This is a genomic window from Serratia sp. HNCC26DJ244, assembly GCF_057180565.1.
This window is the reverse complement of record NZ_JBXUGO010000021.1, coordinates 1-57,671: the sequence shown is the minus strand read 5'-3', so window position 1 is coordinate 57,671 and position 57,671 is coordinate 1. Positions and strand designations below refer to the sequence as shown.

The following is a 57,671-nucleotide window of genomic DNA, read 5'->3' as shown; positions in this document are numbered from 1 at the left end:
GTAATGCTGCCCAGACGTTGCATCCTATTGCTGGGCAAGGGTTTAATCTGGGGCTACGTGACGTGATGTCGTTGGCAGAAACCTTGGCAGAAGCGGCGCAAACCGGAGAGGACGTTGGGGCTTACCCATTATTAAGCCGTTATCAGCAACGGCGGCAGGGTGATCAGCAGGCAACTATTGGTGTTACTGATGGATTAGTACGGTTATTTGCCAACAACTATGCGCCGCTGGTTGCTGGGCGTAATCTGGGGGTGATGGTGATGGAACAGTTACCTGCAGCACGCCATGCTTTTGCCAAACGCACGTTGGGCTGGGTGGCGCGTTAAATTTCCCCTTTTCTGTGTTACGGGCAAGGGCTTAAGTTAGATGAAGGAATTGAGGCAGCATGCAATCATTTGATGTGATTATTGTTGGTGGCGGTATGGTGGGCTTGGCGCTGGCCTGTGGTTTGCAGGGCAGCGGTTTGCGCGTGGCGGTGCTGGAACAGCAATCACCACAACACTCACTACAACACGCACCGTTGTCAGAACGTCCGGCGCTACGCGTTTCTGCCATCAATGCTGCCAGTGAACGCTTGTTGCAACGGCTTGGTGCCTGGGACGAGATCATCAACCGGCGCGCCAGTGCCTATAACGCGATGGAAGTCTGGGAACGTGACAGTTTCGGCAAGATCGCTTTCCGCGGCGATGAATATGGCTTCAACCATTTGGGGCATATTATTGAAAATGATGTGATCCAGCAGGCGTTGTGGAATCGGGCTCAAACCTTGGCGGATGTAACGCTGCTGGCACCGGCGGTATTGAAACAGGTGGCCTGGGGCGAGAACGAGGCTTTTGTCACCCTGGAAGATGGCCGCATGTTGAGTGCTCGTTTGCTGGTCGGGGCAGATGGTGCCCATTCTTGGCTGCGTCAACATGCTGATATTCCATTGACCTTTTGGGATTATCGCCACAGTGCGTTGGTCGCCACCATCGCTACCGAACAGCCCCATTTGGCTACCGCGCGTCAGGTATTTCATGGTGACGGTATTCTGGCATTCTTGCCATTTAACGATGCGCATTTGAGTTCGATTGTCTGGTCAGTGGCACCGGAAGAGGCAGAGCGGCTGAAGCAGTTAGAACCGCAAGCCTTTAACCGTGAATTGGCGATGGCTTTTGATATGCGCTTAGGCCATTGTCAGTTACAGAGTGAACGCTTGACCTTCCCTCTTACTGGGCGTTATGCCCGCAGCTTTGCCAGTCATCGTCTGGCGTTGATGGGGGATGCGGCTCATACCGTACATCCTCTGGCGGGTCAGGGGGTGAATTTGGGCTTTATGGATGCGGCAGAACTGATCTCTGAACTTAAGCGTCTGCATCGTCAAGGTAAAGATATCGGTCAGCATCTCTATCTGCGCCGTTATGAGCGCCGCCGTAAGCAGGGTGCCGCGATGATGCTGGCCAGTATGCAGGGTTTTCGTGAATTGTTTGCGGGCAACAATCCAGCGAAGAAATTGCTGCGTGATGTAGGTTTAAGATTGGCAGATAGCCTGCCCGGTGTGAAACCCAAGCTGATTCGTCAGGCGATGGGGCTTAATGATTTGCCGGAGTGGTTGGCAGAGCCCGGTCATTAATTCAACTCCCAGGGGCGAATCGACTCGCCCTGATACTCTCCCTTCATTTGAGAAATTCTAATTTCAAGCCGATTTCATCATTACTTTTTCTAATGTTACTGTTGGCGGGTAAAAACGCTCATTCTCCAGATTTGACGAAGTTTGTTATATAACTTTGCCATTTTGCTGCTTTAATTGTTTGTTTTGTAGATTAAGCCGTGTTTTCCCAGTGAAAAAAACTGCATGCTAGTACCTGCCATTGACTGCTGATAAGTCTATTTTAACTTATGGTTAATCGGCGAGTTCGGTGATAACGTCACAGCAAAGGCATCGTTTGCGTCGTTGACTATTCGGCGCGGGTGAGTGTTAAGCAGCACACAATCAGCCCCCATCTTATTTGCGTAGCAACAGCCGGACTGCGGCTACTGGAGCGGAAAGAGGAAGAAATGGCAAAGCAAACCCCCCTGTATGACCAACATGTGGCTTGTGGTGCGCGCATGGTCGACTTTCATGGCTGGATGATGCCGCTGCATTATGGCTCCCAGATTGATGAACACCATACCGTGCGCCAAGATGCTGGTATGTTTGACGTTTCCCATATGACCATTGTCGATCTTCATGGTGCCCGTACCCGCGAGTTTCTGCGTTACCTATTAGCGAATGATGTCGCCAAACTCACCCAATCAGGCAAAGCCTTGTATAGCGGTATGTTGACTGCTTCCGGTGGGGTGATTGATGACCTGATTGTCTATTTCTTTACTGAAGAGTACTTCCGCCTGGTGGTGAACTCCGCCACCCGCGAGAAGGATCTGGCCTGGATTGAACAACATGCCGCCGCCTACCAGGTTGAGCTGACGGTGCGTGATGATCTGGCGCTGATTGCGGTACAGGGCCCACAGGCTAAACAACGTGCGGCCACCCTGTTTACGCCAGAACAACAACAGGCGGTGGCGGGTATGAAGCCCTTTTTCGGTGTGCAGGTGGGGGATTTATTTATTGCCACCACCGGTTATACCGGTGAAGCGGGCTATGAAATTGCCCTACCTAAAGAACAAGTGGTTGATTTCTGGCTGAAATTGCTAGCCGCAGGGGTGAAGCCGGCTGGGTTGGGGGCTCGTGATACATTGCGCCTGGAAGCGGGCATGAATCTCTACGGTCAGGAAATGGACGAAGGCGTTTCACCGCTGGCGGCTAATATGGGGTGGACGATTGCCTGGGAACCGCAGGATCGCCAGTTTATTGGTCGCGAGGCGTTGGAGCAGCAGCGAGAAAACGGCACTGAACAACTGGTCGGTTTGATCATGACCGAAAAAGGTGTATTACGTAATGAGTTACCGGTGCATTTTACCGATGCGCAGGGGCAGCCGCAGGTTGGGGTGATCACCAGTGGATCCTTTTCACCAACCTTGGGCTTCAGTATTGCATTGGCGCGTGTGCCTGCCGGTATTGGCGAACAGGCTATCGTGCAGATTCGTAACCGTGAAATGCCCGTCGTGATAACGAAACCGGGTTTTGTACGCGCTGGTAAATCATTGATCAATTAGTTCTTATTAAAGGAGAAGTAGGCCAATGAGTAATGTGCCAACAGAGCTGAAATATGCCGCATCTCATGAGTGGGTGCGTGACGAAGGTAATGGCGAATACCTGGTGGGGATTACTGAACACGCTCAAGAACTGCTGGGCGATATGGTATTTGTTGATCTGCCGGAAATCGGCACTGCGGTTTCCGCGGGTGATGAGTGCGCTGTTGCGGAATCGGTCAAGGCCGCGTCTGATATCTATGCTCCCATCAGCGGTGAAATTATTGCCGTCAATAATGAGCTGGAAAGTTCACCTGATCTGGTTAACAGCGAACCCTATGCTGATGGTTGGTTGTTCCGTATCAAGGCTTCTGATGAGGCTGAGCTAGACATGTTGCTGGATGCTGATGCGTATTTGGCTTCCATTGACGAATAATCAGTCGCTACTCACGTTCATTCGAGCTACAGCGGCTTGAATGAACGTGAGTAGATACCCGTCACCAATGAAGCTGCAGCGGTGTTGGCTACGCTCGTTCGCCCGAATCACTTACCCATGTAAGCTCATCGGGACTCTCTCGTTTGCCGCCTACCTGCAACTCCATTGAACTTGGGTATCGTTTCCGTCTTGACTGTATGGGTTGCCGAGAGTGATGTTAGCTATTGGGCAGCCCATTTACCGCCTGATGACAACGGGTAATCTACTGAGTAGGTAACGTGCTTGCCTATGATGTGATAGAACCTATGACGTGATAGTCAGCGTTGTGCAGTTCGGGCGATATCCCATACCCTGCAAGTATCCAGGAATTCGTAGCAATGACTCAGACACTCAGCCAACTTGAACACAGCGAAGCGTTTATTGAGCGCCATATCGGCTCTTCTGCCGAGCAACAGCAGCAGATGCTGGCAGCGGTGGGGGCAGGTTCGCTCAACGCGTTGATCCAACAGATTGTCCCGGTGGACATCCAACTGCCCGGGCCACCGCCAGTGGGCGAGGCGGCTACTGAACATCAGGCGTTGGCGGAACTAAAAGCCATTGCCTCACTGAATCAGTGCTACAAATCCTATATCGGTATGGGTTACAGCGCAGTGCTGATGCCACCGGTGATCCAGCGCAATATGCTGGAAAACCCAGGCTGGTACACCGCTTATACCCCGTATCAACCGGAAGTGTCACAAGGCCGTCTTGAGGCATTGCTGAATTTCCAGACCTTGACCCTTGATCTGACCGGGTTGGATCTGGCCTCCGCTTCCTTGCTTGATGAGGCGACAGCAGCCGCTGAAGCGATGGCATTGGCCAAACGTGCCAGCAAATTGAAAGAGGCTAACCGTTTCTTTGTTGCTGATGACGTTCACCCGCAAACGCTCGATGTGGTTCGTACCCGTGCGAAAACCTTTGGTTTCGAGGTTATTGTCGACAAGCCGGCGAAAGTGCTGGAGTTGCAAGGGGTATTTGGTGTGCTGTTGCAACAGATGGGCACCACCGGTGAACTGCATGACTACAGTGCGTTACTGGCAGAATTAAAACAACGCAAGATTATTACCAGCATGGCGGCAGACATTATGGCGCTGGTATTGCTGGTGGCTCCGGGCAAACAGGGGGCCGATGTGGTCTTTGGCTCCTCACAACGCTTTGGTGTCCCGATGGGCTATGGTGGCCCCCATGCGGCGTTCTTTGCTTGCCGTGACGAGTTCAAACGTTCAATGCCCGGGCGTATCATTGGCGTTTCTCGCGATGCAGCAGGTAATACTGCGCTACGTATGGCGATGCAAACCCGCGAGCAACATATCCGCCGTGAAAAGGCTAATTCCAATATCTGTACCTCACAGGTGTTGCTGGCCAACATTGCTAGCCTGTATGCGGTGTACCATGGGCCACAGGGCTTGCGGCGTATCGCTTTGCGCATTCATCGCCTGGCGGACATTCTGGCAGCAGGGTTGCAACAAGCGGGTTTATCTCTGCGTCACAATACCTGGTTCGATACCCTGACCGTGGAAGTGAAAGACAAGTCAGCGGTATTGGCGCGTGCGCTGAGCTTTGGTATTAATCTGCGTACTGATATTCATGGTGCGCTGGGGATCTCGTTGGATGAGGCCACTTGCCGTGAAGATATTCAGGCGCTGTTTGCCGTATTGATAGGTGATAATCACGGCCTGGATATTGATGCGCTAGATGCGCAGGTCAGCCAAGAGAGCCAGTCGATCCCGGCGGCATTGCTGCGTAAAGATCCGATCCTCACCCATCCGGTATTCAATCGCTATCACAGCGAAACCGAGATGATGCGTTATATGCATCGCTTGGAAAACAAAGATTTGGCGCTGAATCAGGCGATGATTCCGCTGGGCTCCTGCACCATGAAGTTGAACGCTGCCGCAGAGATGATCCCCATCACCTGGCCAGAGTTTTCAGACCTGCACCCATTCTGCCCGCCGGAACAGGCCGCAGGTTACCAACTGATGATCGGCCAGCTTTCTCAATGGCTGGTTCAGTTAACCGGTTATGATGCGGTATGCATGCAGCCTAATTCTGGGGCCCAGGGGGAGTATGCGGGCTTGCTGGCCATCCGCCGTTATCATGAAAGCCGTAATGAAACCGACCGTAATATCTGTTTGATCCCCAGTTCAGCCCATGGTACCAACCCGGCGTCAGCCCAGATGGCGGGCATGAGTGTGGTGGTGGTGGCTTGCGACAAGAACGGGAATATCGACTTGCATGATCTGCGGTTGAAAGCAGAACAGGCAGGTGAAGCCCTTTCCTGCATTATGGTCACCTATCCCTCCACCCATGGTGTTTATGAAGAGACCATCCGTGAAGTGTGCCAGATAGTGCATCAGTTCGGCGGCCAGGTGTATCTGGATGGCGCCAATATGAATGCGCAGGTGGGGATCACCACGCCGGGCTATATCGGTGCCGATGTTTCTCACCTTAACTTGCATAAAACCTTCAGCATTCCCCATGGCGGTGGTGGCCCAGGTATGGGGCCGATTGGCGTGAAAGCACACTTGGCCCCCTTTGTGCCAGGGCACAGTGTGGTACAGATTGATGGCGTGACCACTCAGCAGAGCGCGGTTTCTGCGGCGCCGTTTGGTAGTGCTTCCATTCTGCCAATCAGTTGGATGTATATCCGCATGATGGGAGCAGAAGGGCTCAAGCAGGCTAGCCAGGTGGCGATCCTCAATGCCAACTATATTGCCACCCGTCTGAAAGGGGCATACCCGGTGCTGTATACCGGACGTGATGGCCGCGTAGCCCACGAATGCATTCTGGATATTCGTCCGTTAAAAGAGGAAACCGGCATCAGTGAGATGGATATTGCCAAGCGTCTGATTGATTATGGGTTCCATGCCCCTACCATGTCATTCCCGGTGGCAGGCACGTTGATGGTGGAACCGACCGAATCGGAAAGTAAAGTGGAGCTGGACCGTTTTATTGATGCCATGCTGGCTATTCGTCACGAAATTGATCGGGTACATCGCGGTGAATGGCCACTGGATGATAATCCTTTGGTTAATGCCCCGCATATTCAAGCTGAACTGGTCAGCGACTGGCAGCATGCTTATAGCCGTGAACTGGCGGTATTCCCGGTTGCTGGGGTGCGTGAGAACAAATATTGGCCAAGCGTCAAGCGCCTGGATGATGTTTATGGGGATCGTAATCTGTTCTGTTCTTGTGTGCCGATGGAAGAATATCAGTAGGATGATTTGTGGCCCGGAGACTCGGGCCTGACATCATCGCAGGGAAGGGGGCCTCGGCCCTCTTCCGTTATGGTTATTTCAACCAACCTTTGCGCTGAGCCTCCTGCAGATGGTGCAGTAAGTGTTGCCATAGCTCAGGGTGAATATCGCCAATCACGCCATTACGCTCTAACACCTGATTGAGACTGACGTTATTTTCTATCCAGCTCTGGCCTTGATTATGCAGGTTCATCAGCATGGGCATTGCGCGATCCAGCATGAACGCAAAACGTGCATCGGCGCTGCTGCCCTCTTCATATTCTTGCCATAAAGCAGTGAACTGTTCACGCTGCGGTTCAGGTAGCAGGCCGAAGAGCCGTTTCGCTGCTGCGACCTCTTGATCATGGATCTCCGCCCGGGCACTCAGGTCATAGACGAAGACATCCCCCGCATCGATTTCAACAATATCATGCAGCAACGCCATCTGGATCACGCGCTGAATATCCACCTCTTTACTGGCATAAGGTGCCAGGCTGAATGCCGCAACCGCAAAGTGCCAGCTATGTTCAGCGGAGTTTTCCTGGCGCTGCGTACCCAGCACCTTGGTACGGCGCTGAACGCTTTTTAGTTTATCGATCTCCATCAGGAACTGAATAACTTGTGTCATGGAACCAAAATTTAATACTGGCACAGCAGATGACATGGTACGGACCTCGAGGTGGGCAAAAAAGGGAATATCCAAGTAGCTGCTCATCTGCAACTTGAATGAGCTCGGGTATAAAAAACCCGCTGATTGTAGCTGAATGAACTACAGATTTCGATGTTGACCCGGTGTTACATGCGTTCACAGTTTATTTGAGCGTACACGTGTACACTGGAATCATTGTTGGTTAAGCTAATCTGTAGTGATTTTGCACAATTTATTCCGCTAGCAGCTCACATTCGGTGGCTTGCATGGATGCGGATTTCAAGGAGCGATGGAGATAATGGTTGAAGTAAAAAACGAGGTGAGTAAACAGCCTGCCAAAACTTACCCATGGGCTGAAGAGATCGCCAACAGCGTTAGCCATGGCATTGGTTTGGTTTTTGGTATTGTCGGGTTGGTTTTACTGCTGATACAGGCAGTGGGGAGTGGTGCCGATGCAATAGCGATCACCAGTTATAGCCTGTATGGCGGCAGTATGATCCTGCTGTTTCTGGCTTCCACGCTGTATCATGCCATTCCGCATCAACGGGCCAAGCACTGGCTGAAAAAGTTTGACCACTGTGCGATTTACCTGCTGATTGCCGGTACTTATACACCGTTCTTGCTGGTGGGGCTGGATTCGCCACTGGCGCGGGGGCTGATGGCGGTAATCTGGGGCTTAGCGTTGCTGGGGGTGATTTTTAAACTGGCGTTTGCGCACCGGTTTGAAGTGTTATCGTTGGTGACTTATCTCACTATGGGCTGGTTGTCGCTGATTGTGATCTATCAATTAGCCACCCGCTTAGCCGTTGGCGGCGTCACTTTACTGGCAGTAGGTGGGGTGGTGTATACGCTCGGGGTGATTTTCTATGCCTCCAAGCGTTTTCGCTTTGGCCACGCGATTTGGCACGGTTTTGTCCTTGGTGGCAGCGTCTGCCATTTTCTGGCGATCTATTTATATGTTTAATCTTCTCAGATAGCCCCAGGCAACATGCTGTTCGTCTGGGGCGATGCTCTACACGGTTACTGCTCTTCCGCCAGCGAATAGGGCAGTGGCTTGATGCTCAGCTGACTCTCGGCATCCCCACGCACCCGCAGTTCGCTGTCAGCCGCCAGATCGTTATTCATTACCACTTGAACCCAGAGCGCGCCATCAGCCAGATGGCTTGCCGCCAGCACGGTGCCGGTACGCCGCCAGTTGTCACCCAGCTTCAGTTCCAGCTCATCACCCGCTTGCGGAGCAGCGTTGCCGCTGCCTGCCAACCAATACATGGCGCGTTTATTGGCACCACGGAACTTGGCGCGAGCCACCATTTCCTGCCCGGTGTAACACCCTTTACTAAAACTGATGCCCGCCAGTGCCTGCAGATTAGTGGCTTGGGGGATCAGTTGCCCATTGTTTGGCGCATCAATCACTGGGTAACCGGCTTCAATATCCAGTAGCAACCATTGGCGACTATCGTTTAATTCAGCCTGCCCACTCAATTGTGTGGTGATCTGGTTGGCGAACTCAGCGGTGGTGATTAACATAAAGCGCTCTGCGGGCAGCGCAAAATGCAATAACGTGGTATCCCCGTCTTGCACCACTTGATGCTCAGCATCAGGTAAAGTCGCAAAAATAGTCGCCAAAGCGGCACGTGCCTCAGCGCCCGCCACTCCCAACAATACCGCTTGATCGTCAGCAGCGATGGTCACTTTGGAAAAGACAGCGTATTTTTTGATTTCCGCCAGTTGGCTTTCCAGCACACTGCGACGTTCAAGATAAGCGAAACCTTCACCACGGTGAAATAAACGCAGGTTGCTCCACATTTTGCCTTTGGCATCACAATGGCCACAAAGAACATGTTGGTCGGCCGCTAATTTGCTGATATCCGCCGTCACCTGCCCTTGCAGGTATTTCACCGTATCGGGGCCATTGAGCTGCACCAGCACCCAATTTTCCAATGAGATCAGCGTCAGTGGCAGATGGATGGAGGCACAAGGTGGATGGGAGGGAAAAGGAATGTTGGGCATCATAATCACTTCCTGCTGCGTATTGATACTTTCTGTCCGTTAATAGGCGAATTGTCAGAGGGTTGTAGCTGACATGAGTTTAGGTATAGCTTACCTGAAGGATGAATACCATGGTAAAAGAGATGGCGGGCTTTGCAAACAGTTATTATGGCGTAGGGTTTTTTAAGATTTTTCTCATTGTTTGGCAAATACCCTTTCCGCAAAGTGTGTCAAATTGTTACTCTATGCCATCTTAGCGCAATTTGGGGCGATACCCACATTGCTGCAATACTGTTTGAATGATGACGGGCATAGCTGATAAGAGGTGAGTGATAACAGCATGGATATTAACAATAAAGCACGCATTCACTGGGCTTGCCGCCGTGGTATGCGCGAGTTGGATCTCTCAATCATGCCGTTTTTTGAGTATGAGTACGACACGCTGAATGATAAAGACAAAGCTCTGTTCATCCGTCTGCTGGAGTGCGATGACCCGGATTTGTTGAATTGGCTAATGAATAATGGCGCTCCGCAGGATCAAGAACTGCAGAGAATGGTTTCACTGATTCAGACGCGAAATAAAGACCGTGGCTTTGTGGCGATGTAATGTCCGGGTTTCCTGGCGAACCCAATGCCTTTCACTGTTAATGCATGGTGCATTGATTTTATTGATATTGATCTCACCTTGGCCAGTAAATTATAGCCTGATCTGGCTGGTGTTGGTGACCTTGGTGGTGTTTGAATGCATCCGCAGCCAGAAGCGTATCGCCTCAAGAAAAGGAGAGTTGCGCTTGCTGGCAGAACGCAGGATTGAGTGGCAAGGAGAGGAATGGCTGATCGTGAAAAAAGCCTGGATGCTGAGGTTCGGGGTTTTACTCTCACTGCAGCAGGCCAATGGTAAGAAACGCTGTAAGCTATGGCTGGCCTCAGATGCCTTAAGTCATGGGGAGTGGCGTCATCTGTACCAACAGCTGTTATACCCGCAAGTGACGTTTGACGAGGATAAGTAATGAAACCACTGCTCTGGTTGGTAGAGGACGAACCCAGCATTGCAGACACCTTGATCTATACCCTGGAGAGTGAAGGTTTTCAGGTACGTTGGTTTGACCGTGGTGAGCCTGCATTACAGGCTTTGCCGCAAGGCGTACCGGCGCTGGCTATTCTTGATGTGGGGTTGCCTGATATCAATGGTTTTGAACTTTGCCGTCGCTTGCTGGCGCAGGCAGAGGATTTACCTATTCTATTTCTTACCGCACGCAGTGATGAGCTCGATCGCCTAATCGGTTTGGAAATTGGTGCGGATGACTATGTTGCTAAACCTTTTTCCCCCCGCGAGGTTAGTGCACGGGTGCGTACTATTTTGCGGCGGCTGCAAAAGCAGCAGCGCCTGCAACAGCCAACACACTATCATTTTGGCGCTTTTACTCTGGATGAAGAAGGGGCCTTGATCTGTTATCACCAACAGCCCTTACAGTTAACCCGCTATGAATTCTTATTATTGAAAACCTTACTGTTGGCCCCGGGGCGGGTGTTTTCACGCCAGCAATTGATGGATATCGTTTGGGCTCAGGCAGAAGAGAGCCTGGATCGTACTGTCGATACCCATATCAAAACGTTGCGCGCCAAATTGCGTGCTATTGATGCCGGGGAGCCGCCGATCCATACCCATCGGGGTTTAGGTTACAGCGTGAGCCGTCAGCCATGAGGATTGGCCTGCACTTACTATTGGGCTATTTCCTGATTGTGGCGATAGCGGGTTACTTTGTCCTGAGCATTTTTGTCCAGGAGGTGAAGCCCGGCGTGCGGCGCGCTACTGAAGGCACCCTGGTGGATACCGCCAATCTGCTGGCGCAAGTGGCCCGCTTGGATATGAAACGCGGCGATGTGGCCCAGGGCCAATTAGCACAAGCTCTTGGCCAGCTTAATCAGAGGCCGATTGGCGCGAATATTGCCGGTATTCGTAAAGATCGTAATGAGTATCGTGTCTATCTTACTGACGTGCGCGGCAAGGTTATTTTTGACTCGCAAGGTCTGGCTCTGGGGCAAGACTATTCCCGCTGGAATGATGTCTATTTGACATTACGTGGTCAATACGGTGCGCGCAGTACACGCACCATCGCGGATGATGAAAACAGCTCAGTGATGTATGTGGCGGCCCCGGTGATAGAACAAGGGCAGATTATCGGGGTGCTCAGTGTCGGTAAACCCAATAGCGCCATGGTGCCAGTGATCCGCCGTAGTGAGCGGCGTATTTTATTGGCGGGGGCGATGTTACTGGGGATTGCCTTGGCGATTGGCCTCGGGTTCGTCTGGTGGATCAACCGTTCAATTAACCGCCTGGTGCGTTATGCCAATGGGGTGGCGAAGGGCGAGGCGGTTTCACTACCCAGAATGGGCAGTGTTGAATTGGCCCAGTTGGCGCAGGCTCTAGAAAGTATGCGTATCAAACTTGAGGGTAAAGCCTATATTGAACAGTATGTGCATACTCTGACGCATGAATTGAAAAGCCCGCTGGCGGCGATCCGTGGTGCAGCGGAGTTGTTGCAGGAGTTACCACCGCCAGAGACCGCAAAACGTTTCCTCACCAACATTGAACAACAGAGTGCGCGCATCCAACAACTGGTGGATAAATTGCTGGTTCAGGCACGCTTGGAAAGCCGCCCTGGTTTGGAGTTGGCTCCTGTGGCATTGGTGCCGTTAGTGCAACAGGTAGTGGCCACTAAGGAAGCACCGGCGGCGCAGCGCGGTATTACTATCACCGTGGGGGCGTTACCTGAGGTAACGGTGACTGGGGATGCGTTCCTGCTTGGGCAAGCGTTAAGCAACCTGTTGGATAATGCCTTGGATTTCACCCCGGCGGGTGGCTCTATCAGCATTGACGGGGTGCGTTTGGAACAGCAGTATCAACTGACGATTAGCGATACTGGCAGCGGTATTCCTGATTATGCCCTCGATAAAGTTTTTGAACGTTTCTACTCCCTGGCCCGCGCCGATAAACCCAAAAGCAGTGGTCTGGGGCTTAACTTTGTGCAAGAAGTAGCGCGTTTGCACCATGGCAGTATCCGTTTGCACAATCTACAACCCTCCGGTGTTGCCGCAATTTTCACTTTAATGATCTAACTTCACCTGCTCTTCACATAACCACATTCTGATTTCACTTGCCGGTTTTATTGTTGCGTCATCGTCTACAAGGAGAATGCAGCAATGTTTAAATCGGTGTTATTTTGGAAAATCACCACATTATTGGGGTTAATGATCCTGATGATGTTCCCGGTATCCCTGTTAAGAGATGCCATAGAAGAACGTAGTGGCTATCGTCAGAGTGTGATCAGCCAGGTGAGTGAAAGCACTAGCCGGGCACAGAAGATCCTCGGGCCGTTGATTGTGATCCCTTATACCGTCAGTGAAGAGAGAAAAGATGAGAATGGGGTCGAGTTTGTACTGGAAAGCCAGCGTCAATTATTTGTATTACCGGAATCGTTACAGGTTAACGGCACACCCAATGTTGATGTACGTAAACTGGGGATCTATCAGACCCAAGTCTATCAAGGCCCATTAGAATTTCAGGTGAAATTTACCCCGCCCAACTTGCAGGAGTTGCAGCAGAGTCATGTGAAGATGGGCCAGCCATTTTTGATGGTGTCGTTAAGTGACTCCCGCGGAATCAAAGCTATTTCACCTCTGAGTGGTACACAGCAGGGAACATTCGAGCCAGGTACCGGGGTCAATGGGCTTACTCAAGGCCTCAGTGCCCCGTTGTCACTGGATGTTTTACAAGCCCAAGGGTTAGAAGCGAGCTTTACCCTGACGCTAGCCGGTACCAGTCGGTTGTCATTAGTCCCTCTGGGGCGTAATTCGCAACTGACACTGCAAAGTAACTGGCCACATCCTAACTTTTTAGGTGATTTCTTGCCTGATGAACGCAAAGTGACGGAGAACGGCTTCAGCGCCCATTGGAGCAGTACTTGGTTTGCCAATAATATTAATAGTGTGCTCCACCTGAAAAGTGTTTCTATCGGCAATGACGCGTCTGATTACCAGGATAAACTACCGACGTTTACCACCAGCTTTATCGAGCCGGTGGATCATTATCAGTTAGTTGACCGTGCAGTGAAGTATGCGATGCTGTTTCTTGGCTTAACGTTTATGTCGTTCTTCCTGTTTGAAACCCTGACCGGGCTACGGGTCCACCCGATCCAATATCTGTTGGTAGGTGCGGCGCTGGTGTTGTTTTACCTGATCTTGCTGGCGTTTTCGGAACATGTCGGTTTTGACGTGGCCTATTTACTGGGAAGTATCGCTTGTAGTGGTTTGATTGCTTTTTACCTCTGTGCGGTATTGCGTAGCAAGCTGTGGGGAATACTGTTTGCTGTTGGTTTGTTATCGCTGTATGGCGTGTTGTTTCTGTTGCTACAGTCAGAAGATAACTCGCTGGTGTTGGGCTCGGTACTGCTGTTTGTGGTGTTGGCGGCGATTATGTTGCTGACGCGTAAACTGGACTGGTATCTGGTGGCTGACCCGACTCGTTTGAAGGGGAATCCTGCCGTAGCTAAAGGACCAGCGGTGCCAGAAGAGGTTGCAACTCCTGAAGATGTCACGGTAGCGGAAGACATTGCGCAGCCTGAAGCGGAAGCAGTTACTGAAGCCACGCTTGAAGAACCTGCCACCAAGGATGAAAGTAATTTCAGATTGTGGAAGTAACCTTACTACTGGGCGCATGATTGCGCCCAATCTCCTTACAGCAACGCATCTATCTCCAGCAGGATCTGTTCACACCATTGTTCTAGGCGTTGTTCGCTCATCTCATACTGATTGACTTCATCCAGTGCCAGACCGACAAAGTGTTGCCCGTCCGCAGTGAGCGGTTTGGGGCTGGTGAATTCAAAGCCTGCCGTTGGCCAGAAACCTATAAACTGCACCCCCATGGGGGCCAACTGATCATGTAGCATCCCTAGTGCATCAAGAAACCATTCACCGTAACCCAGTTGATCGCCCATGCCGTAAAGAGCAACAATTTTGCCTTTCAGATCTAACTCCGGCAGTTGCTGCCAGATAGCTTCCCAGTCTTCTTGCAACTCACCAAAATCCCAGGTTGGAATACCGAGGATCAGCACGGAGTAATCCTCCATTAACTTGGGGGAAACCTCTTTCAGATTGTGCAGTTCAACCAGTTCATCTCCCAGGATGTCGCGGATTTTCTCTGCTGCCATCTCGGTGTAGCAGGTGCTGGAGCCATAAAATAGACCGATCTTCATGTTTAAGTCACTTAAGGTGCTGGGTGTAGAATGGTAACGAGTATACTAAATAGCGGCACATAATAGTGCTACAAGTGAGAGTGGTGCAGGTTAGCCGAGCGTTGGGTTTACGGCGAGTCGGCGTTCCGCGTTACTCTCACTGAAACAAAACGTGAAGCGAGTGGTATTAAGTTATTTGGATTGACGACGGGTATAACAAAGAGAGAGGCACATGCAACAGCAAGATAGCGCACTGATTGAGCAATTTCTGGATGCGCTGTGGCTTGAACGCAATCTGGCAGAAAATACCCTGGTTTCCTACCGGCTGGATTTGCAGGCCTTGGCAGGCTGGTTGGCTGCCACTCACAGTAGTTTTTTGCAGGCGCAAGCGCTGGATCTGCAGGCTTTTCTTGCTGATCGGGTTGAAGGGGGCTATAAGGCCACCAGTTCCGCTCGTTTGCTCAGTGCGATGCGCCGTTTGTATCAATATTTTAACCGTGAAAAATTGCGGGAGGATGACCCGACCGCGTTGTTGGCCTCACCCAAATTACCGCAGCGCTTGCCAAAAGATCTGAGTGAAGCGCAGGTAGAAGCGTTGCTACAAGCTCCCTGCGTTGATCAACCGCTGGAGTTGCGTGATAAGGCGATGCTTGAAGTGCTGTATGCGACAGGTTTGCGGGTGTCAGAGCTGGTGGGTTTGAACATCGGTGATGTCAGCTTGCGCCAAGGGGTGGTGCGCGTCATTGGTAAAGGTAATAAAGAGCGCTTGGTTCCCTTGGGGGAAGAGGCGGTATACTGGATTGAAAACTACCTGGAGTACGGTAGACCCTGGATGTTGAACGGCCAGACGCTCGATGTGTTGTTCCCCAGTAGCCGCAGCCAGCAAATGACCCGCCAGACATTCTGGCATCGCATCAAACATTATGCGACTCTAGCAGGTATTGATAGTGAGCGCTTGTCGCCACACGTCTTGCGCCACGCCTTCGCCACCCATTTACTGAACCATGGGGCCGATCTGCGTGTCGTACAGATGTTATTGGGGCACAGCGACCTCTCAACAACGCAAATTTATACACATGTAGCCACTGAAAGATTGAAACAGCTACATCAACAGCACCACCCGCGCGCTTGAAACGCGGACTCTGGAAGGATAAAAAGTGGAAGGATGGAAAGAATGAAAAAAAGTTTATTGCTGCTCTCTTTACTGACCGCTTCGGTAACCGGTGTAGCTCATGCTGATGATGCAGCAATTCAAAAAGCACTGGGTAGCCTGGGCATCAAGCAGGCGGATGTCCAATCTTCGCCTATTGCTGGGGTCAAAACCGTACTGACCGAAAGCGGTGCGTTATATGTTACCGAAGATGGTAAATACATCCTACAGGGGCCGTTATATGATGTTAGCGGTAAACAGCCGGTTAATGTGACCAATCAACTGTTAATGGCCCAACTGACCGCGCTGGAAGACCAAATGATTGTCTTCAAAGCAGCGAAGGAAAAGCATGTCATTACCGTGTTTACTGATATCACCTGCGGTTACTGCCATAAGCTGCATGAGCAAATGAAAGAGTATAACGACCTGGGCATCACGGTGCGTTATCTGGCATTTCCACGTCAGGGGTTGAATTCTCAAGCTGAGAAAGACATGCAGTCCATCTGGTGTACCGCCGATAAGAATAAAGCCTTTGACGCTGCCATTAAAGGCGACCCCATCTCTCCGGCAACCTGCAAGATCAATATTGCCAAACATTATCAGTTAGGGGTGCAGTTTGGTATTCAAGGGACACCTGCGATCATTTTACAAAATGGCGAGATGGTCCCAGGTTATCAAGGGCCGAAAGAGATGGCCGCCATGCTGGATGCTCACGCCGCTTCAACTGTGGCGAAATAAACTTCAGTGAGTATTAAAACCCAATTACGCCGCCGCAAGGCGGCAGATAGTCGCGATTTACCTGCCAGCCTCCCCCCTTTGTTGCGCCGCTTATATGCGTTGCGTGGCGTTCAGGGCGAGCAAGAACTGGAACGAAGCGTCAAAGGCATGTTGCCTTGGCAACAGTTGGGCGGTATTGAGGCGGCGGTCACCCTGCTGCAGCAGGCATTGACGCAGCGCCAGCGCATTATGGTGGTGGGGGATTTTGATGCCGATGGTGCCACCAGCACCGCGCTCACGGTATTAGCCCTGCGCAGTATGGGCGGTAGCGCCGTTGACTATTTAGTGCCTAACCGTTTTGAAGATGGCTATGGTTTAAGCCCGGAAGTGGTGGAGCAAGTTGCCACACGGGGGGCTGAGCTTATCATCACCGTGGATAACGGTATCTCCTCCCATGCTGGTGTTGACGCAGCTCACGCTAAAGGGATGCAGGTGCTGGTCACTGATCATCACTTGCCAGGGGAAACGTTACCCGCCGCCGAAGCGATTGTTAACCCAAACCTGGCCAGTTGTGATTTCCCCTCCAAGTCTTTGGCAGGGGTAGGGGTGGCGTTCTATCTGATGCTAGCGCTACGTAGCCGATTGCGTGATAGCGGTTGGTTCGAGCAACAGTGCCTGGGGATACCCAATCTGGCCGATTTACTCGATCTGGTGGCGTTAGGCACCGTGGCAGATGTGGTGCCATTGGATGCCAACAACCGCATTCTGGTCTATCAAGGGTTAAATCGTATCCGTGCCGGTAAGTGTCGCCCAGGCATTCGTGCCTTGCTGGAAGTAGCCAACCGTGACGCGCGTCAGTTAGCAGCCAACGATTTGGGTTTTGTGCTTGGCCCAAGGTTGAACGCAGCAGGGCGTTTGGACGACATGTCGATTGGTGTGGCGCTGTTGCTCAGTGATGATATTGCCCAGGCGCGCATGTTGGCGAGTGACTTGGACGCGCTTAACTTGACCCGCCGCGATATTGAACAGGGTATGCAAGTGGAAGCCCTGGCGCTGTGCTCTCAACTGGAGCAAACCACCACAGAGTTACCTTACGGCTTGGCAATGTATCACCCGGAGTGGCACCAAGGGGTGGTGGGGATCCTCGCTTCCCGTATCAAAGAGCGTTTTCACCGCCCGGTAATCGCTTTTGCACCAGCAGGGGAAGGCATCCTCAAAGGCTCTGGCCGTTCAGTGGCCGGGTTGCATCTGCGTGATGCGTTGGAGCGGCTCGATATGTTGCACCCCGGCCTGATGATGAAATTCGGCGGCCATGCCATGGCGGCTGGGTTATCGCTGGAAGAGGCCCGCTTTGATGAGTTTCGCCAGCGCTTTGGCGAACTGGTGGGGGAGTGGCTCGATCCGGCGATGCTGGAAGGCGTCGTTTGGTCTGATGGTGAGCTGGCAATGCAGGAACTGACACTGGATACCGCCGAGTTACTGCGTGAAGGGGGCCCCTGGGGGCAAGCCTTTCCCGAGCCGGTTTTTGATGGCAAATTTCGCATTTTACAGCAACGGCTGGTGGGGGAAAAACACCTCAAGCTGATGGTGGAGCCGCTGGGGGGGGGCCCGTTGCTGGATGGTATCGCCTTTAATATCGATACCACGCAGTGGCCTGATAACAGCATCAAGCAAGCGGAAATCGCCTACAAACTGGAAGTGAACGAGTTCCGTGGCAATCGTAATGTGCAGTTGCTGATCCAGCATCTGTGGCCATTGGCGTGATAGCCCGACAAAAACTGACCAACCTGCTATAAACTGGCCATCGGATCCGTTAGAATTAGCGGTTCCAATGGCATTTCGCCATCGACGACATCAACGTAAGAACGCTAAAAATCATGTTTGAAATTAATCCGGTAAAAAACCGTATTCAAGACCTGTCTGAGCGAACCGCCGTTCTCAGGGGGTATCTTTGACTATGATGCCAAGAAAGAACGCCTAGAAGAGGTTAACGCCGAGCTGGAGCAGCCAGACGTCTGGAACGAGCCAGAGCGTGCACAGGCATTGGGTAAAGAGCGCTCGACGCTGGAAGCCATTGTAGAAACCATCGACCAACTGCAACAGGGCTGTGAAGACGTCACCGGCCTATTGGAACTGGCAGTTGAAGCAGAAGATGAAGAAACCTTTGATGAAGCGGTGGTTGAGCTCGAACAGCTCAGCGTCAAGCTTGATCAACTGGAATTCCGCCGCATGTTCTCTGGTGAGTACGACAGCGCCGATTGCTACCTGGATATTCAGGCCGGTTCTGGCGGCACCGAAGCGCAAGACTGGGCCAGCATGTTGCTGCGTATGTATCTGCGTTGGGCGGAAGCAAAAGGCTTCAAAACTGAAGTAATTGAAGAGTCTGATGGTGATGTTGCTGGCCTGAAGTCGGCCACCATCAAGATTATCGGTGATTATGCCTTTGGCTGGTTGCGTACTGAAACTGGCGTGCATCGCCTGGTACGTAAAAGCCCATTCGACTCCGGTGGTCGCCGCCACACCTCGTTCAGCTCAGTGTTTATTTACCCTGAAGTGGATGACGATATCGATATTGATATCAATCCGGCGGATCTGCGTATTGACGTTTACCGCGCTTCTGGTGCGGGTGGGCAGCACGTTAACAAAACCGAGTCGGCGGTGCGTATTACCCACCTGCCAACCAACATTGTGGTGCAGTGTCAAAACGACCGCTCACAGCATAAAAACAAAGATCAGGCGTTTAAACAACTGCGCGCCAAATTGTACGAATACGAGATGCAAAAGAAAAATGCCGATAAACAGATGCTGGAAGATAGCAAATCTGATATCGGCTGGGGCAGCCAGATCCGCTCTTATGTACTGGACGACTCCCGCATCAAAGATTTGCGCACCAACGTAGAAACACGTAATACGCAGGCCGTACTGGATGGCGACCTGGATAAATTCATTGAGGCAAGTTTGAAAGCCGGGTTATGAGGAACAGAAATGTCTGAGCAACAACCACAAGGCGCCGAGCAGGCGTTGGATCTGAACAACGAGTTGCAGGCGCGCCGTGAAAAACTTGCCGCACTGCGCGAGAACGGCCTCCCGTTCCCGAATGATTTCCGTCGCGATACCACATCAGATCAATTGCACGCCGCCTATGACAGCAAAGAAAACGAAGAGCTGGAATCTTTAGGCATCGAAGTGACGGTTGCGGGCCGTATGATGACCCGCCGCATCATGGGTAAAGCCTCTTTTGTTACGCTGCAGGATGTTGGCGGGCGTATTCAGCTTTATGTGGCTCGTGATGATCTGGCTGAAGGGATTTATAACGAACAGTTTAAAAAGTGGGATCTGGGGGATATCCTTGGCGCACGGGGTAAGCTGTTCAAAACCAAGACGGGCGAGCTGTCTATCCACTGTACTGAATTGCGCCTGCTGACTAAAGCGCTGCGCCCGTTGCCAGATAAGTTCCATGGCTTGGCGGATCAGGAAACCCGTTATCGCCAGCGTTATCTGGACTTGATCGCTAACGAAGAGTCACGCAACACCTTTAAAATTCGCTCACAAGTGATGGCGGCGGTGCGTAACTTTATGGTGGATAGAGGCTTTATGGAAGTCGAAACCCCCATGATGCAAGTGATACCGGGTGGTGCTGCTGCCCGTCCGTTTATTACCCACCATAATGCGCTGGATATTGATATGTATCTGCGTATTGCCCCAGAACTTTACCTGAAGCGTTTAGTGGTAGGGGGCTTTGAGCGGGTGTTCGAAATCAACCGTAATTTCCGCAATGAAGGGGTTTCTCCACGCCATAACCCAGAGTTCACCATGATGGAACTCTATATGGCCTATGCGGATTACAAAGACTTGATCGAGCTGACGGAATCTCTGTTCCGCACCTTGGCGCAAGATGTGCTGGGTGACACCAAAGTGCCTTATGGCGATGTGGTGTTTGACTTCGGCAAGCCGTTTGAAAAGCTGACCATGACGCAGGCGATCAAAAAATACCGCCCTGAGACCAATCTTGATGACCTGAACGAGATGAGCAAAGCGGTGGCTATTGCGGAGTCTATCGGCATTAAAGTTGAGAAGAGCTGGGGCTTGGGCCGTGTGGTAACCGAGATTTTTGAAGAGACCGCAGAAAGTCACCTGATCCAGCCGACCTTTATTACCGAGTATCCAGCGGAGGTTTCTCCACTGGCACGCCGTAACGACGAGAACCCGGAAATTACTGATCGTTTCGAGTTCTTTATCGGTGGCCGTGAAATTGGTAATGGCTTCTCGGAATTGAATGATGCGGAAGATCAGGCGCAACGTTTTGCTGACCAGGTTGCTGCCAAGGACGCCGGTGATGACGAAGCGATGTTCTACGACGAAGATTATGTTACCGCGTTGGAACACGGTTTGCCGCCAACGGCAGGTTTGGGGATTGGTATTGACCGCATGGTGATGTTGCTGACCAACAGCCACACCATCCGCGATGTGATCCTGTTCCCAGCGATGCGCCCAAGCAAGTAACACTAAGCACGGCATTCTGACTTTTCAAGCGATGGTCAGCATAAGTGCAATCTAAACCGGTGCCAGTAATGGTGCCGGTTTTTATTTATTCAGAGAGAGGAAAAGTGATGATTAACCGCCTAAAATATCGGCAGTTATCTACTTTCTTCGCTTGCTCGATGCGTATAACCAGTTATAATGCCAGTCGCACACCAAAGCGGGTGTAGTTCAATGGTAGAACGAGAGCTTCCCAAGCTCTATACGAGGGTTCGATTCCCTTCACCCGCTCCAAGATTTCAGACCCTCGCTTCGGCGGGGGTTTTTGTTTTCTGGCTCAGTAACTTATTGGTTTAGTGATGTTTCCAATCGATAACCCAACCTGTGGCTGTTGTAGCAGGTAGTACAGATTGGTAGTACATTATGGGCATTATGCCGACTCCAAAACCTAACAAACATGGCGTATATCTGTTGCTGCTACCGTGAATGGTTAAAAGCGTGGAGTCTCTCAATGCGCCAGAAGCAACATGTCGGCAAAAAGTGCTTTATCGACTTCTGGTGGTCCGATGGTCTCCAGCATTAACCCGGCTACCGGCGAGGTTCGCCGAGTGCTCATCTTGGTGGTTGTGATGGGGGCATCGACGATACGTGCCAAACCGTGATCGATTTAGATGCCATTTTGGATTTTGATTCTTTTTTTGATGTATGTTGTCATCATTATATGAATCAAGGGGGGATATTATGCGAACTACAGTCACGATTGATGATGCGCTATATGCACAGGCGTTGGAAATGGCCGACCCAGATATGGATAAGGCAGATATTTTCCGTGAAGCGATGAAAACGTTTGTTCGGGTGCAGGTAGCAAAAAGGCTGGCTTCGCTCGGCGGCACCTCACCTGATATGCCGATAGTTCCTCGTCGCCGGGAAGAGCCATCCGCAGAATGATTGTTTTAGCTAAACGTTTTAATGCGAGTTATCGGTCGATTCATTGAGCCCAAAACCTAACAAACATGGCGTATATATAAAGTATGCCTCGGCGTTGCCAAAGAACCTCAGCCGATCATCGGTAGCTTCAACAGACGGCACGAACTTGACGTTGATATTGCACTGAGTAAGCGTATTATTTCTGTCAATGATGCCTTGAGTGCTCAATCATATCTATCGGTTTAAACCTGTGAGTGTTGCGACTAAATGAATAACAAAATTTTATTATCCGCTTTCTCCCTAAAATCGTTATTACTGGCTCTCGGGTTGTTATGTTCCGCTAGTGTGATGGCTGGGCCTGAAATTATAGAAACGACTCAAACAGAGTCAGCCTCAGCGGAGCCTTCCAAAGCAGAAATAGAAGCCCTGTTCCAAGAGTCATTTAAAGGCAAAATGCTGCCTCAGATAAAAATCATGCTCAATGAGCAAATTGAAGAACTAGAGTCCGTTCAAAAATTTAATTCGATACGTCTATCTGTTGGTTCAGCAGAGGATGATAACGAGGTCCAGCATACATCTAAGTTTACTCCGATGTCAGCATCAGCTTTCGAGACCCTGTTTAATCAGTATTTTGCTTCGCTGGAGCCACGTCAACAAATTACAGGTAAGTCCTCTTATGTTTCAACGAATTTCAGGAGCTATGATTTTTCTAAGCTCTCCGCCGATTACGAGGTTTTTGACTATGAACCGGTAACAATAATGATTGAACGGGTTCACTTTAAAGATGGTTCATCTGCATTACCGGCAGAAGTCATAAACATGGGGGAGATTAAAGTTGCCAGTGCCGGAAGGATCTTATCGGTTGATATGGTGGCAACCTATACATTACCGGATTCGGTTAAGCATTTTGACTTTAATACCAAAGGTAACGCGAGTCAGAATGAGATCAGTCTGGTGTCAATCAATGGGCGCGAAGTGACGCTGACCATGCCAGAAGCCATGTACAAAAATATTCTTCACGTCGAAGCCATTGATAAAAACGGCGAGCCCCTGAAGGATGCCGGAACATCATCTTATTACAACAATGCTTACTACGTTGATAAGCTACATCAGTACTTTACTGATGCCATTAAGCAACTGGACAACGATAAAATTACCGAACGTGACAGTTTGATAAAGTATCTGGCCAACAACTATCCTTCAAAAAAAGAGGCCAGCAAGGCGCATCCACCTAAATATACGGCATCTTATCGGTTTCATGGGAATCCAGTTTCAGTAACCGTTTTCCTCAAGCCTGAGGCAAAAAAATATACTTACAACTTTACACTAACCATGCCAGACACCGCATATAACAACGGTCTGGCTGTCGCTGCTAACGAATCAGAAAAACCGCTATATGGTTTAGTCGATGAGCAAGGGAATTGGTTGATCCCTCCTCAGTATATTCGGTTAGATAGGCAAGTAGGAGACTACTACTATGCTGTTGGCGCTAAGGGTGATTATAACGACGGGAAAGTTTATTTACTTAACCGAACAGCTAAAAAGTTAGAGCTGCAACCATTTTATATTATGAATGAAGAGGTTGTTAAAGATAAATTCCTTATTGTTAATAAAGAACGAAATAATAATTTCATTCAAGGCTTAGTCAATATACAAACTCATCAAATTTTATTGCCATTAAAGTACCACGATATTGAAGTGGCTGGCTCACTGTTTATTGCTTCTAACTTCGACGATAAGCGTAATATCCGTAGTTACGAAGTCTACCGTCAGAGCGATAACAAGCAGGTTCTCCGTGGTGATTTTAATGACTTTTATGTTGATGGTGATAATATCATTGTGCGGCATGAAATGAGAACGACGAAAAAAGAGGGCGATACCCCTTATTACGCCATTGAAAACGATAATGTTTATATTTATCATAACTTCGACATCTATAATGCCGATGGGGTTCGGCTTAATGCTAAATCCTATGCGCAACTGCCTTCCGAAATGAGTTTTGGTAAAGATGGCTTAATGCCGGTAATCGATAAGCAGGATAAATCATATTACGTTGATCGTCAGGCCAAAAAAGTTAATTTCGATCTCAGTGGCTATAAGAATATCAAGTCATTCTCCAACGGCCTAGCTGCTGTACAAGGTGAAGATGGCCAGTATGGCTATATCAACACTCAGGGTAAGTTAGTTATCCCTATGATGTACAAAAGCGCCAACTTTTTTCAGGGTGGAACAGCGCTGGTCGAAACAAGTGAAGGATATCAGCTGATCACCCCTAAAAATAAAGTTGTGGCGCAATTTAAGGACATTTCGATTCGCACCTACAGCTTAATACAAGATGCCCAGGAAGCCACTTATACCTTTATTAATTATCAGACTGATGAGTTTTTTACCTATGATCAACAGGGTAAGCCGATTACCAAGGAAAAGTCAGGTAATTAGTTAACCTAGCGGCGGCTACCCGATTTCTATATGAGCCTTGTAGAAATCGGGTTGGTCGTCATCGCCACTATGCCAATCTAAGGCTAATGTTTATTGACGCTTCGCAGCGCGAGCTGGCGAAATTCGGCTATCTGTTCTGGGGTGTTGAACCATTTCTTGGGGAACATAAGGAACATATTGTCGCAGGGGTAGAGTAAAAACAGCGACTTGTTTTCCAGCAACTTGATATAGGCAGACCATGGCTGTTGTGACGTACCGTGTTCAGCCATGCAGTGCAACAACTCGGTATCCCAGGTATAAGTGAAACTACTCTGGAGTGCCGAGTATTGTCGGTAGATCCGACGAGCCTTGTATGGAAGCAGCAACAATGAAACAGCCAATCCACCAATGAGCCCTCCTATTGGGGCAACTACAAAGTAGATGCCAACTTGCGCGTGACCTATCGTCATTAGCAGCAGGCCGAATGCTATCGCTAGCTCAAGGGGGGAGAGATGTTTTCACCGGTACAACTGGCATTGCCCGCTGTGGTACCCGCATATTTTTGAGCCAGCAAGCCATTGTCCTGAAATGCCGGGGAGGTGAGAGCAAAGGTTTCTGCTGCCTGAGCAGCCAAGGGTAATGCGCCAACCAGCAACGCGTTACTTAACAACAGAACAGATAATCGACGCTTTATGCTAGACCTTCTCCTTCTTGTTTTTTTAACCTGCTGATGGTGAATAACATCCTGCCATTCAGCTAATATACTCGTCATACTTCAAGCTGCCTGGGTGTTGGCTGCAGTTACTCGTCTCATCCATGAGACTCGCCCCTTACAGGGCCGCCGCCAACGGCGTTCAAATCCGCTCCTGGCGGCACCCCAGTCACTTGACCTCTGTAAGCTCCTGGAGATTAATGAACCTCTTCCATGAGGTTCACCCTTCGGGCCAACGCAAGCGTTGTTTAAATCGGTTCCTGACCGATTTATCTCTGTGTTGCTGCGTTACTCGGCACAAGGCCTCGCCCTAAAGGGTCAGCGCAAGCGCTGTTCAAAACGCATTGCGTTTTGTCCTGCAACTCGAATTATTTAGTGTATACAATGCATATTATTTTGTAGATAGTCCGCTAAGTACTTCACGGAAGCTGTTTAACCCAGCCTCCAGGTTTTCGATGATTGCTTCGGCAAGGTCATCGGGTTCTGGCAGGTTATCCAGATCCGTCAAACTTTTGTCTTTGAGCCAGAAGATATCAAGGCTGGTTTTGTCCCGAGCGAGCAACTCCTCAACGCCGTATTTTCTCCAGCGGCCTTCTGGGTTATTTTCCGGGTGCCAGGTCTCGACTCGTTTGGTTGGACTTTTGGGGGTGTAGCACTGAATAAAGTCTGCTAAATCCTCAAAACGCATTGGCTTTTTCTTCAACGTGTGATGAATGTTGGTGCGGTAATCATAGAACCAGACCTCTTTTGTCCAAGTATTCGGACTGGCCGGTTGGTTATCGAAAAACAATACATTCGCTTTAACACCTTGAGCATAGAAGATGCCGGTTGGTAAACGCAGAATGGTATGCAGTGTGGTATTTTCCAGCAGCTTCTTTCTAATCGTTTCACCTGCACCGCCCTCAAACAATACGTTATCTGGCACCACAATGGCGGCTTTACCGGTGGTTTTCAGCATGCTGCGAATATGCTGAACAAAATTTAGTTGTTTGTTTGACGTTGTTGCCCAAAAATCTTGCCGATTGTAGGTGAGATCATCGGTTTCTTGTTCACCTTCTTCGTTGGTGAAACTCATTGAGCTTTTCTTGCCAAAGGGGGGATTGGCAAGTACATAGTCCACGTTAACGGGGCTGGTTGCGATCAACGCATCATTGGGCGAAATGAAACTATCACCGTCAATTTCGCCAATGTTGTGCAAGAACATGTTCATTAAACACAGGCGGCGAGTATTGGCGACAATCTCATTACCGTAGAATGTACGGTACTTTAGAAACTGCTTTTGCGCTTTGTCGAGCGAATAGTTTTCAGGGTTAGTCAAAAAATCGTAGGCAGTGAGGAAAAATCCGCCCGTACCACAAGCCGGATCTGCAATGGTTTTACTGGGTTCTGGCCGAACACACTCGACCATGGTGCGAATCAATGCCCTGGGCGTAAAGTACTGCCCTGCACCAGATTTAGTATCTTCAGCATTCTTTTCCAGCAATCCTTCATAGATATCACCTTTAACATCGGCTCCCATCATGATCCATTGGGCGCTGTTGATCATATCAATCAGGCGAAAGAGTTTTGCCGGGTCCTGGATCTTGTTTTGTGCCTTGGTGAAAATCTGGCCAAGCATGCCTTTATGTTTACCCAGTTCTCGTAACAGTTCCACATACAGCACTTCTAACTCAGCGCCTTTTTTACTGGTCAACGCTTGCCAGTTGTACCGTTCAGGGATACCAACATCACGGTTGTAGGGCGGTTTTGAATACTCATCTGCCATTTTCAGGAAGATCAAATAAGTTAGTTGTTCCAGGTCGTCTCCATAGCCAACACCGTCGTCGCGTAGGGTGGTACAAAAGCTCCAGACTCTGGGAATAATGGTTGAGGTACTCCTTGTTTACGTCTCTCTTATCGTGGTTTAAGAACCACTAAATGCAATTATTCGATGATAACCGGTATACCAATTTGATTGGCAATGGGGGTATATAAATCCACATCTACACCAGGCGCGCTGATTGAAACAATCAGCGAATACCTGACTTGCTGACTGTAACGACCCAGTGCGGGCCTGGTTTTCCACCAGCCAAGAGTGGGATAAACGGCAATAGATCCCCTGCTAGCCAATTCCGCTGCACTGCCTTGCCAAATATCGGCATGCAGTGAGCCTTTATGCCGATTCTTTTTTCCAATAACCCAGGCAGGATCATTATCGTTTCTGTTTACGTGTTCCTCGTCGTCTCTAGCGGCGGCGTTTATTCGCGCCCTGAAATCATCTTCACTCTCCAAAGGGCGTTTAACATCAAACCGAAGGCCATGAGATTCATAACGGTAGCGCGAGGCCACACCACGGGCTGATGGGTTAGGTTCAATGAAGTATGAAAGTGTTACCCGCATTGCTACTTGGGTTTCGCCTAAAGCTTCAAGCTCGGCCAATGGCCACGGCAGATGATGCAGATTCATATCCCGTAGCTGAGGCTCTTTCCCTTTCTCGCGTTTAAACGGATGCAGAGATTCCTCGCAAATCATGGTTAGCGAGTTGCCTGCGCTCCAAAGTGCCCGCTCAAGGTCGGGTTCGCCGAACCCACAGTGCCTTACTAGTTGGGTGGTTTGAGCTTTGGTGGGTGCTCCCCGGGCAGGGAGAAACATGCGCCTCATCGCTGCTGTCCATTGTGCTGAGTGTACGATAAGGCCGCGAATGCTTTCAGGCCACAGGTCGGGATAGTTAGCCATTAGCTGAGCCGCCATTCTTGCGCAAAGCGCAGAGGCGGCACTGGTAGCGTTGCAGGTCGTCAACAAGCGTTCATTGGGGCTAGCATGGGTAGTTAGCAAGCTTAAACTGCTTATCCATGCCGCCCCTAAACCATCTTTTGCCACATTGCCCCCTTCAAAAACCACGTCTGGCTTCAATGGCCAATGAGCTTGCCATGTGTGTGATGTGGTGCTGAATGGGCTTAAACCACCTGCTTCGGCAATGGGGGTATAGTGCTCGGCATCTTCCTCTGTAATATTTACCAGATGGGTCATCGCGCCTACGGTCAAAACATTCCAAGCTTGCGCGGGGTCGTGAACGCCATCAGAGGAATTACTGATTGGATATTTCATCCAGGCGTTTGGGTCTTTGATGTTACCTGCAGAAACGACAAATAGCTTTGGCGTTTCTCCTTGTTCATCGGCGTCATAAGCGAGTCTGTCTATGGTTGCTGACCATGCAGAAGGGCGCCCACGGTCACGATTATCCATGGCGGTAATAGCCATGCTGAAAACGCGCTTACGGTGTGGTGCGGTCACTGTTGGGCGGGCGACGGCTTCTATTGTCAGGTAGCCATGCAGTTGGGAGTCACCGCCGTTGGCGCCATCTTCTGGAAGTAATTTAACTGATTCTAACCGGTGTGAAACGGAAATCGGTGCTTGGGTAGAGAGAGCATCCGTTAGGTTGCCAAGTAGCGCAAGGCCAGCCATCTCTGTGCCGTGGCCTTCGGTATCGCCCAGGCCCCAGCCAGGCTCAACGCTATGTTTATCCTTTTGTGCAATGGCTCGCTGGAGCAATGGGTGCCCGTTGTTCACCCCTGTATCAAGTAGGCAGACATAGGGTACATCGGCACCATTTTCGACCATTTCCAGGCGCACGTTCAGTTCATCAACCCACTCTGGTTGCTCGTTAGGTCGCAGGGAGTCAAAGAACTCAGCGGTTTCCTTGGCGCGACGCAACTCTGCAATGCTGTTTAACGTCATCATTGAGCGCTTCATCTGGCCAACGGACCCATAGACCAGCAGAACAGAACGTTCGGGAAAATATAACTCACCGGCCGCAATGCGGAAGTTCAGCTCGGTGGCCATTGCCTTGAATTGCTTCATCAGACCCTGGCGATCACCTCGCGTTGGTAGCCAAACTTCCCACCAGAGGTGTTCGTCGTCTGCTGTTGGTATGGACTCTGGGGTGTCGGTCCACAGCGCTTGCAAGGTTGCAGCGCGAATTTCTGCAATGGTATTCAGCAAATGGCTATGCGCGGGGCCACTTTTTTTATCTTTACTTTCATCCAGATAAGCTGCTATCCGCTTCTCAAAAAACGTTAGCTTGCCATCGGGCACAAAAACGGTAGCAAAGGTTCTGTCGCCTTGTTGCCTGACATTACGAAGTTCTATACCTGAACGTTCGTAGGCAAGGGATTCAAAAGCCAGTTCAACATCTGGAAAACTGGCAAACTCAATTTGCAAGCCGAGACCTGCATCAATACCTGCTTGCCGTTGCTGAGTTATCGCACGGGTTAATAGAGGGTTAAGTTGCTGGAGCTGGCTGAGCAGAGCACCACCGTGCGCATACCTGTCCCGGCCAGGTATCTTTTTACCACCGCCACCGGTAGAGGGTGAAGTAAAGCCTTCTGTTTGGGCACTATTTTGGAAAATAAAATGTGGGTGGTTACTCAGCTCCCTATCTGCCATGCCATATCCTTATTGTTAACTTATCTTATTGAATCGATCTGATAACTTTCGGCGTTCTTCCAGTGCATGAGCAATATTTTTTTCGGTAACTTTTTCTGTACGCTCGATTAAGGCTGTTTTTAACACTTCATCTGCTGCGCGGGTCAACTCCGCATAGCTAAGGCCAACTGCCTTGGAGGCTAAACGTTTCCATGATGTATTCTTGAGTGCCATGCCAGACAAACGTGAATTAAGCACGCTGGCAATGTGCGCTTCGTCAGGCAGTTCGTAATGCAGTAAATCATCAAAACGGCGGAACAGTGCGCTATCCAAAATATCGGGATGGTTGGTCGCACCGATGATCAGGCTGTGGGAGTCGTCCTGTTCGATCATTTGCAGGAAGCTGTTGAGAATGCGCCGTATTTCGCCTACGTCGTTGCTCAGGCCACGCTGAGAGCCAATGGCATCAAATTCGTCGAAGAAATATACCCCTCTGGTTTGCTGGGTAGATTCGAAAATTTGCCTGAGTTTAGCGGCGGTCTCGCCCATAAACTTGGTGATCAGCCCATCCAGACGAACCAGAAACAAAGGCAGCCCCAGCTCACCGGCCAGTACTGAGGCAGTCATGGTCTTGCCAGTACCGGGCGGGCCAACTAATAGCAATTTACGCCGGGGGGAGAGGCCATGGGACAGGATCTCTGCAGCGTGGCGCTGTTCGCGGATGACACGTTCCAACTGTTGGGTAAGTTCGGCGTTAAGCACCATATCACCCAGGCGAGATTTGGGGTAACTCACGGACAAGAGGTTGGCCAGCTCGCCTCTTGGCTTGCTGATGGGGACGGCTTTGCTTTCAGGATTTAGTGAACGCCGAGCCTTGGCTTGATCCACCAGTGTACGTAGATCTTCAGCCAATTTACCGTGGCCCTGCTTGGCTTCGTGGGCGGCCACCTGCATGGCGACGGAGTAAAAGCGCGTTTCGTCGCCTTCCAGATGTGACTGAAGCAGCGCTTTCAGTTGGTTTGCACTGGCCATATTGTGGTCCTCCTACGTGAGGTGCCATTGTACCTTGCCAAGGGGATGAGCACGACCCAAAACATCAGGATCTTCCCTTGGTTTTGCGATCCTTCTCGGTGTTTTGACTTTTTGCGGCTTTAGCTTTGGCAGCCACTTGTTGCGCTGCTTTTTCAGCCTGAATACGTGCCAGCAATTCACTGGCGTGTTCATCGTTGGGGACTTGAGGCACCAACTGACCGGAAAAGGCTTTTTTCAGGTTGGATTGGTCATTGATAAGAAAGTATGACAATGACGCATCAAAAGAGGGTAAACACATCTATAAAGCTAAATTTGCCCTGTTACCCACGGTCGACCATGTTGAAGCATCAGCCAGCTCGGCATCCTTTGTGATTTGCGCCTGGCGAACTAACGATGCCAAGAACGATCTGAGTAAATCGGGTTTCCTGGAATTATGTACAAAAGTGTTATTGCACGCCGGTTACGGTGTCAAACCACCGGCAGATAAATGAGCAACCAGAAACGCCTAACAAGGAAGCTAATCATCCATAAACATATGATTAGCTTTGGTGACGCCTCTGTTATAGGTACAGAAAGTGTCGGTTGCCAGTTCAGTTTTACTATGAATTTTAATGTTTGTAATAACTTCAACGGCACCAGCTTGGTAGCACGCTTGTTGTGCGTCTTTGACAATCTCTAATAGCTGGTTTAATTCGCCTCTCATGGTTGTTTCCATTGCACTGACTTGGAATGGTACACCCGAAGCTTTTACAACTTCGATAGCTTTATCGACCACCTCGAAGTTGTTGCCTTCTTTCAGTCTTGGGATGATCTGGAAAGCGAGCATGACATCTTTTAGTGGTTGGTTTTCAGTAGGCATCAGCAATGACTCATGGGTATATATCTTACGGGATGCAGCATAGTAGCACTGTTTGTCGATTATGCAGACTGGGGGATGCAACAACACCTAGCTCTATCGAGTGATGGCAAATGGTAGCGATATCCAATGTTAGGCAGTCACCAGAAGCGCCTAAAAAAGGCGCTTCTGGTTAAAGGTGCAGAACTATTGCTGGGTAAGATCAAACAGCCCAGCTTCTTTAGCAAACTTGTATAAATTGTTGTAACCCAGGGTGGCATAGGTCAGCGGATGGGCAATGGCTGGGTCTTGTTCGGCTTCAACCACTAACCAGCCGCTGTAATTGGCGTTTTTAAGCACGTTAAATACCGCCGGGTAATCGATGCAGCCATCTCCGGGAACGGTATAAACCCCTTCAAGCACCGAATCGAGAAAGCTCAATTTGCGGTTTTTTACATCCGCCAGCACCTCTTGGCGGATATCTTTGCAATGTACGTGGTTAATACGATCAGACCAGTTCTGTGCCACCGTGACTGGGTCGCCTCCGGCGAAAGTAATGTGCCCGGTGTCTAACAGTAACCCCACCTCGGGTCCGGTATGTTTCATTAAGTTATTAATATCTTCTGCAGTTTCAATCACCGTGCCCATATGGTGGTGATAGGCAATTTGTACCCCTTGGCTTTGCGTATATTGAGCAAATTCGGTTAGTTTGCGGCCATATTCTTGCCAACGCTCGGCAGGGAAAAGCGGGCGTAAATGGACCGGGGTGTCTTGCGCGCCATGGATACAACCCGTTACTTCACAAGCGACCATCACTTTGGCACCGAGTTCACGTAACAAGGTCAGGTGGTTTTGGACCGCCACAATCTCTTCTTCAACACTGCGGGTCAACAGTTCCATGGAATACCAGCCTGATACCAGCTTAAGATCATGCCTGGCCAAGATGGGGCCTAATAGGCTTGCCTGACGTGGAAATTTATTCCCCAGCTCAAAGCCGCTAAACCCGGCTTGCTTCCCTTCGCTTAAACAGGTTTCTAGCGAAGTTTCTGCCCCCAATGTTGGCATGTCGTCATTAGTCCAAGTGAGCGGGTTGATACCTAGTTGAACACTCATCACAATTCTCCTGTGCTGGCACTATTTTTCGCCACGTTGGCGCCATAGTGTGATTAAGTTGTGGTAATTGGTTTTCACTTTATGAATCAGCGTTTGATCATCTATCTGACCGGCTAACCAGGCACGTGAAGGTTCGCCAAATAACGTGCGACCAACAGCAAACCCTTTCACAATGCTTTGCCCGGCGGTTTGTGAAAATGCGTGTTGTAATTGTTCTTGTGGGGCATCTAAGCCAAGAATCACCACCCCGCGGCAGTAAGCATCGCGCTCAGCTATCAAGGCAGATACGGCATCCCAACTGGCTTTTGCCAATGGTGGCAGTTTCCACCAATCGGGTTTGATCCCGAGGTTATAAAAGCGTTGCAGCGCACGTAGATACAGGGCGTCGTCTTGTTTGGTCCCTGCGGGTAAAATCACTTCCAGCAACAACTCATGCCCGGACTGGCAACAGGCTTGATAAACTTCTTGAATTTGATGCTCTTGCTGTAAACGGAGGTGGTGATCATCCTCTGGGTTAAAGAAAACCAGGCATTTCACGATATGCTCAAGCGGCCAACTGACCAGTTGTGAACCGATATTGCCATGTTCAAGCTTGAGTGGACGTGAACTGGGTAATTCAATCGGGCGAGCAATCCACCACCCCTGACCCGTCACGGCATTTAATACCTCTTGGCCAAAGGTGCTGTCACACAGCAGGCCTGCCTGACCTTGGTCCAATCCAGCTTCAACGGCCACTTCCTGGCTGGCTTGTAAAATCAGTTGTTTAAGGGGGCTAATGCGCGCGATATCCGCCCCTGCTTGCCGCGCCATATCAACAAATTGAATGCGGTGATCAAAGGCCAGTACACAGAGTTCATTACGCTCTGGGGATTTACGTGTCGTGACGCGATGGAGATGGTTCAGCTCAGGATCCAGGTCTGGGCGTTTCACTTGCCGCGCCCGTAGTAGGTAGTTATCCAGTTCCACTTTGGTCGGCATGGCGGGGGCACAGCCATGGCGAGAAACCACCAAGGCACCACAGGCATTGGCGTAAGCACAGGCTGTTTCCCAGCCTTCACCACTTAAGTAGCCACGCAGCAGGCCAGACATAAAGGCATCCCCAGCCCCTAAGACATTCAGCACATCAACGCGCACGCCATAGACCGTGATCCCGTGGTCCAGCTCATCAGGGATCTCACCAGTAAAGACCGAGCAACCTAACGCGCCACGCTTGCAGACCAGTTCCGCCTGCGTTACGGAACGGATGGTTTTTAGCGCTGCAATGGTATCGGTTGACCCCCCGCCGATATGGAACTCTTCTTCGGTGCCGACGATCAGGTCAAACAGGCCTAACACTTCTTGCAGTTGTTCCGTGACAGCATCTGATTGAATAAAGCGGGTTTCACCGTCCCCTAATGAGGTCAGCCCCCAAAGTACCGGGCGGTAGTCAATATCCAAGGCGGTTTTTACACCGTGGCGGCGAGCGTATTGCAAGGCAGTGATGACTGCATCGCGTGTTTTAGGGTGAGAAAGGTGCGTGCCGGTAATCGCCAGGCAACGGGCAGAAGCAATGTATTCTTCACTGACGTCGTCTCTGGTTATCGCCATATCGGCGCAATTTTCACGATAGAAAATCAGTGGGAAAGTCTCTTGATCTTTGATGCCAAGAATGACCAAACCGGTTAGGCGATCTTTGTCGGTAATTAAATGGCTGGTATCGCAGCCAACCCGTTCCAATTCTTCACGCAGAAAACGGCCCATATGCTCATCGCCGACGCGCGCCAGCATGGAGGATTTCAGCCCCTGCACGGCAGTACCATAAGCAACGTTACCGGATGACCCCCCCAAATATTTGCTGAAGGAGCTCATGTCTTCCAGGCGGGCACCGATCTGCTGTCCATAAAAATCAACAGCGATTCGTCCCATGCAAATCACATCCAACTTTTTTTCTGTACTCACCGTTCGCTCCTCAAGTCTCTCAGTGCTTGGGCTATCTATAGGCCGTCGCTTTTGCCGTTTTGCAGCTTATTGCATAATCATTTCAATAAATCGTTTATACGGAATGATTGTTTCATTTTCAATTGAAAAATACAGGAATATTTCATTATGTGATCACCGTGGAATTTTAATTTAAAAGGTATTCTTAAATGGAAAAAACATTCTGTGATGATGATTAATATTAAATAAAATCAATGGACTAGAAGTTGCCTTTTTCCTGTGTGATCAGGTAATGGCAAGAAAGGCATAGCAAGAAACAAACCCACCACGGAAGGTGGTGGGAGAGAGAAGGGGACACCCTGGTTCAAGTCACTTGAACTGAAGGGGGATTTAATACTGACGAGCCTTGGCTAGCGCCTGTTTAATTTCATCGGCAGCTTGTTCAATTTCCGGCTTATCGGCCACTTGCGCCGTACCGCAGCGCCACCAGGCTTCATAGCCGTGGGTCATGGTTTTTGGCAACACTTTAATATCAATCAGTGTCGATACGGTCTGCTGTTTGGCATCCGCCAGCGCATGGATCAGTTGCTCTTCGTTATAGACCCGATAGGCTCGGCATCCATAACTTTGCGCATTCATCGCAAAATCCACCGGGACTAATGGCCCGGTCAGTTTGTTGGTCTGTGGATCGCGAAAGCGGTTTTCAGTGCCAAAACTGCCCATGCCTTGGCTCATCTGTAAATTGTTAATGCAACCGAAGGCCGCGTTATCAAACAGAATCACATTGATCTTCAGCCCTTCCTGAATGGAGGTCTGTAATTCAGAATGCAGCATCATATAAGAGCCATCACCCAACAAGCTGTAAACCGGCTGATCAGGACAGGCGATTTTAGCGCCAATGGCGGCACCGATTTCATACCCCATGCAGGAAAAGCCGTATTCCATATGGTAGGTATCCGCGACTTTAGGTTGCCATAGCCGTTGTAAATCCCCCGGCAGCGACCCCGCAGCACCCACCACAATGGCATTATCTTCCAAATGTTGGTCCAACAAGCCCAAGACCCGGGTTTGCGTCAATTCTGTGTTGAGGGCGTCACGATACTCACGCAGTGCATCATCGAAATGTCCTGCCACTTCGGGTTGGTAATTGGAGTTTATCTGAGTGCTAAACAGGCGTGTGACCTCTTCTCGCCAAGCCTGTTTTGCCTGTTGGATTTCACCATGATAATCACTGAGATATCCCGCCGCGCTTAACTTGTGGGATATGGCCATCAGCGCAGATTTAGCATCGGCAACCACCGATGTGGCATCCAGTTTACTGGCATCAAACTCGGAAACATTAATGGTTAAAAAGTCCACATTAGGATTCTGGAATAGCGATTTTGACGCGGTGGTGAAATCGGTAAAGCGAGTGCCGACGCCAATCACTAAATCGGCTTCTTTCGCTATCAGATTGGCCGCCAGGCAGCCGGTGGTGCCAATGCCACCCAAGTTAAGTGGGTGATCGTAAACAATGGCGCTTTTGCCCGCTTGCGTTTCACCAAAAGGAATATGGAAGGTTTCTGCAAATTGACGGAAAGCCTCATGGGCTTCGGAATAGCGAACCCCGCCGCCACAGATCAACAGCGGTTTTTTCTTACTGCGGATTAATCGGATGGCATCATCAATCATCGCTTCCGTGGCGGGGCGGCGATCAATACGATGAACCCGTTTCTGGAAAAAATAGGCTGGGAAGTCATAAGCTTCCCCCTGAACATCTTGCGGCAGGCAGATAGTCACCGCACCGGTATCAGCCGGGTCAGTCAATACTCGCATGGCATTGAGCATGGCGGACATCAACTGCTCTGGGCGATAGATGCGATCCCAATAGCGAGAAACCGGTTTAAAGCAGTCATTGGTGCTGATAGAGGCATCATGATATTGCTCCACTTGCTGCAGAACCGGGTCCGGTTGGCGGCAGGCAAAGATATCACCGGGTAAAAACAGCACCGGAATTCGGTTCGCGGTTGCGGTTGCCGCTGCGGTGATCATATTGGCTGCCCCTGGCCCAACCGATGAGGTTACCGCATAGATTTTCTTACGTTTATGCTGTTTGGCAAACCCCATGGCGATATGGGCCATACCTTGTTCGTTACAGCCTTGGTGCACCATCAGGTCGCCTGCATCTTGTTCCAGTGCTTGTCCAAGCCCAACCACATTGCCATGACCAAAAATGGTCAGCACACCATGAATGAATTTGTGTTGTTGACCATCGAACTCGACATATTGTTGGTTCATAAATTTTACCAACGCCTGTGCCGTGGTCATTCTTATGGTATTCATCAGCGGATCATCTCCCAATTCGCGTAGAGAAACATTGGCGTTGTGGCGTATTTGCACTCATCGCCTGCTGCAATCTATACCCGTCACCGATGACGCTGCAGCGGTGTTGGCTGCACTCCATCGCCCTAGTCACATAGTTATCTATGCTCCCAGGGACTCGCTCGCTTGCCGCCTACCTGCAACTTCATTGAACTTGGGTATAGTTATCATCTGAATGCACTATATGAAATATAAATTTCATTTCAATTTATTATTGAAATAAATTGGGCTTTTGTGATCGCGGTATAATTCTCAAGATTAATCCGTTATCCAGCCGTGCAACGCACTATTTTCTAGTAATTGAGCATTGATTTTGAAATGTTTATTTCATAATATTGAGATATTGAAAACTTGGGCTCATCCCAATCACCGCAAAGCATTTGCTGGTGGGCAGAGCGCAGCCAACACCGCTGCAGTTTGATTGGCGATGGGTATAAATGAACTGGCAAAATGGGGGCCGGCCCCATTAAGGAACAGAGTATGTCGACACTGCTGTCAAAGTATCAAGCACCTGATGATGCGGGTTGCACCCAAAAAATCACCCCTGAGAATGCGGGTTGGCAGTATGTCGGCTTTGAGGTTTATGAACTCAAACCCGGTCAAAAACTCACTCTGCCAGCATCCGCCAATGAGCTCTGTTTAGTCTTGGTGGCGGGTAAAGCCTCGGTTAAAACAGAAACAGCCCACTTCGAAAATATTGGCGAGCGCATGTCCCCTTTTGAGCGTAAAAAACCCTATGCGGTTTATGTGTCCGCTCAGGAAAGCTGTGAAGTTGTAGCATTAACTTCCCTCGAGTTGGCGGTGTGTCAGGCACCTGGCAAAGGAACCTACGCCACCCGGCTAATTACCCCGCAAGACATTCAGGCCGAAGCGAGAGGGCACGGGAATAATCGGCGTTATGTGCATAATATCTTGCCCGATAATCTGCCTGCGGATAGCTTACTGGTGGTGGAAGTCTTTACTGATGAGGGTTGTACCAGTTCTTACCCCAGCCATAAGCACGACCAAGCTAACGAACCGCATGAAACCTACCTGGAAGAAACCTACTACCATCGGCTTAATCCTGAGCAAGGTTTCTGTCTACAACGCATTTATACCGATGATCGCTCTTTGGATCAGTGTATGGCGGTGTATAACAAAGATGTGGTGAAAGCACCAAAAGGTTATCACCCGGTGGCGACGATTGCGGGGTACGACAACTATTACTTAAATGTGATGGCGGGCCCTTCACGCAAATGGTGTTTTACTTGGGAACCAGACCATGTTTGGGTCAATGGCCCGGAGTATCAAGCCAAGCACAGTTAAACTAATCCATTATTAACAATGCCAGTGATGATCACTGGCATTGTTTATGGAAAACGCTGTTAGCCCTAAATAGCGCTATAGGTGGGAGTGGGGTAGGTTAGCCGACCATGGAGCGCAGGGATACGCGATACGAGCCCCCATATATGGGTTCACGGCGTGTCGGCGTTCCTGGCCATTCCCACCGACCTAAAGTGGAGCTGTATTATGAACACCTATTTAGGCTTTGCTCGGGGCATTATGAAACGCCAGCGAAACCGCCAGGGTTTGTGCTAAGCACAATGACGCCGCCTGAGAGCGAAAGGCATCCACCTTGGCTTCTTTAACCACAAAGCAAATATCGCTTGATGAAGCTAATGGGCTAATTTGGCTATCGGTAATAATAATTTGCTTAATGGCTGAACCCACTAACGACTCGCTAATGGCGGTGGTCTCTTTCGCATAGGGTGAAAAGCTAATCACAATTAAAACATCATGATCTTCAATGGTGCTCATCTGCTCTTTAAACATGCCGCCAAGCCCATCAATCAGAAAGGCTCGCTTGCTTAAATGCCGTAATGCATACACCAGATAAGAAGCCACCGGAAAAGAGCGACCTAAACCCACCACGTAGATGTTTTTGGCATTGGCCAGCGTGTCGACCGCTTCATCTAAATGCTCGACAGGCGTTTGAGCCGCCAACTGATGCATGGCATTGCTATTGGCTCGTGCAAACTCTTGCAGAATATCCGCCGGGCGTTCAGGGGGCGCGGTATCCCCAGACATTTCTTTCAGCAGACGAACGCGGTCGGTGTAACTGGAGGTCTCTTCTAGCAGGTTACTACGAAATAGTTGTTTCATTTCGTTGAACCCGCTATAGCCAAAAGCATTGGCAAAACGGATCAGTGTAGAAGGGGGAACACTGGCCTGTTCGGCAATCGCTGACACTGTTTCAAAAGCAACACTGTTTTTATTATCTAATACATAGGCTGCAACTTGTTGTAATCTTTTGCTTAATTCATCGTAGCGATTGCGAATTTGGTCTTCCAATTCACTTAAGGTTGTTGCTGTTAACATTCCAGTACTCCAACACTCCGTTAATTACCTTAGGGGTAAGTTTATGCGAAATGAAACTATAGTAAAAATTATTTTCTGTTTTTTATAAAAATAAAACAAAAAATACAATTGGTTAGCAACGCCGTTTTAACGGTTGGGCTCAAGCCAGTTCATTCGCCGACATTGTCATCATAATGAACGTAACACCAATGGCCCCAAAAGAGGTGGCTTATCTGCACAGATTTCCTCAACCAGAGCTAGAAACAGCTCACCGGTGGCCACCACATCGGCGAACGCATTGTGAGCAAGATACGGCGGTAATCCTTTTTGTTGGCGAACATGAGTCAGCCGTAAATCGGGATACATTACGCCGCGATATTTCATCAATGAGCGCTCCAGGCGCAGAGTATCTAAGAAGATCAGCGGTAACGGCAGGGTATCGTCTAATTGCAATAAGTGACGCAAAAAATGCTTCTCAATTTCGGCCCCATGGGCGATCACCACTTTGCCACTTAAACTGACCACTAAGCGTTCAATTAACTGATGGCGTGAAATTCCCCCGATCAGCGTTTCAGGCACAATGTGGTTAATCACCGCTGTTTTTGAATGGATGACTTGCTCTGAGTGAACATAATAGTGCTGAGCGCTAGCCAGAGACATCACCGGATAATGAATATCAACCATTCCCACAGAGAGAATCTCATCCTGCTTGGGGTCAAGCCCCGATGTTTCAAAGTCCAATACCACACATTTGAGCTCAGATAGCGGGCTGTTGGGGGCTGGGTAGCTTTTTTGGAATAGCTCAAGACAATGGGCGGGAATGGGGGATTTTGCCAGTGCATGACAGCGTAATTGATCACCGTTTTGCAGCGGATGTTGGCGACGAAACCAATTTACTTTCACCGTAAGCGCCCCCCCGCCTGGTATCGTTGTTTTGCTGCCTCTTGATAACGTGCAATGATGCGAAACGCGTCCTTAAGGTGATTACGTTCAAACGCAGTAAACTCACCAGGTGCTATTTGATTGTTCAAACTTTTTCCCCGTTTTACCTGTTCACCTTGGTGATGCAAACGCACTTGATTGATAAAATTCAACGCGGCTTGTAATTCTTGCTGGCTGGCATGACTTATCACACCCTGCTCTGCAGCAAACTCCAGCCGTTTACTGGTTTCAGGCACCAAACTGCATGCGGTTAAGGCATAAATTCGGGCTAATTCGACCACCAAACTGACCGCTTGCTGTTTAATGTTCAATACTTGCCGATTATCGCCATCTTTGGTTAACACAAACTGGCGAAACATGCCCAGTGGCGGGCTGACGCGCAAAGAGTTAGCCACCATAATAGAGAGAAAACGCTGGTTGCCCCGTACACAGGTGATCAAGGTTTGGTGAAGTTTATCCACCAACCCCTGCGCCCCGTAGAGAAAGCGTATATCCAGAAAAACACTGATATCGAGTAATGCTTGAGGCTCAGGCAGCACCACCCATTGCCTGAAGTTTCTTTGCCATTGATCCAAAGAAACACACCAGCGGGCATTGCTCGCCATCATCTCCCCGGGGCAAAGTGCATAGCCACAAGCATCCAGCCCATGACAGACCCACTGCGCCAATTGTTGAAAGTAGGCTTGCTCTTCACCGTTGGCTTCTCTGGCCAAAATAATGCCATTGTCTTGGTCAGAATTAAGGTGCATTTCCTGACGGGCTTGCGAGCCGGCAACAAACCAGGCGTAGTCCATTGGCGCCGGGCCTAACTCTCGCTCTGCGAGTTGCAATAGCCGCTTGTTAAATGCGTCAGCAATCAGCGTCATCATTTGTTGAATAATCGCCGGAGAGGCATTGACTGAAAGCAAGGCATCAAATACCGCTTGTCGTTGCGGAACCATGCTCACCAATTCGCTCAAAGACTCCTGCCGATAAATACGGCTAATCAGAAATACCGCGTGAACCTGGCTTTTTTCCGTCAAGCTGGTGGCGGTTAATACGCCAGCGATCTGCTCCCCCTCCATCACCGGTAGGCTGCGCACATTGTGCAGCATCATCATTTCCATTGCGGTAAGCAACAAGGCATCTGACTGAATGGTTTGCGGGTGCTGGGTCATGATTTGGCTTACCGGAGCATGCAGTGCTAACCCTTTGGCAATCACACGTTTGGTCATATCGCGGTCAGTCACCACGCCCACCAATTTATCTCCATCCATCACCATCGCACTGGAACGATGCTTATCGACCATAATCTGGGCAGCTTCTTGCACTGAAGTGTGAGGATGTACGTTGGCGACACTACGGTTCATCACCTCTTTGACCTTTTTCAGGTATAACATCTCCTCCCCGGCCCATTTCACGCTCGAATGCGCCAAACGGACGGATTCTTTGGAAGAGAAGTGATGCCTGACTGCTGGGTTATCCTGCATCAATTTCAGCAGGACTTGCTTGGGAATGCGGTACAACAAGGCATTTTCTAACGCGACTAATGAGTAATCACATTCACCTGAGCGATATAACTGGCTGAAGCCAAACAGATCCCCATCGGCTAAGCGGGCGCGTAGTGTCCCATCAGTATGATATTGCTCCACAGCCCCGGTGCGTACAATATACAAACCCTGCCCGACGATTTGCTCATCCGCCAGGCGCTTGCCTTGTTTTAAATAGAGAATATCAATCGCCGCCGCCAGGGCATTTTGTTCCTGTTTCTCTAAGCGATCAAAGGGATCGATAGAGGAGAGGTAGCTGACAATGTTGGGTAACAGCGTGCTTTCCATTAAAAATACTCTTTATTCTTCGGGTTGCTTGGTTGTTGGCTGCGTCTATCAATAAAAATCGCTCAACCTTTTTAAAAATTGAGCGGAATAGCGGGTTTGACTGCCGTGTTAAGCGAGGCGAAAACGCATCATTATTCAGCTTCTTTCTGCATTTTGATCATCTTGGCGCGCGGGCTGCGCATCAACTCGCGGAAAATGGTCCAGAACACGAAGCCAAGAGAAACGGTCGCCAATAGGTAGTAGCCAACCATGATCCAGCTAGGAACATTATGAGCCAGGAAGACATACATAGACACCGAAGACAGGACAATCAGTACAGCGACAGCGGGTGTCATTGACCAAGGCGTAATATCAACTTGTTCGGTATAAACATCTTCATGGGCTTTTTGTGGATAGAAATGACCTACAGTCAGCATAAAGGCCACGTTTGCCACAAACAGCAAGCCCACTAAATGGAAGAAGTGGATATCGATTTTAAAGACAAAGTTAAACAGGATGTAAGCTGAAACGCCGAATAGCAGCCCCAATTTTGCCGCAATGGCTGGAACGTGCTTGGTTAATAGCCCAACGAGAACAACACTGAGAATCGGTGCATTAAACAGCCCTTGCAGTTGCTGAATCAAATAGAACAGCCCATCAGGTGCATTGGCCACTAAAGGGGCGACAATCATTGAAATAAGCGCCAAACTTAATCCCAGCCATTTGCCCAAGGTCACGGTTTGCGCCTCCGTAGCATTAGGTTTGAGCGTTTTTTGGAAAATATTGACGGTAAACAGGGTAACCGAAGAGTTTAAACCACCGCTAAAGGTAGAGAACACTGCGCCAACCACCACCGCAGCGAAAAAGCCCACCAGCATTTCCGGTAACACTAATTGAACCAAGCTGGGATAGGCATGGTCAGGGTTATCCATCTGCCCATTAAAGACATGGAACGCAATAATGCCGGGTAAAATGATAATACTGGGGATCATCAGTTTAAAAAAGGCACAAAGCAGGACCCCTTTTTGCCCTTCAGCCAGGTTTTTAGCCCCCAGTGCTTTTTGCACAATCGACTGATTGGTACACCAAAAAAACATATTGGAGACAATCAACCCGGTGAACAAGGTCGAAAATGGCACCATAGAATCTTCAGCGCCTATTGAGTTGAATTTTTCCGGATGAGCTTGATAAACTTCCACTAATCCCCCCCAGATGTCGCCATTACCGACATAAGCCAGGGCAAAGCAGGTCACCATCAACCCGCCAGTAATTAACCCCACACCATTAATGGTATCAGCAACGGCAATGGCTTTTATCCCGCCAAACACGGCATAAATCGCGCCGATCCCACCGACACCCCAGACCATCAGCCACAATGCAGTCTCTTTTTCTACATGAAACACATTGGAAACCTGGAACAGGCTTTCCAGAGCAATCGCGCCGGTATACAGCACAATAGGCAAGAGTGAGATGACATACATGGCTAAAAAGAGAATTGAGGTGATGGTCAGCGTCTGTTTATCAAAGCGCTTTTCCAGATAGCCAGGAATGGTAGAAATACCCAATTTCAAATAGCGAGGTAAGAAAAAGATAGCAAAGAGCACAATGGTCATCGCCGCCATCACTTCCCATGCCATCACAATGAAACCGGTGCGAAATGATAAGCCATTAAGCCCAACCAGGTGTTCAGTGGAGAGATTCATCAGCAGCATGGAGCCACCGATATAGACGCCAGTTAATGACCGACCACCTAAAAAATAACCTTCTGTTGAATCTGTGAGATGAGAATTGCGGGTTTTATAATAAGCGAATCCGGCAACAAATAACGTAAAGCCGATAAATGAGATAAAAGCGAGCATGGCTTCTCCAAAAGCTTGAATTATGCTCAGCACGGTTTTATTCATGCTGAGCGATAATGAGCAGGATCTCTATTTCTGAGTGAATTAATGAGGGCTTATAGTTTGATTTCACAGCCTGAATTGAGAGACGCTAATGCCTTATCAGCAAGGAGTAATGCTTGCTCGCCATCGTAACCACTGCATTCGGGTTGAGCGCGGCCAGAGAGGATATCGACAAAATGTTGCCACTCTGCACGATAGGCCTTTTCATAACGCTGTAAGAAGAAATGCTCAGGTTTAGCCGCTACACAGCCTTGGTCACCCCAAACTTCTACGGCATCTTCATGGATGTTGTTTGCGCGTAGTAAGCCTTTTTCACCATGCAATTCAATCCGTTGATCATAGCCATAACCAGAGCGACGGCTATTGGAGATGGTGGCCATCGCCCCGGAAGGGAATTTCATCACGATAAATGCGGTGTCAATATCTCCCGCTTGACCAATCTCTGGGTCGACTAAATTGCTGCCTTGAGCATAAATAGAGACCGGCTCTTCCCCGATGATAAAGCGAGCCATATCAAAATCATGGATAGTCATATCGCGGAACATACCACCGGATACTTTGACGTATTGTGCAGGCGGTGGGGAGGGATCACGTGAAGTAATCAACAGGGATTCTGCTTTACCAATCACACCAGCACTGAGCTGTTCACGAATTTTGCGAAACTGTGGGTCATAACGGCGGTTAAACCCGACAAATAGCGGCACCTGGTGTTCTTTGACTATCGCTAAACAGGCGCGTACGCGTTCAATATCCAGGTGAACCGGTTTTTCACAGAAAATGGCTTTTCCTGCGCGAGCAGAAAGTTCAATCAATTCAGCATGGGTATCGGTAGCCGAGGCGATTAACACCCCCTGCACCTTGGGGTCGGCTAAGGCTTCTTCGATGGTTTGAATCTTAGCACCATATTTATCGGCCAGTTTTTGCGCCCCGTCGCCATAAGGATCAATGACAGAATAAAGGGAGGTTTCTTTATGTTCAGCGATATTGACTGCATGAACTTGTCCAACTCGACCCGCACCAAACAAAGCAATGTTATACATCGGGAACTCTCCTCTAAATGGGAATATTTGTGATGTTTTCATGGGTTTTTGACATCATGACGAATGGACATTTTCCGCGTTCATCAGTGCCTTGCGTCGAAAACATGAGCTCTTGTCAATTTCAAACATACCCTAGCAGTGGAAATTTTATTTCACAATATTTTTATATGAAATTTTCATTTTAAAATTGAAAAATGGGATTTTTGTAACAGATCTGCTTGAAATGTGCGGGGCTAGCTTTGAGTTGTTTGTTTAGGGCAGGGCGGGGCAATGGGTACCTTCGCTGTTGCGGCTCTCAATCAGCCTACCCAGGTTGTTTGAAAACAGATCGTTTGAAAACAGATCGTTTGAAAACAGGTTGTTCGAAAAGTCATCTTGCAGTCATGATGCTTGCTCGTTTTGAGTATGATCGTCTAGGAATAGTCCGAAAGTCAGCTGTGGCCGTTGGTTTTTTAACCATAAATTGGTATAACTATCTGCGTACAATTCTTCGATAGATTTATTTATTGAGAATATTTACCAGTCGTACTTGCAGTCGCAGGAGCGTCAACAGTATTCGCTCGTTCGAATGACTCAAACTTACTGAAAGAAATCAGTAGTGATAAGTTATTAAGGTGAGTTTTTCGTACTATCTAAGTGTTGATTAAATCATTTCTTGAGATTTATCATTCACTCTATGCCAGATTTACTGCCATACCAAGTACCTTGGTAATTAAATAATTAATGTGTTTACACGTGCCAAACGTCAAATCGTAGTATGTTGGTAGGTTTACTCTTATAGCCTGATTATGGTCTATATACTTCTGGGTATTTGTCAGCTTGACTACGTCTTTTTTATTGAATGTTATTGGTGTGTATATTTTTTTAACCAGGGTGGTTAATTTTTATTTTTTTAACTTAAAATTAACCTAAGTAACAGTAGAAGAGGCTTTAATGCGTTTTTTAAAGAAAGAAAATAGCGGTTTGGTATTTTTAATTTTACCATTTAGTATGGCCTATGCAGCTGATAACTGTACTAATACCACTGACGCCGATGGGAAAAAATTATTAAGCTGTTCAGAAGTCGTTTATTACTATAACTCTGGTCTGCACGGAGGCTTAGGGCTTTCTGCTTATGACACAGTTAATATCACCACCACAACTAAAGCGGGTACCTCACCACTGCAAGGTTGGGGTATCTATGGTAATAGCAGTACCTATAATTTTAATAATTTAATTATTGCTACATCCGGTGTAGATTCTGACGGCATTATTACCAAAAATGGCGCAAGTAAAATAACAACCAATAATTTGACCATAACCACCACGGGCTCAAGTGCTGATGGTGTCAATATAGGCAGAGAATCCACTGGTTCTATTGTTACCGTTAATGGAGATGCTGTGGTTAGCACCGTTAATGGTATGGGGCTACGTGCTAATGTGGCCTACAACAAAATGGGTATGAATACCATTATTGTTAAAGGTAATACAATTGTTGATACCCAGGGAAGTGGTAGTGCTAATGGTGGTTATGGTGTTTACGCGGGGATCGATTCAATATATGGGGGCAATGATACCGCTAAAATAGATTTACAGGGTGATAGCAAAGTGACTACCACGGGGAATACTGCCCATGCTATTTATGCCAATGGTCACGGATATATTCGCTTAAATAATGTTGATGTGAAAACATCTGGGCAAGGTGCCAATGGTATTTTTGCTAATGTAGCTCAAGGTTTTTTGGGTAGCACCACCGCTTATGGTGGTGTGATTGATTTGCTTTCTGATGTGATTGTGACAGTACAAAATGGCAGTAAAGCCATTTATGCCTCAGGCCAAAATTCAAAAGTGGCTTCATTCGATAGTGAGCAAAATCAACAGGTTTCAGGTATTTATACCGTTAATGGCGATATTGTTGCGGATAAAAAAGCGCTTGTTGACCTGGTGATGACTGATGGCAGCAATATTACCGGCATCGTGAATTCGAACCAGTATAAAGCTGATGGTACCGTTAATAGTGCCAGTAATGCGGCTACCGTGAATTTGGATATTTCAGGTGCCAATAGCATATGGAATGTTACCGGGGATTCAGTAGTATCAAACTTGGCTTTAAATAATTCTACTGTCAGTTTTGTAGCACCAGCCGACATGAATGATCCTGCCGACTTTACCAGTAAAACGGTGACTATTGCCGGTAATTACACCAGTAATAATGGCCTGTTAGTGATGAATTCGGTGCTGGGTGATGATAGTTCACCTGCAGATAAGCTTATTATCAAAGGGGATGCCAGTGGTAATACCGATGTCGCTATCAATAACATTGGTGGTACAGGTGCGTTAACCGCTCAAGGGATTGAAATTATTAAAGTCGAGGGTGCTTCCAGCGCAACGTTTAGCAACAGCAAACGTATTGTAGCGGGTTCATTTGACTACTTTGTGCGTCCGAATAGCACAAATAATACCTGGTATCTGGTGTCAGACTATAGTCCAGTAGACCCAGTAGACCCAGTAGACCCAGTAGACCCAGTAGACCCAGTAGACCCAGTAGACCCAGTGGACCCAGTGGACCCAGTGGACCCAGTGGACCCAGTGGACCCAGTGGACCCAGTGGACCCAGTAGACCCAGTGGACCCAGTGGACCCAGTAGACCCAGTAGACCCAGTGGACCCAGTAGACCCAGTGGACCCAGTAAATCCAGTAGACCCAGTAGATCCAGCGGACCCAGTGGACCCAGTAGATCCAGCGGATCCTACCCCGGATAAACGTGAAGTGAAGCCGGTTTATCGTCCAGAAGTTAGTGGCTACACCAATAACCTGGCGGCAGCCAATAATATGTTTGTTACCCGTTTACATGACCGGATGGGTGAAACGCAATATGTTGATGCTGTGACAGGTGAGCATAAAGTCACCAGTATGTGGTTGCGTAACGAAGGTGCCCATAACCGTTCTCGTGATACTTATGGGCAACTGCGTACCCAGGCTAACCGTTATGTGCTGCAACTGGGGGGCGATATCGCGCAGTGGAGTTATAATGGTACTGACAGTTTGCACCTGGGTTTGATGGCCGGTTATGCCAATAGCAAGAGCCGTACAGAATCACGCGTGACAGGCTACACCGCTCGGGCGTCAGTGAGTGGTTACAGCACCGGGGTATATGGTACCTGGTATGCCAATGAAGCGGATAAATCTGGTTTATATGTAGATAGTTGGTTGCAATATAGCTGGTTCAATAACAGTGTTGATGGCCTGGATTTAGCAACAGAAGAGTATAAATCCAAGGGTTTCACTGCATCGGTTGAAAGTGGTTATGCCTTTAAATTTGGTGAAAATGCCGCGAAAAGCGTGGTGTACTTTATCCAACCTAAGGCACAACTGGTTTGGATGGGAGTGAAAGCCGATGACCATAAAGAATCTAATGGTACGAATGTCTCTGGTGAAGGTGACGGTAATATTCAAACGCGATTAGGCGTGAGAACGTCGTTGCGCACTCACAGTGGCCAGGACAAGAATAAAGCCCCGGTGTTTGAACCCTTTGTTGAAGCTAACTGGGTGCATAACACCAAAGATTTTGGTACCAAACTGGATAACATTTCAGTTAAACAGCATGGTGCCGCTAATATTGCTGAGCTGAAAGTGGGTTTAGAAAGCCAGGTGAATCAACGTGTTAATCTGTGGGGTAATATTAATCAGCAAGTAGGTAATCACGGTTACAGTGATACCGCCTTTATGTTGGGGGCTAAATATAACTTCTAACAGTCTATAAAATTCAACAGGTCATAACAAAAGCCCTCTTTAATGACTAAAGAGGGCTTTACTATTTAGAGCAGACAGCCTGTTAACTATCTCGTTGAACCATCTCGTTGAACCATCTCGCTTAACTCTCTACCGAGGCTTCTGAATAGCGATTTTTGGAAGGCAGGCAACTGTAAATAACCGGTAATACCAGCAGTGTCAGCACAGTTGCGAACCCCAAGCCGAACATAATGACTACCGCCATACTCTGGAAGAAGGCATCACTCAGCAAAGGTGCTAAACCCAGTACCGTGGTGAATGCAGTCAGCATAATCGGGCGCAAGCGCGATGTGGCTGAGTCAATGATCGCCTCCTGCATTGGCTTGTGTTCCCGTTGCAGGTTAATTTCCTCCACCAGCACAATACCGTTACGAATCAACATGCCGCTCAAACTCAACAGGCCAATCAATGCCATAAAGCCAAAGGGAATACCGGTTAACAGGAAACCGAGCGTGACGCCAATCAGTGCGAGCGGCACGGTTAACCAAATCGCCAAGGCATTTTTCACTGAACTGAACATCAATACAGTGATAATAAACATCACCACAAAGGCGATCGGCAGGCTGGTAAACAGCCCGGCCTGGGCTTTGTTGGTACTTTCATAGTCACCGCCCCATTGCAGCTCGTAACCCTGTGGCAAGGGCATCGCATCAATTTGCGGCTTGATGCGCTGTAACAGTTCGGAGGACGTTTCACCACTTTGTGAGCTGGGGTCGGCCTGTACGGTCAAGGTGCGTTTACGATCCCGGCGCATGATCAATGGATCTTCCCACTCGGTAACAAATCCATTAACCACGTTATCAATAGGAATAAAGGCTTGCCGTGCTTGGCTCCAGATCATCACATCATTGAGCCGTTCAGCATTCATCCGCTCTGACTCTGGGGTTCTTAAGATAATCGGCATTAAGCGGGTACCGTCGCGGTACAAACCGACCGCAATCCCACCAAAACTCATACGCAATGCATTATCGACTTCACGTTTATCCACTCCTAACTCACGGGCAAGATAATCCGAGACTTGTGGACGAATAACTTTGCTACGCTCTTGCCAATCGTGCATCAAGCCGTCCGAATTCGGGTCGGAATTGATGATATCTTTCGCTTTGGTGGCCAGTGAACGCAGCACGTTAGGATCCGGGCCAATAAAGCGTGCCTCAATCGAGCTGTCATTAGAGGGCCCGAACATAATACGTTTGGCCTGGACATTCACCTGCGGGAAATTACGGCGTATATAGCCTTCTATCTGCTCAGCCATGGCCGGGATCTGGTTAAGGTTTTTGGCGCGCACCATCACTTGCGCATAGTTGGAATATTGCCGTTGGGCATTATAGGTGAGCATAAAGCGCATGGCACCTTGACCAATGGTGACCATGGTATCGCTAACACCCTCTTGTACCTTGATATGCTGCTCAATCTCGGCGGCAATTTTCTCGGTATAGGCAATATCGGTCCCATAGGGTAGCCACATATCTACGAAAAATATCGGGGTATTGGAGGGTGGGAAGAAGCTTTGGCGAACGCTACCAAAACCAATCACCGAGGCCACCAACAAAGCAGCCAACACCGAGAGGGTAATCGCACGTTGCGCGAGCAGTTTAGCCAGTATGCTGCGATAAATGCGGAATACCTTGCCATCATAAGGGTTTTTAGGCGGTTCGTCCGGGTTGGGTTCCACTACTTTTTGTTTTTCAAACGCCCATTTGGTAAACACTGGCGTTAAGGTTAATGCGGTAATCCAGCTCAACATCAGTGAAATCAGCAGAACCTGGAACAGGGATTTACAGTATTCCCCGGTGGCATCATTCGATAACCCAATGGGGGCAAATGCCAGAATGGCTATGATGGTTCCCCCTAACAGTGGGAACATGGTGCGTTTTATCACATTGCTGGTGGCTGCCAGGGTACTTTGCCCCATTTGCCGCCCAATCAGAATGCCCTCGACGATCACAATGGCGTTATCTACCAGCATACTCAGGGAGATCACCAAGGCACCGAGTGAAATCCGCTGTAGTTCAATATTCAACAGTTTCATGATCAGCAAGGTACCCAGCACATTAAGTGCCAGTGAGGCGGCGATCACCATGCCGCTGCGCCCCCCCATAAAAATCAACAGGGTACCGACGACAATCAGGACGGCTAACAAGAAATTCATAATAAAGCCGTTGACTGCCAGTTCCACTTCCTGGGCTTGATCATAGAAAACGCTGATATCCATCCCCGCAGGGCGCTCAGCTTCCAACTCGGCTAAACGAGCTTTGAGCGCCTTACCCACGACAATCACGTTAACGTTGGGGACAAAAGAGACCCCAATGGATAACGCCGGGCGTCCATTAGCGCGATAGATATTATCCGGGGTGCGTGTCACGCCTTGCTTAATGGTGGCGATATCACGTAAATAAACGCTACGTGGGCTACCGGGCTCACTGATCAGCAGGTTGCCCAATTCCTGAATATTATTAAACTCACCAGTAGGATGCAGCCTGATCGACTCACTGCCCACTAGCAGATCCCCGGCATTAGAGACCACGTTTTGCCGGCTGAGCAAGTCGTAAAGCCGTTGCGGGATAATATTGGCCGCGGTCATCTGGGCACGGGAAATCTCAATTTGTACTTCTTCGGGTGTGACACCGACAATCGCCACTTTGCCCACACCAGGCACCACAACCAACTCACGGCGTAGCAGGTCGGCAAAGTTACGCAATTCCTGATTGCTATAACCGTCACCATACAGCGAGAAGAAGAAGCCATAAACGTCACCAAAGTCATCGTTGACGAACGGCGCGCTGGAACCCGGTGGCAGCACTCGGGCGGCATCACCCACGCGACGGCGTAGCGTATCCCAGATTTGCGGCAACTCTGCTGAACCATATTCAGCGCGGATATTGACGGTAATCTGTGACAAGCCGACGCTCGAGATTGAGGTGACATTATCAACATAAGGCAATTGTTGAATGGCATTTTCTAGCGGTAGCGTGACTTCTTCTTCAACCTGCTGGGCTGATGCGCCGTCATAGCGAGTGACCACCACCGCCGTTTTTATGGTAAATGCCGGATCTTCCAGCCGACCAATATTGAGAAAGGCAATTAAGCCACCAATCCCTAATAGCACGATTGCCAGCCAAATGCGGGTACTGTTGTTGATAAAGCTCTCTGTCAGTTTCATTACAGACCTCGCTCACGGACCCAGGCACGGACTTGCTGATTTTCATTCAGTTCACGGGTACCGGTTGCGACGATCCGTTCACCATCAGCCAGGCCGCTTACAATCTGGATACCAGTGGCGGTTAACTGCCCAGTTTGCACTTGGCGCGACTCAAGGGATAACTTGCCGTCCTGTTCTTTAATTACCCATACATGGGGTTGATTCTTTTCACTATTATCTGGGTTAAAGACCGCCTCGACCGGGATAATTACGCTGCTGGTCTGCGCCACACCGGGCAAATTACCAAGATTAATGCGCACGCTGCCGCTCATCCCCGACAGCATTGGCAAGTCTTGCGGCCGTGGCATAGTGAGTGTCATTTGGTAGGTTAATGAACCTGAGGTGGTATTGGTGGTATGTTCTTTATAACTCGCAGCAAATTCCCGGCCCGGCAAATTGTTGAATTGAACAATTGGCTGATATTTAGCGTTGTTTCCATCAATCAGGATAAACAGATTTTCTGGGACGCTGAACACCACATCCAGTGAGTCAAGTGAATTGAGGGAGGCTATTGTTTGGCCAGCGGGAATAACCTGATAATTTCGGGCATTGACCATGGCGATTACCCCGGCAAAAGGGGCGCGGATTTGCATATCTGCCACTTCTTCCCGGGCCAGTTTTAAGGCTGCTTGCGCGGAATCACGTTCGGCACGTTGTACATCAAGCTCTGCCCGGGCGATGACATTACGGGTGCTTAAGGTTGCATAACGGTTGAATTGCGCCTGTGCCAGATTGAACGTGGCTTGGCGGTCCTGCAACCGCAGCTTTGCGTCAGTATTGTCGAGTTCAGCAATTAATTGCCCTTGGCTGACTCGTTCGCCCTCTCTGACTAACACTTGCTCCAGTTGCCCTGCGCGTTTAAAAGAGAGCTCAGTACGGTCACCAGCGATAATTCTGGCAGGAAAGATCCGTACCCCTTGTTGCGCACCGTTACTCACCTCAAAAATGCTAACCGGGCGCACACTGTCGTTTTCCTCCGGTACCTCTCTGTTACAGGCAGAGAGAAAGAGTGTAGAAAGTAGAACGGCAACAAGTTTTATATTCACGATGCAATCTCTTCGGATCAGATTTTAAGGGGGCGATGAATTCATCCGTTGGCTCCCTGCCTCTCGGTTTATCGCTCGTCTGGGCCTGCTCCGGCCCTGGCCCCAGGCTATCGGGGGCTCAATAACCCGAGTCATCAGCCCAGAGGGGCAACAGGCAACGGGTCAAACATGTAGCAAAGCCAAAACAAATGATAATCAGTGGGTTAAAAGATATTCCAGAATACCGGTTACTCCAGTGGTTTGATCGACCGAACTGTGGTCTTTTATTGATAATAATTTCAAGTTTAGTTTGTTTACAACAACATCGGGGAAATTATCTTCATCAGGTTGAGACATCATGCTGTTGGTAGAAAAAGCCACTCGCCATGACCGGATGGCCGATATTAATGGGTCGTTAATAGCAGGGCCGGATGATACGTGTTGAGAAAAATCTTAATCGTGATCCAGATCACTTCTTTTAATGTGCCTTTCTTTATTTTTGTAAAGTAATCAAATGGCTAGCTTTACTTAAAATGAGGTTAGCAAGTGGATTGCTGGCTTTTTTTGGGGGGGGAACAACTAAAAGAGGGGGAACCCAAGCCGATTCAAGTTGAGTTTTAACAATCACTTGTATCGGCTTGGGGGCAACAGGAAAAGCCTTATGACGGCAATGGGCTCAGTGCCACCTTGGCTATGCCGCTTTCGTCACGGCTAAAGCGCCAGCAGGTTTGATGATATTTCGCCACACTGATGCGGTGTGCCACGCTGATCAAGGTAACATCAGGCAGTTCATCCACCAGCAGGCAATACATCAACTGTTCGGTTTCATCATCCAGTGCGCTGGTTGCCTCATCCAGGAACAGCACATCCGGACGAGTCAGGATTGCGCGAGCAAATGCCAGCCGTTGCTGCTCGCCCGGTGATAAGCGCTGGCTCCAGTTAGCACTGGTATCCAGCCAGCGTTGCAGATGCGTCAGGCGGCAGTTTTCCAGCACTTTCAACAATTGTTGATCGCTATATTCTTTATCCGGATGCGGATAGCTCAATGCCTCACGCAGTGTACCGATGGGGATATAGCTGCGTTGTGGCAAGAACAGCGAGGTTAGGGATTTATCCCGGCCAATCTCACCAGAGCCATAGGGCCAGATGCCAGCTACGGCACGCAGCAAGGTGGATTTACCACTGCCAGAGGGGCCAACAATCAGTAGCCGTTCACCGCGCTTGATCGTCATATTGGTTGGGTTTAACAGCGGCTGCCCATCAGGTAACGTCATGCCGAGGTCGCGTAATGCCAGGGGGTGCTCATGTTCTGACTGTAGCGTGATGCCACGGGGTTGATGATGTACCTTATCCACTGCCGCATTAAAACCGGCTAGACGGTTAACACAGGCTTTCCAGGTAGCCAGATTGTTAAAAGCATCAATAAACCACGACAGCGCTCCCTGAACATGACCAAAAGCAGAGGAAATCTGCATCAACCCCCCCATCTGGATAGCACCGGAAAAATAGCGTGGGGCGGCCACCAAGAGAGGAAAGATAATGGCAAATTGCCCATAAAAATTGCTGGCGATATTGAGCCGCCGGGTGATGCGCATGATCGACCACCAGTTACTGCGGATGGCTTCAAAACCACGGCTTAATTGCTGCTCTTCACGGGGTTCACCATGATACAAGGCAATGGCATCATTATTTTCACGGATACGGATCAAGCCAAAGCGGAAGTTAGCTTCATAGCGTTCCTGATTGAAACCCAGCATGACCAAGGGTTTACCCACCCGCCAGATCAATAATGAACCCAGTGCGGCATATAAAAAGGCAAACCACACCATATAGCCAGGCAGAGTGAAGCTATGTTGTGAAATAACAAAAGTCATCGGACCGCTGATATTCCAAAGAATGGTAATGAATGAACAGAGCGTCACTACACTGGAGAGCAAGCCGAGTGATAAAGAGAGCGTGTATTGCGTTAACACATTGAGATCGTCTGCAATACGTTGGTCTGGGTTATCAATCAGTTGCTGCTGCTCGGTATGATAGTAGGCGCGATGTGCCAGCCATTTGCCCATAAATTTTTCGGTCATCCAGCGCCGCCAACGCATCTGCAGCCCTTGAGTCAGGTAAATTTTGTAGACCGCCAGCGAGATAAAGATCAGCGCTAAATAGGTAAAGCGCCACAACTGGGCCTTGAATACCTCATAGTCTTTATTCTGTAACGCATCATAAAATACCTGATTCCACTGGTTGAACAGCACGCTGATATAAACCAGCCCCAGAGTGAGCGCAATAATGGCTATCAGCATTGCCCAAGCGCGCGGGCTCTCTTCTGAGACCCAAAACGGTTTAATTAACTGCCAAACGGCATGTTTCTGTGAAATTGTCGTGTTCATGGTATTCCGGGATGTCTGTTGCTATTTAGCGTGGCCGTTAGGGTTGCAGACCAGCAACCGGCCATGGATAAGCAGTTTTAACGGTACTCACTATTTGAAGCGGTAAGATTACAACACAACTTGCGCCAGGTGAGAGATTTCTTTGCTGATAATGTGGTGATAACGGGGAAAGTAGTGGGGAATAGTGTGCTCTGGTTGCCTCTGACATCCCTATTTAAGTCAATTGGGTGTCAGGGCAAGGTACGAATCAGAGACTGGAACAGTTGCCAGTGTTGTTTACAGCAAAACTGGCTCTAAGCCTGTGTATCGGTTTTTTCCCGACTAACACAGGCGTTAGTGGATAAGTTTTATTACGGCCACTTCATTTCGCCTTTCAACACTTTGGCGCTCAACTCCAGGCTGGAAACGCCTTTTAGATCAGGATAATGCCGTGTCATGGCGGCAATCAGTTCAGTGGCATTGTGAGCTTTTGGTAATTCACGTTCCAATGTTGCCAAGTAATGTTGGGTAAATGTCACTGAGGCTAGAGTTTGCGGCGCACCAGGCAAGAAATGCCCAGGAACTACGCGTTCGGGTTGTAATGCCTCGATATTTGCTAACGTTTTTTGCCAATGAGCACGGGATTCTACGCTCTGATTATCAGCAACCCAGGGATGGATATTGTCACCAGCAACAGGTACACCGCCTACCACCGCTTTTAATGACGGGATCCACACATAGGTGCGATCTGTCGTTGGGCCGTCTAGTCCTTTTACCTCCACTAGCTGGCCATCGATAGTAAAGCTGTTGCCTTGTAGCGGTTGTGGAATGACGATCTCTTGCGGCGCATTCTCTTTCAAAATGGGGCCCCAATAGGCGACTTTACCAGCCTGATTGGCGGTTATATTTTTAACTGTCTCTGGTGAAGCGATAATTTTTGCTTGGGGAAAGGCGGTTTTGAGTACATCCAGCCCAAAATAGAAGTCAGGATCTGAATGGCTGATGTAGATCGTGGTTAGCTTTTTCCCGGTGGCATTGATTTTTTTTACCAATTCCTGTGCGTCATTACGTTGGAATTGAGCATCAATCAGCGCTACTTCATGTGGACCGCTGATGATCTCGGACGAAACCGGGAAAATACTTTTTTCACCGGGATTGTAGACTTCCATCGTCAAGGGTGCCGTCGCATTGGCAAATGAACTGATTGTGGCGAGGCCCCCAAGAACCAGGGGAAGTAATGATTTTTTAAACATAGATAGATCTCCTGTAGTGATTAGTGAGAAATGATATGTTGCATGAATCGATAGAAAAACCGGAGAATGGGCAATTATTAATTGCATAAATCGAGCGAATCATGGATCGCATTACCGCTGCACAGGTTTTTGTCACCATTGTTGAATGTGGCAGCATGATTGCTGCAGCGGAAAGGTTGGAAATGTCACGAGCGATGGTGACGCGTTATCTGGCACAGATGGAACAGTGGGCGGGAACACGTTTGTTGCACCGAACAACGCGGAAGCTCAACCTGACAGATGCGGGTGAACGCACATTGGAACGTTGTCGCCAAATGCTGCGGGTCGTGGAGGATATTGACCAGCAAGCAGAAACACAGGGAGACGAGCTACGCGGTTTGTTACGCTTGAGTTGTTCACAATTCCTGGGGCAAACGGCTTTGGTGGGAGCCATTGCACAGTTTCTACAACGTCATCCTCTGGTTACGGTGGATATGCAAATTAACAACCGAGTGATCAATCTGGTGGAAGAGCGGATTGATTTGGCATTGCGTATTACTAATGATTTGGATCCTAACCTGATAGCCCGACCACTCTCCACTTGTGCTTCGGTAGTCTGTGCATCGCCCGCTTATCTTGCTGCTCATGGTACTCCGTTTCATCCACAGGATCTGACGTTACATAATTGCCTGACCTATTCCTATTTTGGTAAAAGTCTGTGGCATTTTGATGATCAGGGGGCTAAATCATCCGTTGCTGTCAGTGGTAATCTTAGTGCCAATGAACCCTTGGTTTTGTTAGCCGGTTGTCTGCAGGGCATAGGGATTGCGTTACAACCCTATCAATCGGTAGCTCCTTGGTTGGATAAAGGGGAACTGGTGGCCTTGCTACCGGGGTATTCCCCCCAAATGATGGGGATTTATGGTATCTATACCTCTCGCCGCCACATGCCGGCAACATTGCGTGCCATGCTGGATTTTCTGGTGGAGTGGTTTGCTACCGATCCAGGCTGGCGCAATGCTTCACGTTGACGATATCACCCCCGCCCTGAGGGATCCCCATATATTTTCTGTCAACATTCTGTATTGAGATAAATTTAAGGTATAAAATTCAATATATTGTATTTTTGTGACAAATTTCGGTCGTCTTATGTTTTCCATACTATGAACTGATTGCGCCTGCGACCGAATCAGGGGCCAAAGGCGTGGCCCCTGATAACCCGCGCCTTTGCCAACTCAGGCGGTCGCTACGCGACTCCCCTCACTACGCTACGGCACATCACGGCCGGCTGCTACAGACC

45 protein-coding genes and 1 tRNA gene (1 of these 46 running past the window's edge) are annotated in these 57,671 nt (G+C 49.2%); 24 read left to right on the top strand and 22 right to left on the bottom strand.

All coding sequences use genetic code 11. The features are described 5' to 3' along the window. The 5 genes from ubiH to gcvP all read left to right on the top strand — a co-directional run. Nucleotides 1–326, top strand: the 3' end of a protein-coding gene (gene ubiH / locus AC2A06_RS15470; protein ID WP_484380862.1) for a 2-octaprenyl-6-methoxyphenyl hydroxylase. It extends 853 nt beyond the left edge of the window; only the last 326 of its 1,179 coding nucleotides appear in the window; its start codon lies off the left edge, out of view; the stop codon is at nucleotides 324–326. Nucleotides 327–385: 59 nt separating this feature from the next. Further along, the gene (ubiI, locus tag AC2A06_RS15465) at nucleotides 386–1,612 is read left to right on the top strand and encodes an FAD-dependent 2-octaprenylphenol hydroxylase (protein WP_023489737.1); all 1,227 of its coding nucleotides are present in this window, start codon (nucleotides 386–388) and stop codon (nucleotides 1,610–1,612) included. 425 nt (nucleotides 1,613–2,037) lie between these two features. Further along, nucleotides 2,038–3,135 (top strand): glycine cleavage system aminomethyltransferase GcvT, encoded by a 1,098-nt coding sequence (gene gcvT / locus AC2A06_RS15460; RefSeq protein ID WP_023489736.1) that lies wholly within the window; start codon nucleotides 2,038–2,040, stop codon nucleotides 3,133–3,135. Nucleotides 3,136–3,160: 25 nt separating this feature from the next. Beyond that, on the top strand, nucleotides 3,161–3,547 hold the full coding sequence (gcvH, locus tag AC2A06_RS15455; RefSeq protein ID WP_023489735.1) for a glycine cleavage system protein GcvH: 387 nt from the start codon (nucleotides 3,161–3,163) through the stop codon (nucleotides 3,545–3,547). Nucleotides 3,548–3,924: 377 nt separating this feature from the next. Then, the gene (gcvP, locus tag AC2A06_RS15450) at nucleotides 3,925–6,804 is read left to right on the top strand and encodes an aminomethyl-transferring glycine dehydrogenase (protein WP_484380861.1); all 2,880 of its coding nucleotides are present in this window, start codon (nucleotides 3,925–3,927) and stop codon (nucleotides 6,802–6,804) included. Between the two features lie 73 nt (nucleotides 6,805–6,877). On the opposite strand, the gene AC2A06_RS15445 is transcribed toward gcvP, so the two are convergent. Next, complete coding sequence (locus AC2A06_RS15445) at nucleotides 6,878–7,486, bottom strand: HD domain-containing protein (RefSeq protein ID WP_023489733.1); 609 nt, start codon at nucleotides 7,484–7,486, stop codon at nucleotides 6,878–6,880. 283 nt (nucleotides 7,487–7,769) lie between these two features. On the opposite strand from AC2A06_RS15445, the gene trhA reads away from it, so the two are divergent. Continuing rightward, nucleotides 7,770–8,435, top strand: coding sequence for a PAQR family membrane homeostasis protein TrhA (gene trhA / locus AC2A06_RS15440; protein ID WP_023491434.1), 666 nt, complete (start codon nucleotides 7,770–7,772; stop codon nucleotides 8,433–8,435). A 56-nt stretch (nucleotides 8,436–8,491) separates the two neighbouring features. Here the strand turns inward: trhA and ygfZ are convergent, their stop codons facing one another. Next, nucleotides 8,492–9,484, bottom strand: a complete 993-nt coding sequence (gene ygfZ, locus AC2A06_RS15435) for a tRNA-modifying protein YgfZ (protein WP_484380860.1) — start codon at nucleotides 9,482–9,484, stop codon at nucleotides 8,492–8,494. A gap of 316 nt (nucleotides 9,485–9,800) precedes the next feature. Here ygfZ and sdhE point away from each other — a divergent pair, with 316 nt between their 5' ends. From sdhE to creD, 5 genes are all read left to right on the top strand, one after another. Beyond that, nucleotides 9,801–10,067: an FAD assembly factor SdhE gene (gene sdhE / locus AC2A06_RS15430; protein ID WP_023491437.1), complete on the top strand. Its 267-nt coding sequence runs from the start codon at nucleotides 9,801–9,803 to the stop codon at nucleotides 10,065–10,067. Next, entirely contained in the window at nucleotides 10,048–10,470 is a 423-nt protein-coding gene (locus tag AC2A06_RS15425; protein WP_484380859.1) for a protein YgfX, read from the top strand. Before sdhE ends, AC2A06_RS15425 begins: the two co-directional genes overlap by 20 nt. Continuing rightward, nucleotides 10,470–11,165, top strand: a complete 696-nt coding sequence (gene creB, locus AC2A06_RS15420) for a two-component system response regulator CreB (RefSeq protein WP_023491439.1) — start codon at nucleotides 10,470–10,472, stop codon at nucleotides 11,163–11,165. The genes AC2A06_RS15425 and creB overlap by 1 nt, the downstream gene beginning before the upstream one ends. Beyond that, the gene (creC, locus tag AC2A06_RS15415; protein ID WP_484380858.1) at nucleotides 11,162–12,580 is read left to right on the top strand and encodes a two-component system sensor histidine kinase CreC; all 1,419 of its coding nucleotides are present in this window, start codon (nucleotides 11,162–11,164) and stop codon (nucleotides 12,578–12,580) included. Before creB ends, creC begins: the two co-directional genes overlap by 4 nt. Nucleotides 12,581–12,664: 84 nt before the next feature. Then, nucleotides 12,665–14,161 (top strand): cell envelope integrity protein CreD, encoded by a 1,497-nt coding sequence (gene creD, locus AC2A06_RS15410; RefSeq protein ID WP_484380857.1) that lies wholly within the window; start codon nucleotides 12,665–12,667, stop codon nucleotides 14,159–14,161. A gap of 35 nt (nucleotides 14,162–14,196) precedes the next feature. On the opposite strand, the gene fldB is transcribed toward creD, so the two are convergent. Further along, nucleotides 14,197–14,715 (bottom strand): flavodoxin FldB, encoded by a 519-nt coding sequence (fldB, locus tag AC2A06_RS15405; RefSeq protein ID WP_484380856.1) that lies wholly within the window; start codon nucleotides 14,713–14,715, stop codon nucleotides 14,197–14,199. A gap of 211 nt (nucleotides 14,716–14,926) precedes the next feature. On the opposite strand from fldB, the gene xerD reads away from it, so the two are divergent. The 9 genes from xerD to AC2A06_RS15360 all read left to right on the top strand — a co-directional run bounded on the left by xerD (nucleotide 14,927) and on the right by AC2A06_RS15360 (nucleotide 24,406). After that, nucleotides 14,927–15,826 carry a site-specific tyrosine recombinase XerD gene (gene xerD, locus AC2A06_RS15400; RefSeq protein ID WP_484380855.1) on the top strand — a complete coding sequence of 300 codons (900 nt, stop codon included), beginning with the start codon at nucleotides 14,927–14,929 and terminating at the stop codon, nucleotides 15,824–15,826. A 42-nt stretch (nucleotides 15,827–15,868) separates the two neighbouring features. Further along, on the top strand, nucleotides 15,869–16,582 hold the full coding sequence (gene dsbC / locus AC2A06_RS15395; RefSeq protein ID WP_484380854.1) for a bifunctional protein-disulfide isomerase/oxidoreductase DsbC: 714 nt from the start codon (nucleotides 15,869–15,871) through the stop codon (nucleotides 16,580–16,582). A gap of 6 nt (nucleotides 16,583–16,588) precedes the next feature. After that, nucleotides 16,589–18,325 carry a single-stranded-DNA-specific exonuclease RecJ gene (gene recJ / locus AC2A06_RS15390; protein WP_473197021.1) on the top strand — a complete coding sequence of 579 codons (1,737 nt, stop codon included), beginning with the start codon at nucleotides 16,589–16,591 and terminating at the stop codon, nucleotides 18,323–18,325. Between the two features lie 113 nt (nucleotides 18,326–18,438). After that, nucleotides 18,439–19,537, top strand: a protein-coding gene (gene prfB, locus AC2A06_RS15385) for a peptide chain release factor 2 (RefSeq protein ID WP_484380853.1) whose coding sequence is annotated in 2 segments (ribosomal slippage) — nucleotides 18,439–18,513 and nucleotides 18,515–19,537 — 1,098 coding nt in all. Because the reading frame shifts where the segments join, the coding sequence is not laid out codon by codon here. 9 nt (nucleotides 19,538–19,546) lie between these two features. Continuing rightward, nucleotides 19,547–21,064 carry a lysine--tRNA ligase gene (gene lysS, locus AC2A06_RS15380; RefSeq protein ID WP_484380852.1) on the top strand — a complete coding sequence of 506 codons (1,518 nt, stop codon included), beginning with the start codon at nucleotides 19,547–19,549 and terminating at the stop codon, nucleotides 21,062–21,064. 196 nt (nucleotides 21,065–21,260) lie between these two features. Continuing rightward, nucleotides 21,261–21,334 (top strand) — tRNA-Gly (locus AC2A06_RS15375). Between the two features lie 233 nt (nucleotides 21,335–21,567). Beyond that, nucleotides 21,568–21,702, top strand: coding sequence for a hypothetical protein (locus tag AC2A06_RS15370; protein WP_484380851.1), 135 nt, complete (start codon nucleotides 21,568–21,570; stop codon nucleotides 21,700–21,702). Between the two features lie 79 nt (nucleotides 21,703–21,781). Then, nucleotides 21,782–21,988 (top strand): type II toxin-antitoxin system VapB family antitoxin, encoded by a 207-nt coding sequence (locus AC2A06_RS15365; RefSeq protein ID WP_484380850.1) that lies wholly within the window; start codon nucleotides 21,782–21,784, stop codon nucleotides 21,986–21,988. Nucleotides 21,989–22,234: 246 nt separating this feature from the next. Then, the gene (locus AC2A06_RS15360) at nucleotides 22,235–24,406 is read left to right on the top strand and encodes a WG repeat-containing protein (RefSeq protein WP_484380849.1); all 2,172 of its coding nucleotides are present in this window, start codon (nucleotides 22,235–22,237) and stop codon (nucleotides 24,404–24,406) included. Nucleotides 24,407–24,489: 83 nt separating this feature from the next. On the opposite strand, the gene AC2A06_RS15355 is transcribed toward AC2A06_RS15360, so the two are convergent. The 6 genes from AC2A06_RS15355 to AC2A06_RS15330 form a co-directional block, all read right to left on the bottom strand. Further along, entirely contained in the window at nucleotides 24,490–24,774 is a 285-nt protein-coding gene (locus AC2A06_RS15355; RefSeq protein ID WP_484380848.1) for a YcxB family protein, read from the bottom strand. 104 nt (nucleotides 24,775–24,878) lie between these two features. Beyond that, a complete protein-coding gene (locus AC2A06_RS15350; RefSeq protein ID WP_484380847.1) occupies nucleotides 24,879–25,157 on the bottom strand; it encodes a hypothetical protein in 279 nt (92 codons plus the stop codon). 331 nt (nucleotides 25,158–25,488) lie between these two features. Beyond that, nucleotides 25,489–26,958 carry a class I SAM-dependent DNA methyltransferase gene (locus AC2A06_RS15345; protein WP_484380872.1) on the bottom strand — a complete coding sequence of 490 codons (1,470 nt, stop codon included), beginning with the start codon at nucleotides 26,956–26,958 and terminating at the stop codon, nucleotides 25,489–25,491. 62 nt (nucleotides 26,959–27,020) lie between these two features. Continuing rightward, complete coding sequence (locus AC2A06_RS15340; protein ID WP_484380846.1) at nucleotides 27,021–29,522, bottom strand: S8 family peptidase; 2,502 nt, start codon at nucleotides 29,520–29,522, stop codon at nucleotides 27,021–27,023. Between the two features lie 15 nt (nucleotides 29,523–29,537). Next, complete coding sequence (locus AC2A06_RS15335; protein ID WP_484380845.1) at nucleotides 29,538–30,533, bottom strand: AAA family ATPase; 996 nt, start codon at nucleotides 30,531–30,533, stop codon at nucleotides 29,538–29,540. 64 nt (nucleotides 30,534–30,597) lie between these two features. Then, complete coding sequence (locus AC2A06_RS15330) at nucleotides 30,598–30,804, bottom strand: hypothetical protein (RefSeq protein WP_484380844.1); 207 nt, start codon at nucleotides 30,802–30,804, stop codon at nucleotides 30,598–30,600. Between AC2A06_RS15330 and AC2A06_RS15325 the strand changes: the two genes are divergently transcribed. Beyond that, nucleotides 30,785–31,024 carry a hypothetical protein gene (locus AC2A06_RS15325; RefSeq protein WP_484380843.1) on the top strand — a complete coding sequence of 80 codons (240 nt, stop codon included), beginning with the start codon at nucleotides 30,785–30,787 and terminating at the stop codon, nucleotides 31,022–31,024. The two genes, AC2A06_RS15330 and AC2A06_RS15325, sit on opposite strands and share 20 nt — an antisense overlap. 26 nt (nucleotides 31,025–31,050) lie before the next feature. Here AC2A06_RS15325 and AC2A06_RS15320 read toward each other — a convergent pair whose 3' ends face one another. The 4 genes from AC2A06_RS15320 to iolD all read right to left on the bottom strand — a co-directional run bounded on the left by AC2A06_RS15320 (nucleotide 31,051) and on the right by iolD (nucleotide 36,720). Then, complete coding sequence (locus tag AC2A06_RS15320) at nucleotides 31,051–31,392, bottom strand: thiamine-binding protein (RefSeq protein WP_037384759.1); 342 nt, start codon at nucleotides 31,390–31,392, stop codon at nucleotides 31,051–31,053. A gap of 183 nt (nucleotides 31,393–31,575) precedes the next feature. After that, nucleotides 31,576–32,481, bottom strand: a complete 906-nt coding sequence (iolE, locus tag AC2A06_RS15315) for a myo-inosose-2 dehydratase (RefSeq protein WP_484380842.1) — start codon at nucleotides 32,479–32,481, stop codon at nucleotides 31,576–31,578. A gap of 21 nt (nucleotides 32,482–32,502) precedes the next feature. After that, entirely contained in the window at nucleotides 32,503–34,419 is a 1,917-nt protein-coding gene (locus AC2A06_RS15310) for a bifunctional 5-dehydro-2-deoxygluconokinase/5-dehydro-2-deoxyphosphogluconate aldolase (RefSeq protein ID WP_484380841.1), read from the bottom strand. A 369-nt stretch (nucleotides 34,420–34,788) separates the two neighbouring features. Beyond that, nucleotides 34,789–36,720 carry a 3D-(3,5/4)-trihydroxycyclohexane-1,2-dione acylhydrolase (decyclizing) gene (iolD, locus tag AC2A06_RS15305; protein WP_484380840.1) on the bottom strand — a complete coding sequence of 644 codons (1,932 nt, stop codon included), beginning with the start codon at nucleotides 36,718–36,720 and terminating at the stop codon, nucleotides 34,789–34,791. 519 nt (nucleotides 36,721–37,239) lie between these two features. On the opposite strand from iolD, the gene iolB reads away from it, so the two are divergent. Then, complete coding sequence (gene iolB, locus AC2A06_RS15300) at nucleotides 37,240–38,064, top strand: 5-deoxy-glucuronate isomerase (RefSeq protein WP_473197028.1); 825 nt, start codon at nucleotides 37,240–37,242, stop codon at nucleotides 38,062–38,064. A 216-nt stretch (nucleotides 38,065–38,280) separates the two neighbouring features. Here iolB and AC2A06_RS15295 read toward each other — a convergent pair whose 3' ends face one another. The 5 genes from AC2A06_RS15295 to iolG all read right to left on the bottom strand — a co-directional run bounded on the left by AC2A06_RS15295 (nucleotide 38,281) and on the right by iolG (nucleotide 44,775). Beyond that, nucleotides 38,281–39,117, bottom strand: a complete 837-nt coding sequence (locus AC2A06_RS15295) for a MurR/RpiR family transcriptional regulator (protein ID WP_023489809.1) — start codon at nucleotides 39,115–39,117, stop codon at nucleotides 38,281–38,283. A 168-nt stretch (nucleotides 39,118–39,285) separates the two neighbouring features. Beyond that, on the bottom strand, nucleotides 39,286–39,999 hold the full coding sequence (locus tag AC2A06_RS15290) for a 3'-5' exonuclease (protein WP_484380839.1): 714 nt from the start codon (nucleotides 39,997–39,999) through the stop codon (nucleotides 39,286–39,288). Further along, nucleotides 39,996–41,855, bottom strand: coding sequence for a DUF294 nucleotidyltransferase-like domain-containing protein (locus AC2A06_RS15285; RefSeq protein ID WP_484380838.1), 1,860 nt, complete (start codon nucleotides 41,853–41,855; stop codon nucleotides 39,996–39,998). Before AC2A06_RS15285 ends, AC2A06_RS15290 begins: the two co-directional genes overlap by 4 nt. 131 nt (nucleotides 41,856–41,986) lie before the next feature. Beyond that, the gene (locus AC2A06_RS15280; RefSeq protein ID WP_484380837.1) at nucleotides 41,987–43,693 is read right to left on the bottom strand and encodes a solute:sodium symporter family transporter; all 1,707 of its coding nucleotides are present in this window, start codon (nucleotides 43,691–43,693) and stop codon (nucleotides 41,987–41,989) included. A gap of 95 nt (nucleotides 43,694–43,788) precedes the next feature. After that, nucleotides 43,789–44,775 carry an inositol 2-dehydrogenase gene (gene iolG, locus AC2A06_RS15275; protein WP_484380836.1) on the bottom strand — a complete coding sequence of 329 codons (987 nt, stop codon included), beginning with the start codon at nucleotides 44,773–44,775 and terminating at the stop codon, nucleotides 43,789–43,791. A gap of 933 nt (nucleotides 44,776–45,708) precedes the next feature. Between iolG and AC2A06_RS15270 the strand changes: the two genes are divergently transcribed. Further along, nucleotides 45,709–48,507, top strand: coding sequence for an autotransporter outer membrane beta-barrel domain-containing protein (locus AC2A06_RS15270; protein WP_484380835.1), 2,799 nt, complete (start codon nucleotides 45,709–45,711; stop codon nucleotides 48,505–48,507). Between the two features lie 121 nt (nucleotides 48,508–48,628). Here the strand turns inward: AC2A06_RS15270 and AC2A06_RS15265 are convergent, their stop codons facing one another. The 4 genes from AC2A06_RS15265 to AC2A06_RS15250 form a co-directional block, all read right to left on the bottom strand. Further along, on the bottom strand, nucleotides 48,629–51,709 hold the full coding sequence (locus AC2A06_RS15265; RefSeq protein ID WP_484380834.1) for an efflux RND transporter permease subunit: 3,081 nt from the start codon (nucleotides 51,707–51,709) through the stop codon (nucleotides 48,629–48,631). Then, on the bottom strand, nucleotides 51,709–52,794 hold the full coding sequence (locus tag AC2A06_RS15260; protein WP_484380833.1) for an efflux RND transporter periplasmic adaptor subunit: 1,086 nt from the start codon (nucleotides 52,792–52,794) through the stop codon (nucleotides 51,709–51,711). The genes AC2A06_RS15265 and AC2A06_RS15260 overlap by 1 nt, the downstream gene beginning before the upstream one ends. Before the next feature lie 638 nt (nucleotides 52,795–53,432). Then, the gene (locus AC2A06_RS15255) at nucleotides 53,433–55,160 is read right to left on the bottom strand and encodes an ABC transporter ATP-binding protein/permease (RefSeq protein ID WP_484380832.1); all 1,728 of its coding nucleotides are present in this window, start codon (nucleotides 55,158–55,160) and stop codon (nucleotides 53,433–53,435) included. A 350-nt stretch (nucleotides 55,161–55,510) separates the two neighbouring features. Next, nucleotides 55,511–56,392 (bottom strand): MBL fold metallo-hydrolase, encoded by an 882-nt coding sequence (locus AC2A06_RS15250; protein ID WP_023489637.1) that lies wholly within the window; start codon nucleotides 56,390–56,392, stop codon nucleotides 55,511–55,513. A gap of 101 nt (nucleotides 56,393–56,493) precedes the next feature. On the opposite strand from AC2A06_RS15250, the gene AC2A06_RS15245 reads away from it, so the two are divergent. Further along, a complete protein-coding gene (locus tag AC2A06_RS15245; protein WP_484380831.1) occupies nucleotides 56,494–57,402 on the top strand; it encodes a LysR family transcriptional regulator in 909 nt (302 codons plus the stop codon). Nucleotides 57,403–57,671: the final 269 nt, after the last annotated feature.

Coding starts and splice junctions, on each gene's coding strand:
- creD (WP_484380857.1), top strand. CDS start 12,665: ATGTTTAAATCGGTGTTATTTTGGAAAATCACCACATTATTGGGGTTA.
- gcvT (WP_023489736.1), top strand. CDS start 2,038: ATGGCAAAGCAAACCCCCCTGTATGACCAACATGTGGCTTGTGGTGCG.
- iolE (WP_484380842.1), bottom strand. CDS start 32,481: ATGAGTGTTCAACTAGGTATCAACCCGCTCACTTGGACTAATGACGAC.
- AC2A06_RS15320 (WP_037384759.1), bottom strand. CDS start 31,392: ATGCCTACTGAAAACCAACCACTAAAAGATGTCATGCTCGCTTTCCAG.
- AC2A06_RS15280 (WP_484380837.1), bottom strand. CDS start 43,693: ATGCTCGCTTTTATCTCATTTATCGGCTTTACGTTATTTGTTGCCGGA.
- trhA (WP_023491434.1), top strand. CDS start 7,770: ATGGTTGAAGTAAAAAACGAGGTGAGTAAACAGCCTGCCAAAACTTAC.
- AC2A06_RS15295 (WP_023489809.1), bottom strand. CDS start 39,117: ATGTTAACAGCAACAACCTTAAGTGAATTGGAAGACCAAATTCGCAAT.
- AC2A06_RS15245 (WP_484380831.1), top strand. CDS start 56,494: ATGGATCGCATTACCGCTGCACAGGTTTTTGTCACCATTGTTGAATGT.
- AC2A06_RS15255 (WP_484380832.1), bottom strand. CDS start 55,160: ATGAACACGACAATTTCACAGAAACATGCCGTTTGGCAGTTAATTAAA.
- AC2A06_RS15250 (WP_023489637.1), bottom strand. CDS start 56,392: ATGTTTAAAAAATCATTACTTCCCCTGGTTCTTGGGGGCCTCGCCACA.
- AC2A06_RS15350 (WP_484380847.1), bottom strand. CDS start 25,157: ATGACGAGTATATTAGCTGAATGGCAGGATGTTATTCACCATCAGCAG.
- gcvP (WP_484380861.1), top strand. CDS start 3,925: ATGACTCAGACACTCAGCCAACTTGAACACAGCGAAGCGTTTATTGAG.
- fldB (WP_484380856.1), bottom strand. CDS start 14,715: ATGAAGATCGGTCTATTTTATGGCTCCAGCACCTGCTACACCGAGATG.
- lysS (WP_484380852.1), top strand. CDS start 19,547: ATGTCTGAGCAACAACCACAAGGCGCCGAGCAGGCGTTGGATCTGAAC.
- AC2A06_RS15285 (WP_484380838.1), bottom strand. CDS start 41,855: ATGGAAAGCACGCTGTTACCCAACATTGTCAGCTACCTCTCCTCTATC.
- iolG (WP_484380836.1), bottom strand. CDS start 44,775: ATGTATAACATTGCTTTGTTTGGTGCGGGTCGAGTTGGACAAGTTCAT.
- iolB (WP_473197028.1), top strand. CDS start 37,240: ATGTCGACACTGCTGTCAAAGTATCAAGCACCTGATGATGCGGGTTGC.
- AC2A06_RS15335 (WP_484380845.1), bottom strand. CDS start 30,533: ATGGCCAGTGCAAACCAACTGAAAGCGCTGCTTCAGTCACATCTGGAA.
- dsbC (WP_484380854.1), top strand. CDS start 15,869: ATGAAAAAAAGTTTATTGCTGCTCTCTTTACTGACCGCTTCGGTAACC.
- sdhE (WP_023491437.1), top strand. CDS start 9,801: ATGGATATTAACAATAAAGCACGCATTCACTGGGCTTGCCGCCGTGGT.
- AC2A06_RS15365 (WP_484380850.1), top strand. CDS start 21,782: ATGCGAACTACAGTCACGATTGATGATGCGCTATATGCACAGGCGTTG.
- AC2A06_RS15340 (WP_484380846.1), bottom strand. CDS start 29,522: ATGGCAGATAGGGAGCTGAGTAACCACCCACATTTTATTTTCCAAAAT.
- creC (WP_484380858.1), top strand. CDS start 11,162: ATGAGGATTGGCCTGCACTTACTATTGGGCTATTTCCTGATTGTGGCG.
- creB (WP_023491439.1), top strand. CDS start 10,470: ATGAAACCACTGCTCTGGTTGGTAGAGGACGAACCCAGCATTGCAGAC.
- AC2A06_RS15270 (WP_484380835.1), top strand. CDS start 45,709: ATGCGTTTTTTAAAGAAAGAAAATAGCGGTTTGGTATTTTTAATTTTA.
- AC2A06_RS15265 (WP_484380834.1), bottom strand. CDS start 51,709: ATGAAACTGACAGAGAGCTTTATCAACAACAGTACCCGCATTTGGCTG.
- AC2A06_RS15445 (WP_023489733.1), bottom strand. CDS start 7,486: ATGTCATCTGCTGTGCCAGTATTAAATTTTGGTTCCATGACACAAGTT.
- AC2A06_RS15370 (WP_484380851.1), top strand. CDS start 21,568: ATGTCGGCAAAAAGTGCTTTATCGACTTCTGGTGGTCCGATGGTCTCC.
- iolD (WP_484380840.1), bottom strand. CDS start 36,720: ATGAATACCATAAGAATGACCACGGCACAGGCGTTGGTAAAATTTATG.
- AC2A06_RS15360 (WP_484380849.1), top strand. CDS start 22,235: ATGAATAACAAAATTTTATTATCCGCTTTCTCCCTAAAATCGTTATTA.
- ygfZ (WP_484380860.1), bottom strand. CDS start 9,484: ATGATGCCCAACATTCCTTTTCCCTCCCATCCACCTTGTGCCTCCATC.
- xerD (WP_484380855.1), top strand. CDS start 14,927: ATGCAACAGCAAGATAGCGCACTGATTGAGCAATTTCTGGATGCGCTG.
- gcvH (WP_023489735.1), top strand. CDS start 3,161: ATGAGTAATGTGCCAACAGAGCTGAAATATGCCGCATCTCATGAGTGG.
- ubiI (WP_023489737.1), top strand. CDS start 386: ATGCAATCATTTGATGTGATTATTGTTGGTGGCGGTATGGTGGGCTTG.